51 protein-coding genes, 1 tRNA gene and 1 pseudogene are annotated in these 56,443 nt (G+C 66.3%); 23 read left to right on the top strand and 30 right to left on the bottom strand.

Annotated elements, in window-relative coordinates; translation table 11 throughout:
- The first annotated feature begins 6 nt into the window (after nt 1-6).
- A complete protein-coding gene (gene acpA / locus SR3_RS11730; protein ID WP_068085706.1) occupies nt 7-1,680 on the top strand; it encodes an acid phosphatase in 1,674 nt (557 codons plus the stop codon).
- Between the two features lie 99 nt (nt 1,681-1,779).
- Here acpA and SR3_RS11725 read toward each other — a convergent pair whose 3' ends face one another.
- The 9 genes from SR3_RS11725 to SR3_RS11685 are packed head-to-tail and all read right to left on the bottom strand — an operon-like array spanning nt 1,780 to nt 11,802.
- The gene (locus SR3_RS11725; protein ID WP_068085700.1) at nt 1,780-3,114 is read right to left on the bottom strand and encodes an O-antigen ligase family protein; all 1,335 of its coding nucleotides are present in this window, start codon (nt 3,112-3,114) and stop codon (nt 1,780-1,782) included.
- Entirely contained in the window at nt 3,111-4,292 is a 1,182-nt protein-coding gene (locus SR3_RS11720; RefSeq protein WP_068085698.1) for a glycosyltransferase, read from the bottom strand. Before SR3_RS11720 ends, SR3_RS11725 begins: the two co-directional genes overlap by 4 nt.
- Nucleotides 4,282-5,370 (bottom strand): hypothetical protein, encoded by a 1,089-nt coding sequence (locus tag SR3_RS11715; RefSeq protein ID WP_068085696.1) that lies wholly within the window; start codon nt 5,368-5,370, stop codon nt 4,282-4,284. Before SR3_RS11715 ends, SR3_RS11720 begins: the two co-directional genes overlap by 11 nt.
- Before the next feature lie 6 nt (nt 5,371-5,376).
- On the bottom strand, nt 5,377-6,912 hold the full coding sequence (locus SR3_RS11710) for an MBOAT family O-acyltransferase (RefSeq protein ID WP_068085694.1): 1,536 nt from the start codon (nt 6,910-6,912) through the stop codon (nt 5,377-5,379).
- A 20-nt stretch (nt 6,913-6,932) separates the two neighbouring features.
- Complete coding sequence (locus SR3_RS11705) at nt 6,933-7,166, bottom strand: acyl carrier protein (RefSeq protein ID WP_068085692.1); 234 nt, start codon at nt 7,164-7,166, stop codon at nt 6,933-6,935.
- 13 nt (nt 7,167-7,179) lie between these two features.
- Complete coding sequence (locus SR3_RS11700) at nt 7,180-8,358, bottom strand: glycosyltransferase (protein ID WP_068085690.1); 1,179 nt, start codon at nt 8,356-8,358, stop codon at nt 7,180-7,182.
- On the bottom strand, nt 8,355-9,686 hold the full coding sequence (locus SR3_RS11695) for an oligosaccharide flippase family protein (RefSeq protein ID WP_068085684.1): 1,332 nt from the start codon (nt 9,684-9,686) through the stop codon (nt 8,355-8,357). The genes SR3_RS11700 and SR3_RS11695 overlap by 4 nt, the downstream gene beginning before the upstream one ends.
- Nucleotides 9,683-10,693 carry a glycosyltransferase family 2 protein gene (locus tag SR3_RS11690; RefSeq protein WP_068085682.1) on the bottom strand — a complete coding sequence of 337 codons (1,011 nt, stop codon included), beginning with the start codon at nt 10,691-10,693 and terminating at the stop codon, nt 9,683-9,685. The genes SR3_RS11695 and SR3_RS11690 overlap by 4 nt, the downstream gene beginning before the upstream one ends.
- On the bottom strand, nt 10,690-11,802 hold the full coding sequence (locus SR3_RS11685) for a glycosyltransferase family 4 protein (protein WP_068085680.1): 1,113 nt from the start codon (nt 11,800-11,802) through the stop codon (nt 10,690-10,692). Before SR3_RS11685 ends, SR3_RS11690 begins: the two co-directional genes overlap by 4 nt.
- A gap of 223 nt (nt 11,803-12,025) precedes the next feature.
- On the opposite strand from SR3_RS11685, the gene SR3_RS11680 reads away from it, so the two are divergent.
- Nucleotides 12,026-12,490 (top strand): hypothetical protein, encoded by a 465-nt coding sequence (locus SR3_RS11680; RefSeq protein WP_157098798.1) that lies wholly within the window; start codon nt 12,026-12,028, stop codon nt 12,488-12,490.
- Between the two features lie 44 nt (nt 12,491-12,534).
- On the opposite strand, the gene wecC is transcribed toward SR3_RS11680, so the two are convergent.
- Entirely contained in the window at nt 12,535-13,839 is a 1,305-nt protein-coding gene (wecC, locus tag SR3_RS11675) for a UDP-N-acetyl-D-mannosamine dehydrogenase (protein WP_068085668.1), read from the bottom strand.
- Nucleotides 13,836-14,978, bottom strand: coding sequence for a non-hydrolyzing UDP-N-acetylglucosamine 2-epimerase (gene wecB, locus SR3_RS11670; protein WP_068085661.1), 1,143 nt, complete (start codon nt 14,976-14,978; stop codon nt 13,836-13,838). The genes wecC and wecB overlap by 4 nt, the downstream gene beginning before the upstream one ends.
- 123 nt (nt 14,979-15,101) lie before the next feature.
- Between wecB and SR3_RS11665 the strand changes: the two genes are divergently transcribed.
- Nucleotides 15,102-16,439, top strand: a complete 1,338-nt coding sequence (locus tag SR3_RS11665) for a nucleotide sugar dehydrogenase (protein WP_407668163.1) — start codon at nt 15,102-15,104, stop codon at nt 16,437-16,439.
- 247 nt (nt 16,440-16,686) lie between these two features.
- Here SR3_RS11665 and SR3_RS11660 read toward each other — a convergent pair whose 3' ends face one another.
- From SR3_RS11660 to SR3_RS11645, 4 genes are all read right to left on the bottom strand, one after another.
- Nucleotides 16,687-17,238 carry a thermonuclease family protein gene (locus tag SR3_RS11660; RefSeq protein ID WP_245653876.1) on the bottom strand — a complete coding sequence of 184 codons (552 nt, stop codon included), beginning with the start codon at nt 17,236-17,238 and terminating at the stop codon, nt 16,687-16,689.
- Nucleotides 17,239-17,241: 3 nt separating this feature from the next.
- Complete coding sequence (locus tag SR3_RS11655; protein WP_068085659.1) at nt 17,242-18,480, bottom strand: NupC/NupG family nucleoside CNT transporter; 1,239 nt, start codon at nt 18,478-18,480, stop codon at nt 17,242-17,244.
- Between the two features lie 372 nt (nt 18,481-18,852).
- The gene (locus tag SR3_RS11650; protein WP_068085658.1) at nt 18,853-19,242 is read right to left on the bottom strand and encodes a group II truncated hemoglobin; all 390 of its coding nucleotides are present in this window, start codon (nt 19,240-19,242) and stop codon (nt 18,853-18,855) included.
- Nucleotides 19,239-20,171 carry a LysR family transcriptional regulator gene (locus SR3_RS11645; RefSeq protein ID WP_068085830.1) on the bottom strand — a complete coding sequence of 311 codons (933 nt, stop codon included), beginning with the start codon at nt 20,169-20,171 and terminating at the stop codon, nt 19,239-19,241. The genes SR3_RS11650 and SR3_RS11645 overlap by 4 nt, the downstream gene beginning before the upstream one ends.
- Nucleotides 20,172-20,375: 204 nt before the next feature.
- Here SR3_RS11645 and SR3_RS11640 point away from each other — a divergent pair, with 204 nt between their 5' ends.
- A complete protein-coding gene (locus SR3_RS11640; protein ID WP_068085657.1) occupies nt 20,376-21,788 on the top strand; it encodes a coniferyl aldehyde dehydrogenase in 1,413 nt (470 codons plus the stop codon).
- A gap of 225 nt (nt 21,789-22,013) precedes the next feature.
- Here SR3_RS11640 and dacB read toward each other — a convergent pair whose 3' ends face one another.
- The 5 genes from dacB to SR3_RS11615 form a co-directional block, all read right to left on the bottom strand.
- Nucleotides 22,014-23,471, bottom strand: coding sequence for a D-alanyl-D-alanine carboxypeptidase/D-alanyl-D-alanine endopeptidase (gene dacB, locus SR3_RS11635; RefSeq protein ID WP_068085653.1), 1,458 nt, complete (start codon nt 23,469-23,471; stop codon nt 22,014-22,016).
- Nucleotides 23,472-23,779: 308 nt separating this feature from the next.
- Entirely contained in the window at nt 23,780-26,953 is a 3,174-nt protein-coding gene (locus tag SR3_RS11630; protein ID WP_068085651.1) for an error-prone DNA polymerase, read from the bottom strand.
- Complete coding sequence (locus SR3_RS11625) at nt 26,950-28,491, bottom strand: Y-family DNA polymerase (protein ID WP_068085645.1); 1,542 nt, start codon at nt 28,489-28,491, stop codon at nt 26,950-26,952. Before SR3_RS11625 ends, SR3_RS11630 begins: the two co-directional genes overlap by 4 nt.
- Nucleotides 28,391-29,104, bottom strand: coding sequence for an ImuA family protein (locus SR3_RS11620; RefSeq protein WP_068085641.1), 714 nt, complete (start codon nt 29,102-29,104; stop codon nt 28,391-28,393). The genes SR3_RS11625 and SR3_RS11620 overlap by 101 nt, the downstream gene beginning before the upstream one ends.
- A gap of 165 nt (nt 29,105-29,269) precedes the next feature.
- Nucleotides 29,270-30,016, bottom strand: a complete 747-nt coding sequence (locus SR3_RS11615; protein ID WP_068085639.1) for an SDR family NAD(P)-dependent oxidoreductase — start codon at nt 30,014-30,016, stop codon at nt 29,270-29,272.
- 118 nt (nt 30,017-30,134) lie between these two features.
- Here SR3_RS11615 and SR3_RS11610 point away from each other — a divergent pair, with 118 nt between their 5' ends.
- Nucleotides 30,135-31,031 carry a LysR substrate-binding domain-containing protein gene (locus tag SR3_RS11610; protein WP_068085635.1) on the top strand — a complete coding sequence of 299 codons (897 nt, stop codon included), beginning with the start codon at nt 30,135-30,137 and terminating at the stop codon, nt 31,029-31,031.
- A gap of 9 nt (nt 31,032-31,040) precedes the next feature.
- On the opposite strand, the gene SR3_RS11605 is transcribed toward SR3_RS11610, so the two are convergent.
- The 4 genes from SR3_RS11605 to SR3_RS11590 all read right to left on the bottom strand — a co-directional run bounded on the left by SR3_RS11605 (nt 31,041) and on the right by SR3_RS11590 (nt 34,692).
- Nucleotides 31,041-31,232, bottom strand: coding sequence for a YbdD/YjiX family protein (locus SR3_RS11605; protein WP_068085632.1), 192 nt, complete (start codon nt 31,230-31,232; stop codon nt 31,041-31,043).
- Nucleotides 31,232-33,223 carry a carbon starvation CstA family protein gene (locus SR3_RS11600; protein ID WP_157098803.1) on the bottom strand — a complete coding sequence of 664 codons (1,992 nt, stop codon included), beginning with the start codon at nt 33,221-33,223 and terminating at the stop codon, nt 31,232-31,234. The genes SR3_RS11605 and SR3_RS11600 overlap by 1 nt, the downstream gene beginning before the upstream one ends.
- A gap of 371 nt (nt 33,224-33,594) precedes the next feature.
- A tRNA-Leu gene (locus tag SR3_RS11595) sits at nt 33,595-33,681 on the bottom strand.
- 141 nt (nt 33,682-33,822) lie between these two features.
- On the bottom strand, nt 33,823-34,692 hold the full coding sequence (locus SR3_RS11590; RefSeq protein ID WP_068085624.1) for a zinc-ribbon domain-containing protein: 870 nt from the start codon (nt 34,690-34,692) through the stop codon (nt 33,823-33,825).
- Between the two features lie 215 nt (nt 34,693-34,907).
- Between SR3_RS11590 and ftsE the strand changes: the two genes are divergently transcribed.
- From ftsE to SR3_RS11565, 5 genes are all read left to right on the top strand, one after another.
- Nucleotides 34,908-35,663 (top strand): cell division ATP-binding protein FtsE, encoded by a 756-nt coding sequence (gene ftsE / locus SR3_RS11585; RefSeq protein WP_068085827.1) that lies wholly within the window; start codon nt 34,908-34,910, stop codon nt 35,661-35,663.
- Nucleotides 35,656-36,639, top strand: a complete 984-nt coding sequence (locus SR3_RS11580) for a cell division protein FtsX (protein WP_245653875.1) — start codon at nt 35,656-35,658, stop codon at nt 36,637-36,639. Before ftsE ends, SR3_RS11580 begins: the two co-directional genes overlap by 8 nt.
- A gap of 1 nt (nt 36,640) precedes the next feature.
- Nucleotides 36,641-37,174 carry a YdcF family protein gene (locus tag SR3_RS11575; RefSeq protein ID WP_068085618.1) on the top strand — a complete coding sequence of 178 codons (534 nt, stop codon included), beginning with the start codon at nt 36,641-36,643 and terminating at the stop codon, nt 37,172-37,174.
- Nucleotides 37,171-37,878, top strand: coding sequence for a lysophospholipid acyltransferase family protein (locus SR3_RS11570; protein WP_068085615.1), 708 nt, complete (start codon nt 37,171-37,173; stop codon nt 37,876-37,878). The genes SR3_RS11575 and SR3_RS11570 overlap by 4 nt, the downstream gene beginning before the upstream one ends.
- 212 nt (nt 37,879-38,090) lie before the next feature.
- Nucleotides 38,091-38,411, top strand: coding sequence for a DMT family transporter (locus SR3_RS11565; protein WP_068085612.1), 321 nt, complete (start codon nt 38,091-38,093; stop codon nt 38,409-38,411).
- 161 nt (nt 38,412-38,572) lie between these two features.
- Here the strand turns inward: SR3_RS11565 and SR3_RS11560 are convergent, their stop codons facing one another.
- Both SR3_RS11560 and hisC read right to left on the bottom strand, forming a co-directional pair.
- Nucleotides 38,573-39,481: a prephenate/arogenate dehydrogenase family protein gene (locus SR3_RS11560; RefSeq protein WP_068085609.1), complete on the bottom strand. Its 909-nt coding sequence runs from the start codon at nt 39,479-39,481 to the stop codon at nt 38,573-38,575.
- Nucleotides 39,478-40,572 (bottom strand): histidinol-phosphate transaminase, encoded by a 1,095-nt coding sequence (gene hisC, locus SR3_RS11555; protein WP_068085607.1) that lies wholly within the window; start codon nt 40,570-40,572, stop codon nt 39,478-39,480. Before hisC ends, SR3_RS11560 begins: the two co-directional genes overlap by 4 nt.
- A 169-nt stretch (nt 40,573-40,741) precedes the next feature.
- Here hisC and metX point away from each other — a divergent pair, with 169 nt between their 5' ends.
- The 4 genes from metX (at nt 40,742) to ftsH (ending at nt 45,862) form a co-directional block, all read left to right on the top strand.
- Nucleotides 40,742-41,890 carry a homoserine O-acetyltransferase MetX gene (metX, locus tag SR3_RS11550; RefSeq protein ID WP_084455438.1) on the top strand — a complete coding sequence of 383 codons (1,149 nt, stop codon included), beginning with the start codon at nt 40,742-40,744 and terminating at the stop codon, nt 41,888-41,890.
- A complete protein-coding gene (metW, locus tag SR3_RS11545; RefSeq protein WP_068085605.1) occupies nt 41,887-42,495 on the top strand; it encodes a methionine biosynthesis protein MetW in 609 nt (202 codons plus the stop codon). Before metX ends, metW begins: the two co-directional genes overlap by 4 nt.
- Before the next feature lie 172 nt (nt 42,496-42,667).
- The gene (locus tag SR3_RS11540; RefSeq protein ID WP_157098797.1) at nt 42,668-43,654 is read left to right on the top strand and encodes a CsgG/HfaB family protein; all 987 of its coding nucleotides are present in this window, start codon (nt 42,668-42,670) and stop codon (nt 43,652-43,654) included.
- A gap of 255 nt (nt 43,655-43,909) precedes the next feature.
- On the top strand, nt 43,910-45,862 hold the full coding sequence (gene ftsH, locus SR3_RS11535; protein WP_068085602.1) for an ATP-dependent zinc metalloprotease FtsH: 1,953 nt from the start codon (nt 43,910-43,912) through the stop codon (nt 45,860-45,862).
- Between the two features lie 396 nt (nt 45,863-46,258).
- On the opposite strand, the gene rpoZ is transcribed toward ftsH, so the two are convergent.
- Nucleotides 46,259-46,603, bottom strand: coding sequence for a DNA-directed RNA polymerase subunit omega (rpoZ, locus tag SR3_RS11530; protein WP_068085599.1), 345 nt, complete (start codon nt 46,601-46,603; stop codon nt 46,259-46,261).
- A gap of 86 nt (nt 46,604-46,689) precedes the next feature.
- Complete coding sequence (locus tag SR3_RS11525; RefSeq protein ID WP_084455437.1) at nt 46,690-48,231, bottom strand: replicative DNA helicase; 1,542 nt, start codon at nt 48,229-48,231, stop codon at nt 46,690-46,692.
- 160 nt (nt 48,232-48,391) lie between these two features.
- On the opposite strand from SR3_RS11525, the gene SR3_RS11520 reads away from it, so the two are divergent.
- From SR3_RS11520 to SR3_RS11505, 4 genes are all read left to right on the top strand, one after another.
- The gene (locus SR3_RS11520) at nt 48,392-48,886 is read left to right on the top strand and encodes a UPF0262 family protein (protein WP_068085592.1); all 495 of its coding nucleotides are present in this window, start codon (nt 48,392-48,394) and stop codon (nt 48,884-48,886) included.
- A gap of 5 nt (nt 48,887-48,891) precedes the next feature.
- Nucleotides 48,892-49,653, top strand: coding sequence for a glycoside hydrolase family 25 protein (locus SR3_RS11515; RefSeq protein ID WP_068085589.1), 762 nt, complete (start codon nt 48,892-48,894; stop codon nt 49,651-49,653).
- 8 nt (nt 49,654-49,661) lie between these two features.
- Nucleotides 49,662-50,120, top strand: coding sequence for a cytidine deaminase (locus tag SR3_RS11510; RefSeq protein WP_068085815.1), 459 nt, complete (start codon nt 49,662-49,664; stop codon nt 50,118-50,120).
- A gap of 141 nt (nt 50,121-50,261) precedes the next feature.
- Nucleotides 50,262-50,525, top strand: a complete 264-nt coding sequence (locus SR3_RS11505; protein WP_068085586.1) for a hypothetical protein — start codon at nt 50,262-50,264, stop codon at nt 50,523-50,525.
- Between the two features lie 336 nt (nt 50,526-50,861).
- Here the strand turns inward: SR3_RS11505 and SR3_RS11500 are convergent, their stop codons facing one another.
- Nucleotides 50,862-52,010 (bottom strand): M14 family metallopeptidase, encoded by a 1,149-nt coding sequence (locus SR3_RS11500; protein WP_068085583.1) that lies wholly within the window; start codon nt 52,008-52,010, stop codon nt 50,862-50,864.
- 41 nt (nt 52,011-52,051) lie between these two features.
- Entirely contained in the window at nt 52,052-52,831 is a 780-nt protein-coding gene (locus tag SR3_RS11495) for a DUF4136 domain-containing protein (RefSeq protein WP_068085582.1), read from the bottom strand.
- Between the two features lie 221 nt (nt 52,832-53,052).
- Here SR3_RS11495 and galE point away from each other — a divergent pair, with 221 nt between their 5' ends.
- The 5 genes and pseudogenes from galE to SR3_RS11470 form a co-directional block, all read left to right on the top strand.
- The gene (gene galE / locus SR3_RS11490) at nt 53,053-54,057 is read left to right on the top strand and encodes a UDP-glucose 4-epimerase GalE (RefSeq protein WP_068085814.1); all 1,005 of its coding nucleotides are present in this window, start codon (nt 53,053-53,055) and stop codon (nt 54,055-54,057) included.
- A gap of 139 nt (nt 54,058-54,196) precedes the next feature.
- A complete protein-coding gene (ykgO, locus tag SR3_RS11485; protein WP_008069451.1) occupies nt 54,197-54,322 on the top strand; it encodes a type B 50S ribosomal protein L36 in 126 nt (41 codons plus the stop codon).
- A gap of 135 nt (nt 54,323-54,457) precedes the next feature.
- Entirely contained in the window at nt 54,458-55,096 is a 639-nt protein-coding gene (locus SR3_RS11480) for an HAD family hydrolase (RefSeq protein WP_068085581.1), read from the top strand.
- 249 nt (nt 55,097-55,345) lie between these two features.
- Nucleotides 55,346-56,095 carry a peptidylprolyl isomerase gene (locus SR3_RS11475; protein ID WP_245653874.1) on the top strand — a complete coding sequence of 250 codons (750 nt, stop codon included), beginning with the start codon at nt 55,346-55,348 and terminating at the stop codon, nt 56,093-56,095.
- A gap of 123 nt (nt 56,096-56,218) precedes the next feature.
- A pseudogene (locus SR3_RS11470) lies at nt 56,219-56,443 on the top strand (hypothetical protein); the annotation flags it as partial.

Below are 56,443 nucleotides of genomic sequence, written 5' to 3'. Positions count from 1 at the left end.
GATTCCATGACCGACAAGACTTCCCCCGAGACCGACACTTCTTTCAACGCAGATCGCCGTCTGGTGCTGGGCGGTATTGCCGCCGCCATCGGCGCCGCCTCGGTGGAGAGCCCGGCGCAGGCCGCCACCACGCGCCGCAAGGTGCTGACCGGCGCGGCCCTGTCTGATGGCGCGGTGGATGCCGCGCTGCGCGAGAAGATCGAGAACGTCGTGGTGATCTTCTGCGAGAACCGCAGCTTCAACAATCTCTTCGCCGATTTTCCGGGCCTGCAGGTGCCCCTCTCGGTGGTCGATCCCGAGACCTACAAGCAGCGCGACCGCGACGGCGCCCCGCTCAAGACCCTGCCGCCGATCTGGAACGGCATGGTGCCCGACAAGCAGGTGGTGGAGCACAAGGAGTATCTGATCGCGCAGGGCGACATCACCGGCCTGGCGAATGCTCCCTTCGCGCTCAAGACCCCGCAGGGCGATCCGCTGCCGCATGGCGTGGTGACGCGCGATCTGGTCCATGCCTTCTACAACAACCAGTTGCAGATCAACGGCGGCAAGAATGACGGCTTCGTGGCGTGGGGCGATTCCGGCGCTCTGGTGATGGGCCATTATGGCGAGGCCTCGGCCAAGCTGCGCCTGTGGAACATCGCCCGCGAATTCACGCTGTGCGACAATTTCTTCATGGGCGTGTTCGGCGGCTCTTTCGTCAACCACCAGTATCTGATCTGCGCCCGCCCGCCCTATTATCCCGAGGCCGACAAGAGCCCGGCCAAGGTGGGCATCACCCGGCTCGATCCCGGCGATCCCAAGGGCTTGCGCCCCATGCTGCGCGAAGGCTCGCCCGCCAGCGCCATGGAGGGCCCGGCCAAGTTCACCAGCAATGTGCTGACGCCCGATTTCTACGCCGTCAACACCATGACCCCGCCCTATGCCCCGGCCTACAAGCTGGACCCGGCGAAACCCGGCTATGCCGACTGGACCAGCCCCAGCACGCTGGTGCCCCAGACCCACAAGACCATCGGCGATGTGCTGAGCGACAAGGGCGTGAGCTGGGCGTGGTACAGCGGCGGCTGGGAGACGGCGCTGAAAGGTGGCAGCACCCCCGATTTCGCGGGCAAGGCCAGCTTTCAGGTCCACCACCAGCCCTTCAACTATTACAGCCGCTTCGCCCCCGGCACCGCCGACCGCGCCGAGCATCTGCGCGATGCGGGCGAGGGTGAAAGCCCGCGCACCAACAAGCTGCTGGCCGACATTGCGGCGGGCAAGCTGCCTGCGGTGACGTTCTACAAGCCGCAGGGCAACCTCAACATGCATGCCGGCTATTCCGATGTGGAGGCGGGCGACCAGCATATTGCGGTGATGGTCGATGCGCTGCGCCGCAGCCCGCAATGGGGCAAGATGCTGGTGGTCATCACCTTCGACGAAAACGGCGGCTGGTGGGACCATATCGCGCCCCCCAAGGGCGACCGCTGGGGCCCGGGCACGCGCATTCCCGCGGTGATCGTCAGCCCGCATGCCAGGAAGGGCCATGTCGATCACACGGTCTATGACACGGGATCGATCCTGCGTTTCATCACGCGCCGCTGGGGGCTGGAGATGCTGCCCGGCCTCGCCGACCGCGATATCGCGATGCAGGCCGCCGAGGGCACCAAGCCGGGCGATCTGACCGCGGCGCTGGATCTGGCGTAAGGCGCCAGAGCATCGTGCGAAAAAGTGGGAACCGGTTTTTCGCGCCAACGATGCGGCAACAAAAATCCGGGGCCGGGTGGCGTCGCTGCCCGGCCCGTTTTATGTCCTGTGTCTTTGCGGCCCGGCATAGGTGAGCAGCCGGGTTCCCTTGCGCCCCACGGTCGGCTCTCCCATCGCCAGCGGGATCAGCGCCAGCACGATCGAGAGGAACATCTGGTCGATCAGCATGCCGCCGATCAGCTCGCTTTCGGCGAAATTGTTGCAGATGCAGAAGACGATCACGGCAAACAGCAGCGAGCGGCTCTCGGGCGGCATCTTTTCCGCCAGCATCAGCCGCTGGGCGGGCAGCAGCAGCAGCAGCAGCACCGCCAGAATGGTTCCGGGCAGGCCGATGGTCACCAGCAGGTCGAGATAGCCATTGTGACCGGCGGGCGCCTCCTCGGCGACCCAGCCTCTGGTCAGGTGCAGGATCGGGCTGGCCGTGCCCACCTGCCAGAAGGAGGCGAACCCGGCCCCCGTCCACAGGTGCTGTTTGGTGTAAAGGATCAGTGCCAGCCAGATCTGCATGCGGCCGGTGAAGGCGTTGGGATCGTCCAGCTGCTCCAGCGCGTCGCTGTAGAACACGCCGCCGATGGCCAGCAGCAGCGCGATCGCCAGACCGACATAGATCATCGTCTGCGACCCCTTGCTGATGCGCAGGAAGCGCACGCAGTAACCGGCGAGCAAAGCGATGGCGAGGCTGCTCATCGAGGATTTGGACTGGGTGAACCACAGGAACACCACCACCGCCCCCAGCACCGCATTGCGCAGCATCACGGGCATGGTGCGGCGGTCGAAGATGAAGAACATCACCGTCAGCGCGCAGGCGGGCCCGGCGATGTTCTTGTGGATCATCGCGCCGCGCCAGCTGCCCGCCTCGGTGGAGGCATCGCCGAAGACATAGCCATGGATGCCATGCGGGCTGAACATCACCGCCAGATAGTTGGCGGCCAGCAGGGCGATGAACACCCAGCGGATGAACAGCAGCGTGCGGCCATAGCCCAGCTCGTTCACGCAGCGGAACAGCAGCCACATCGACATCACCGCCAGCACCAGTCGCCGAAAGCCGATCAGCGGCACGTCGGACCATAACAGCGTGAAGAGGCAATAGGCGAACATGCCCAGCAGCGGCCAAGGGATCGCCAGATTGGCGTCCATCCGGCTGGGGCGCCAGCAGCACAGCGCCATCATGCCTGTCAGGCCGATGACGACGATCTGGTTGACGCTGTTGCCATCGCCCGCATGCGGATCGCCCACGCCGCCCATCAGCCCGTTCATGTCGATCATCTCGAAGAGCAGGAAGGCGCTGAGGCAGAAGGCGGCCCAGCGCAGCCGCCAGAAATCCTTGATGGGGGCGGCGAAGCTGGCGCGGGGGCGATCGATCATGCTGGTCATGCCTTGGCGACCTCCCTGAAGGCCTGCGCGGTGCTGGCTTCGTGCGGGGTGATAGCATGCTCGCCCAGCAGCGTCACATAGCGGTCGATCAGCGCCTTGCTGCCGCGCATCATGCCCAGCCGCGCCGAACGCCCGGCCCAGAGGCGATGGGTGGCGGGATCGCCGAGCAGGCTGCCCAGCGCATCGGCAAGCGCCTGCGGATCGTCGAGCGGCACGGTGAGGCCGCAGAGCTGGCCATCCTCGCCGGTGACGCCCTCGATCTGCACCGGCACCTGCGAGACCACCAGCGGCAGGCCGAGGCGCGCGGCCTCGATCAGGGCCAGGCTGTGCCCTTCGAACAGGCTGACCTGCGCGAAGACATCGGCCCGAGCCGCGCGGCGCAAGGCCGCTTCGCGCGGCATCTGGCCCAGCAGGGAGACGCGGTCTGCCAGTTTCAGCTCGCCGATCAGGGCGCGCAATTCGGCTTCATCCTCGCCCGCGCCGATGATCTCCAGCCGGGCCTTGGGCAGCAGCGCCATGGCGCGGATCAGCTGCGGATGGTTCTTCTGGCGCGAGAGCCGTCCCACCGCCACGATCAGGCCCTGTGTAGCGCTGTTGCGGGCAGGACCGGCGGCGATGGCATCGACCATGCGCTCCACGCCCTCGGGCAGGGCATTGTGGATGGTGCGCTGTTTGGTGCGATAGGCTTTGGGCCAGCTTTCAAACGAGGCGCCCACCGCGTCCGACACGCTGACGATGGCAGCCACGCAGGGCAGACAGCCCGTCCAGCGGTCGATCTGGTTGAGCGCGCCCTGATAGGTGAAGGAGGGGGTGTGATGCGACAGCACCACCTTCGTCCGCACCCCGGCCAGCGTGGCGGCCAGCGGGAACAGCACATTGGCCAGCGGCATGGCGGTGATGACCACCTGCGGCCGGTGGCGACGCAGCCACCCGATGGTGGCGGCCAGCAGGGTCAGACCCGCCGCAGCGTTGCGCAGGGGGCTGGTGGCGATGAACCGCCAGCCGTCGCGCTGGGCTTCTGCGGCTTCCCCGGCGGCCTGGGGGTAGAGGCCCAGCAGGCCGGTGGCGAAGCCGCGTTCGCTTAGGCCATGGGCGACATCCTGCCATATTTCGCGCAGGCCGCCCGGCGTGGTGTGGGTGATGGCGAAGACCACCTGAGGCGAATTGTTATCGGCCATGGGTGGTTCCTTGTGTCGCGGGACGCGCGGGAGGGATCAGCCCGGCCAGCTGGTCTGCCAGGTAGCGTGTGGCGAGGATGGCTCCGGCGCGGTTGAGATGGGTGTCATCCTGATAGAGCGCGGCGTCGTTGCGCCATGCGGTCGGAAGGAAATCGGGGCCGAAGCGGCTGAAATAGCGGGGGTTGCGCGGCAGATCGGCGGGCCCGAACATGGGCAGGCCGACAAAGGCCAGCGCCACATGGCGTTGCCGCGCCAGATCGGCGATGGACTGCATGTAATGATGGTCGATCGCCAGCTGCATCTCCTCGGGCAGGAAAGGCAGGTGCGAGATGGTGAAGCGGTTCTGCGTGGCCAGATTGGCCTGCGCCCGCGCCTGCATCTGCGCCAGCGGCATGGTGGCGTTGCCGTTGCGCCAGTGGCCATCGGGCAGGCGATAGCCCAGCGTGCGGTCGAGGCCGGTGCCCAGATAGGCGGCGGGCCGGAAGTTGCGGTCCACGCCGAACCAGCCGGGCGCGACCTGCCCCGCCGCATTGAGCAGGTTGCGATAGGGCACCGCCAGCAGGTTCGTGAAGTAGAACTTGTTCACCAGCAGCGGGGCCGCGGCGATCTGGCCGGGGCTGGCCATCTCCTGAAACATGGGGTGCGAATAGACCATGAAGCCATCGTCGGCCAGCACCAGCAGGCGGACCTCCGGATGGGCGTTCAGCAGATCATGCACCAGCAGGTCGTGGTAGTCGCGCCCGGCCTGCACCACGGAGAGATTGGCGACATGCACCGTGCGGCCCGCCTTCGCGCTCAGCAACTGTTGCAACAGGCTGGGGCTGATCCCTGATTCCATGCGCGAGGAGCCGATGATCGCCACATCGATGGGGGCGGGGTCGAAATGGATGCGTTCATAGACCCAGCGGGCGTGGAACATCTCGCTGCCAGCGGCGCGCTGGGCGGCGATGTAGCGGTTGAAGGGCAGGGCGAGCAGCACCGCCAGCAGCACCGCAAAGCCCACCGCCATGCCCAGCAGATAGCGCGCCGTGCCGGTTTCGGTGGTCTGCGGGTCGGGCGGGGTGATCTCGGCCATCATCTGCGCTCAAAATCCGAAATAGACGAAGCTGTTGCCGCCCCGGCTGACAAAGGCCAGCCCCAGCAGCAACATCGCCCCCATTGCCAGGCCCCACGCCAGCCCGGCCCGCCAGCGCAACGGCAGCAGCCCGCGCGAAACCTTTGCGGCCCCGGCGAAAGGCAGCGAGGGCTCCAGCCGGTCGAGCAATTGCGCGGTGTTGGGCAAAGTGTAGACGATCAGCAGCGCCACCACCAGTTCACCCGCCACCACGGCGCCTCCGACGGGCGCCAGCACGGGCCATGCCAGCCAGTTGCCATGGGCCAGGCCGGTCATCGCGCTCCACAGCAGGCAGGCGCTGGCCATATTCGGTGCGCGGAACGGCACCAGCGCGATCAGCACGGCCAGCATCGTCAGCACATGCCCGCGTAGCAGTTGCGTCCGCGAGGGCGGCGGGGCACCGCGCTTCTTCTTATGGGTAAAGGCCCAGACCTCGGCCACCACCATGTACAGCGCATGCAGCAGGCCAAACACGATATAGGTCCACGCCCCGCCATGCCATGCGCCGATCACGAACATCGAGATCGCGGTGGGCAGAAACACACCAAAGCCTGTTACGCCCCAGCGCCCCATCCCGCGCGCCGCCGCCCAGCGCGTGAAAGGCAGCGCCAGCGACTGGAACAGGTAATCATTGACGAAGCGGCCCAGGCTCATGTGCCAGCGGCGCCACCAGTCTGCGATGGAGGTGACGCGCATCGGCGAGTAGAAGTTGAGCGGCAGCTTCACCCCCAGCAGCCGCGCGCAGCCCGCCGCCATGTCGGAATAGCCGGAAAAGTCGAAATACATCTGCAGCAGAAAGCCCACCACCATCGCCCAGGCCTGCGCCGCCACCGGGCGGTGTCCGGCGGCCACATCGCTGAACAGCGGATCGACCCACAGCGCCATCGTGTCGGCCAGCACCGCCTTCTTGAACAGGCCGATGGTGAAAAGGGTGATTCCCGCCATGGCGTCGCGCGCGGTCTCGCGCGGCTCGGCCTCGATCTGGGGGGCAAATTCGCGGAAATAGGTGATCGGGCCGGAGATAAGATAGGGGAAGAACAGGATCGAGGCGAGATAGGTGAGCGCCCGCACCTCGCGCACCACCCCGCGCGCCAGATCGACCAGCAGCGAGATCTGCTGGAAGGTGAAGAAGGAAATCCCCAGCGGCAGCGCCAGATCGCGCCACAGCGGGGGCCGCCCCATCAGCCAGCCCAGATTGACGCCCAGAAAGCCGGTGAACTTGAACACCAGCAGCGCCAGCACATTGGCGCCCACCCCCAGCACCAGCCAGCGATGGCGTGTCTTGCCCTCGCTGGCCACGATCAGCCGGGCGATGGCGAAATTGCCCGCCAGCGAAGCCAGCAGCACCGGCAGCGCCCAGGCGCTGGCCATGGCGTAAAAGCCAAGCCCGGCGGCCACGATCACGCTCAGCCGCCCGCGCTGCCCTGCCAAGCGCCCGGCCAGCCACCAGCCCAGCCAGACCAGCGGCAGGAAGCACAGGGCAAAAGCGTAGGAGTTGAAGGCCATTCAGGGCTGTCTGCTGAAAATCAGGCCGTCAGCAGGGCGACCAGATCGCCCAGCTTTTTCAGCCCCTGCCACTCGCCGATCGACAGCTTGCGGCCAAACTCCTGCTCCACCGCCACCATCAGGCGGATGTTGCTGAGCGAATCCCAGCCCGGCACATCGGCGGCGGTCAACTCGTCGCTGTAGGCGATGTCATCCTCGTCGAAGGTTTCGGCAAGGACATCCATCAGGCGTTCAATGACTTCGGCGCGTTCCATCAATGGTTCTCTTTCAGGCATGAAGGGGATCATGGGCCAGCGTATGGCCGGAAAGCCAGGCGCGGTCCTCGGCGGTGTCGCTGACCCAGCGGTCGACCATCTCGCCCCAGCGGACGGGGATCTGCATGCGCTGCCACGCCTGCGCCGATCCTTCCGAGATGCGGGCGTAAAGCGCCGGATCGGAAAGCAGCGTCTCGATGCGATCCGCCAGAGCGCGCGGCTGGCCCGCTGGGAAGACCAGCGCGCTTTGCCCATGCTCCAGATGGCCGGAAAACATCGGATGGTCCGAGGCGATCACCGGCGTGCGCGAGGCCAGCGCCTCATACAGCGTCAGCGGCAGGCCCTCGGGGAAGGCATGGCGGCTGGGGACGATCACCGCGGCGCTGGCATGCATCATCTCCATGATCCTGCCATTGGGGACGAGGCCGAGGAACTCCACCCGGTCGGCCACACCCATTTTCCGCGCGCGCGCCTCGAACTTCTCACGTTGCCCGGCGCCGGCGATCTTCAGCACGATCTCGGGGCGGTGCTTGAGCAGGGCCAGCGCGTCGATCACATCGCCCACGCCCTTCTTGCGCCCGATCGAGCCGACATAGAGCAGATCAAGCTGGCCCTGCGTGGGCGCCGCCTTCACCGGCCAGTTTTCGGGGCGGCGCATTTGCGGATAGTCCCAGGGGATGACCTTCTCGGCCTCGACCCCCAGCTTCACCAGCGAGCGCGAGGAATTGACCCCGTGGTTGGCCACCAGCGAGACGCGCGGATCGTTGAGCAGCCCCGGCAGCCGCCCGAAGCGCAGCCAGCGGTCCAGCGGATGCATGTTGAAGCTGTCGGCCAGAATGCAGCCCAGCGGACGGTTGCGCTTCAACCCGTGGCGCAGCAGGGCGTTGAGCGGCCCGTGCACGATCAGATGGGTGGGATCGTACTCCTCGATCATGCGGATCACCGGGGCGGGATCGATGTCCTTGCGGCGCCCGGCGGCGGCGCCCATCAGCGTCACCCCGCCTTCCAGCTTTTCCACGTAATGTGGGGCGAGGCAGCACAGGAAGGCCGCCTCGCCATGGCGCGCGGCCAGATGGTTCAGTTGATCCAGCACATAGCTGTGGCCGTAATAGATTTCGCTGCCGTCCTGCATGATGCGCTGGCGGGCCTCGCGGTAATCTCCGGCATATTGGACGATAAGCAGGCGAGTCATGGCAAAAGCCCCCGGATCGGTGCGAAGGAGGTCCCAAGACCCAAGGCGGAACGCAGGGCGCAAACCCCGCCAAGCATGATGAGTGCCGTGGCCAGCGCCATGGCGTCCTGTCGCCAGTAGCCCAGCCTCATGCGCAGCAGCCCTGCCGAAATATAGGCATATTGGCAAATCTCCACGAAGGCGATGGCCATCACCGCGCCGGGAAAGCCGCCATAGTGCAGCCCCAGCGGCAGCAGCAGCGCCATGGTGACAAAGCGCGCGGCATTGGCGTAGCTGCTGAGCGCGGGCCGCCCTACCCCCAGCAGCAGCGCCTCATTGAGGTTGGAGAGCACGGCGAACACCCCGCCGATCAGCAGCACGCCCAGAATCCACCCTGCCGAAGCATAGCGATGGTCATAGAGCAAACTGATCAGCCAGTCGCCGATCCCCGCCCCCACCGCCAGCGCGCCGCAGACGCCCAGCACGAAGACCAGCCGCGAACGCGCCATATGATGCTCCACGCCTTCGGCTTCCCCGTTGCGCGCGGCGACAATGGCGGGGAAGATGATCTGATAGCTCAGGCGGCGGGCCAGCGTGGTGGGCAGATCGGCGATGGCGCGGGCGATGCCATAGATGCCCACCAGCGCGATGGGCACCGCGCGGCCCAGATAGAGCCGGTCCAGATTGGTGGCGGCATACATCACCAGCGAGGTGACCATGATCCATTTGCCGAAATGCACGATGCGGCGGCGGATTTCGGGATCGTGGCGGAAGCTCTGCCGCGCCTCGGGCAGCAGATAGCTGAGCGCCGAGCGGATCGCCACGCTGGCCACCAGCGCCATTGCCGGCGCCCAGACCGAGCGCAGGCTCCATGCCAGCGCCACCGAGACGGCGAAGGCCAGCGCCTCGCTGCCGATCTCGAACTGGTTGCGGCGGCGCACCTCCATCTGCTTGACCAGCACGAAGACCGCGGTGGAATGCAGCCCCCCCAGAAAAGGCGAGCAGGCCGCCAGCAGGAAGATGCGCACATCGATATGATAGGCCTCGGCCAGAAAGGGCGCGGCCAGCGCGAACAGCGCGCTCAGGAACACGCCGCGCATCACCTGCATCGTCCAGGCGGTGTCGCGGAAGGGGCGGGTCAGGCCGTCGGGGTGGTGGATGATGTTCTGCTCGATGCCCACATCGGTCAGCAGCTCGATCCCCAGCCGCACGGCGTTGACCACCACCATCACCCCCATGATGTCCGGCGCGAGCAGCCGCGAGAGGATGATGTTGAGGATGAAACGCAGACCCGAGGAGGCGAAGAAGCCCCCCACCGTCCACGCCATCTTGCCGGTGAATCCCTTCACGCAGCACCGTCCTGAAGCACCACCATATCGAGCGGCTGGCGCGGGGGCACGCGTTTGCGCCCCAGCCCTTGCAGCAGACCGATGGCATGCATGTTCCAGGTCGCCACCGAATAGATTCCGTGGCGCAGGCTGCGGCGGCGCGCGCCCAGAAACGCCACAGGGGCCGCCAAAGCGAAGAGCAACAGCCACCACCAGCCCGCCAGCAGGCTGAGCAGCAGGAAAGCCCACCAGCCCACCACCATGATGGCATGGCGCAGATGCGAGAAGCCGCGCAGCATCTCGGGCAGGCGGCCTTGCTCCATCGCGGCGCGTACCACCTCGCCGGTGCCCCCGGCATAGCCGCTGGTGATGCGCTTCCAGATCAGCGGCAACCCGCCCATGTCATGGCCGTGGTGGCGCACGCCGGGCACGTCGATGCGCGCCAGCTTCCAGCCCCTGGCTGTCAGCCGTGCGCCCAGATCGAACTCCTCGAAGGCATGCAGGTTGCGGTCGGCGAAATAGCCCAGATCGCGCAAGGCGCTCAGGCGATAGAGCCCGCCGCAATCGAGCCGGTCGACCTCCTCGACCAGCGCGCGGCGCTTGGCCTTGTCATTGCGGGCGCGGGCCTCGAACTCGATGCTCTGGGTGTTGGCCTCGATCACCTGCCCGGCCACGGCGGCATGCTGCGGATGGTCTTGCAAGAAGGCGATGCCCGCCGCCAGCATGCCGGGCTGCAGCACCATATCGCCATCGAGCAGATAGAGGTAATCGTCGCTGTCGGTGGCCTTCAGCGCGCCCTGAAAGGCCAGCTGTGCCCCCGCGCCGCAGCAGCGCTGCGCGGGATCGGCCAGTTGCACGATGGTGACGCGGGGATAGCTTTGGGCGGTGGGGATCGTGCCATCGCGCGATCCGCTGTCGCCCAGCACGACATGGCCGCCCAAAGGCGCCACTTCGGCCAAGGCGCTGTCCAGCGCGGCGGCGATATGGGCTTCCTCGTTCAGGGCCTTGATCGCGACGGTGACGGTCATGCCGGATCTCCTGACAACTGGCGGTAGCGCTGGAGATAGGCCGCCAGCATGGTGTGGGGGGCAAAGCGCTCGACCAGCGCGGGGCGATAGGCGGCGACGGTCTTGCGCTGCGTGGCCAGATCATCGACCAGCGCGGCCAAAGCCTGCGCCAGAGCCCGCGTGTCGCCCGGCGCGGTGGTCAGCGGATAGGTTTCGGGCAGCACTTCGGCCAGACCGGGGGCGCGGCAGGTGAGCAGCGGCAGCCCCGCCATCAGCACCTCGAGATGGAGCAGCCCGAAGCCCTCGAAGCGGGAGGGCAGCAGGGCCGCGTCATAATCCTCCAGATGCAGGGAAAGCTTGGCGACGGGAGGGATCATCCGCACCCGCCATGGGCTGTCGAACGTTTTAAACGTTTGCGTCAAATCGGCGTGAAGCGTGCCTTCGCCCGCGATGGTCACCTCGACATCGCCGCGCCGGGCCAGAGTGCTGGCCTGTTTCAGGATGGCGGGCAGCAGATCGGCCCCCTTCTGCTCGACCAGCCGCCCGGCAAACAGCAGGCGCAGCGGCGAGGGCTCCATCCGCTGGGCGGCGATGGGCGGGGGCAGCACGGCATTGTAGACCACCTCGGCGGGCGGGCGGACGAGGCCTGCTTCAATCGCGGCATCGGCCTGAGCGGCGGCCTGCGAAACCGCCACGGCGCGGCCATGCGCCAGCCGCTTGGTCACCCATTGCCCGATCCGGCCCCAAGCGATCCACAGCACGCTGTTGTGGACCGTGCGCAGCAAAGGCGTTCGCGCCACGCGGGGTGACAGAGCGCAGGCGACGGCCAGAGTCAGCTCGGGGATTTCGGTGTGGACATGCAGCACATTGGGGCGAAATTGCCGCAAGGCCCGCCCCAGCGCCAGAGCCGCCAGAATCACCCCGCCCGATTTGAAGCCCCGCCCGGTGCCGAAAAACACCGGAACGCCCAGCTTTTGCGCCCGCGCCGCCATATCCGCGCCGATGGCGGACAGCGTCTTGTCGCGCAGCACGGCGAAGATCGCCGAATCGGCCTGCCCCGCAAGCCCCTCGACCAGCTGCATCGCCACGCCCTCGGCGCCGCCCAGATCGAGATGCGTGATGATATGCATCACCCTGATCCTGTCCGGTGCTGGCGAGCTGGCCACACTGTCCCCCGAAAAACTGCCCGACATGACCGGGGCGGGGCCAGCTATATCGATGGGTTTACACCTATGGCAACCAGTCATTGTTGCGATGCGGCATGGAAATGGGACAGTTTCCGGCCCGGTTTTTTCACTTTCCTACCGTTGGCGCGATCCTGCATTGAACAAAATACGAACATGGAGATGTCCAATGCCCGAAGGAATGTCGATTGCCCAGCCTGCCGGTTATGTGCCGGTGCATGCCTTTGCTTTCGCCGATGGGGCGGCCAAAGCCGTGACCGTCAGCCAGATCTCGCCCCTGCCGGTGGCGGCGGCGCAGGCCTTTGCCGCCACCTCCGCACCGCTGGCGGGCGCGGTGAGCGATACCGTCTCCCATGTCTTCGGCCCTTTCGCGCCGCAACTGGCGCGCGAGATCTGGGCCACGCTGGTGGGGCAGGGGGCGAGCGGCTCCGCGCAGCTTTTGCGCTCCACCGATGGCGGCGCGACGATGACCGGGCTGACGGCGGGCGGCATGGCCTGGGCGGGCTGGTCGTTCAGCGCGGTGACGGGCAGCATCGTCAACGAGCAGGTCGCCACCGAAAGCGATGCGGCGGCCAGCTATTATCTGGCCGTGACGCTCAGCGCCGGATCGCTGACCTATCGCATCGCGCAGTAACATGGAATGGCGCCGGGGGCCTGTGCCTCCGGCGCCGAGTGTTGTTAGCCCACCACCTGCAGCTTGACCGAACCGGCCTGCTGATCGGGCTTGGGCTGATCGGGCCAGATGCCGCGCGTGTCATAGACGATCTTGCCCGCGCGCTCGGCCAGCGGCACGTGGCGGAAGATGTCGTGATCGACCAGCACCAGCAGGATGTCGCAATCCTCAAGCGCGGTGTCGAGGTCGATCTGGGTGGCGCCGGTGCCCTCGAACTCGCGCGGCAGGGTGGAGGCGTAGGGTTCCACGATCTGGATGCGCTCGCCATAGGTGCGGGCCAGCGTGGCGGCCACCAGACGCGCCGGGCTTTCGCGGAAATCGTCGATGTTGGCCTTGAAGGCCAGACCCAGCGCGGCGATCTTCGCACCCGGATGCGCCGCGATCAGCGCATCGGCCTTGGCGATCACATGGCGGATCTTGCCATCGTTCACGCCGCGCGCGGTGCGGATCAGCGGGGTTTCCTCGGGCGCGGATGCCACGATAAACCACGGATCGACCGCGATGCAGTGGCCGCCCACGCCCGGGCCGGGCTGCAGGATGTTGACGCGCGGATGGCGGTTGGCCAGGCGGATCACCTCCCACACGTCCAGCCCCATGCGGTCCGCCACGATGGAAAGCTCGTTGGCGAAGGCGATGTTGACGTCGCGATAGGCGTTTTCGACCAGCTTGGTCATTTCGGCGCTGCGGGCATCGGTGGGGATGCACTGGCCGCGCACGAACAGCTTGTAGAAGGCGATGGCCTTGCGCGCGCAGCGCGGCGTGATGCCGCCGATCGAGCGGTCGTTGTTGGTCAGCTCTTCCAGAATGCGGCCGGGCAAAACGCGCTCGGGGCAATAGGCGATGGAGAGGTCGGGCGTCTGCGTGGTGAGGCCGGGCACCTTGAGATCGGGGCGCAATTCGGCGATCAGATCACGGATCGCTTCCGTGGTGCCGACGGGGCTGGTCGATTCCAGAATCACGCAATCGCCAGTTTTCAGCACCGGGGCGATGGAACGTGCGGCGGCCAGCACATAGGAGATATCGGGCTGATGGTCCTTGTCGAAGGGCGTCGGCACGGCGATCACGAAAACGTCCGCCGCTTCCACGCTCAGGCTGGCGGAAAGCAGCCCGCGCGAAACCACGCCCTGCACCAGACCGTCGAGATCGACCTCCTCGATATGGATTTCGCCGCGGTTGATGGTGTCGACCACGCTTTGCGTCACGTCCACGCCTTGCACGCGGCTGCCGCTGCGCGCGATGATCGCGGCGGTGGGCAGGCCGATATAGCCCAGCCCGACCACGCAGACCTGCGGCTTGTTCTCCGACTTCATGACTGGGCCAACTCCTGAGCCAAGATGTTCACGATGCGGGCGCAGGCTTGCCCGTCCCCGAAGGGATTATGGGCGCGCGCCATGGCGTCATAGTCCGGTTTATTGTCGAGAAGGTTGAAGATTTCGGAAACGATGGTCGCCGCGTCGGTGCCCACCAGACGGGCGGTGCCTGCCGTCACGCCCTCGGGCCGCTCGGTGGTTTCGCGCATCACCAGCACCGGCTTGCCCAGCGCGGGGGCCTCTTCCTGCACCCCGCCCGAATCGGTGAGCATGATATGGGCGATGGAGAGCAGCCGGGCGAAATGGGGATAGTCCAGGGGCTCGATCAGCGCGACATTGCCCAGATTGGCCAGCGCTGTGTCCATCACCGCGCGGACATTGGGATTGGGGTGGACGGGGAAGATGATCGCCACGTCCGGGCGCTGGGCGATCTGGCGGATGGCCTCGGCGATGTTTTCCAGACCGCCGCCGAAGTTCTCGCGCCGGTGGCTGGTGACGCCGATGATCGTCTTGCCCTTGAAGCGTTCCTCAAGGTTGGCCAGATCGGCGGCCAGCGCGGGTTCGGCTTTAATGCGGGCGGTGACCCAATGCAGCGCATCGATCACCGTGTTGCCGGTGACATGGATGCGCGCGGGATCGACATTCTCGCGCTTCAAGGCATCCGCGCTGGTTTCGGTGGGGGCGAAATGCAGGGAGGCGATGGCGCCGATCACCTTCCGGTTCACCTCCTCTGGCCAGGGGTGATAGATGTTGCCGCTGCGCAGGCCCGCTTCCACATGATCGACCGGGATCTTGCGGTAATAGGCGGCCAGAGCGCCCGCCATGGCCGTGGCCGTATCGCCCTGCACGATGACGCGCGCGGGCTGCTCGGCATCCATCACCTTGCCCAGTTCCACGATCAGCGCGGCGGTGAGCGAATCGAGCGTCTGGTTGGGGCGCATCAGATCGAGATCATGATCCGGGGCGATCCCCGCGATGCTCAGCACCTGATCGAGCATGCCGCGGTGCTGGGCCGAAACACAGACCTTCACATCGAAGCGCGGATCGGCCTTGAGCGCGGCCACCACCGGAAACAGCTTGATCGCCTCGGGCCGCGTGCCGAAGATCAGGAGGATTTTGGCCGGATCGGTCTGGGTCATGAAATGGGTCCACTGGCGGTCTGAATTTCAGGATGTATCTAGAAACGCAGGTGTTAACCACGGCATAAGAGCTTTAGCTCTAAACAGCACGCCGATTCCTGCCGCCACCAGAAGGGGCCAGCCTTGACGTCGATGTATCCCGATCTCGCCCAGAGCAGCGCTGTTCCCGTGGGGCAGGGCGCGGCCCTTCCCGGTGCCCTGGCGCAGCGCGTGGTGGTGGTGGGGCTGGGCTATGTCGGCCTGCCGCTGGCCGTGGCGCTGGCCGGGCGCTTCGAGACCGTGGGGCTGGATATCGACGCCCGCCGTATCGCGGAACTCAACACCGGCCACGACCGCACCGGCGAAATCGACCGCGACCGTCTGGAAGCCAGCGCGCTGGCCCTGACTGCCGACCCGGCCATCTGCCCGCCCGCCGATTTCTACATCGTGACCGTGCCCACGCCCATCGATGGCGCCAACCGCCCCGATCTGCGCATCGTGGAAGCCGCCAGCCGCACCATCGGCGCCATGCTGGGCGCGGCTGTGGCCGAGGGCCGCGTGCCGGTGGTGGTCTATGAAAGCACCGTCTACCCCGGCGTCACCGAAGACATCTGCGCCCCCATTCTGGAGCAGGTTTCCGGGCTGGTCTGCGGCCGCGATTTCTTCCTCGGCTACTCGCCGGAGCGCATCAACCCCGGTGACCGCGAACACACGATCGACAAGATCACCAAGGTCGTGAGTGGCCAGACGCCCGAGGTGCTAGAGCGCGTGGCGCATCTCTATGGCGCGATCACCAGCGGCGGCGTGTTCCGCGCCGCCAGCATCAAGGCCGCCGAGGCTGCCAAGGTGATCGAAAACGCCCAGCGCGACATCAACATCGCCTTTATGAACGAGATCTCGCAGATCTTCTCCAAGATGGATCTGTCGATCTGGGACGTGCTGGCCGCCGCGCGCACCAAGTGGAACTTCCTGCCCTTCGCCCCCGGCCTTGTCGGCGGGCACTGCATCGGCGTCGATCCCTACTACCTCTCGCACCGCGCCGAGCAGCTGGGGCTTGACCCGCGCGTGATCCTCTCCGGGCGCGGCATCAACGACAGCATGGCGGGCTGGGTAGCCAAAGAGCTGCACACTGCACGCAAGGGCAAGCCCGGCAACGTGCTGATGCTGGGCCTGACCTTCAAGGAAAACATCCCCGATCTGCGCAACTCCAAGGTGGCGGATCTGGTCTCGGCGCTGGGTCGCCTTGGCCACGGCGTGACGGTGCATGACGCCCATGCCGATGCTCACGAGGCCGTCGAGGAATATGGCATCCCGCTGGTGGAGGATGCCTTCAAGCGGAAATACGATATGGTGGTGCTGGCGGTGCCGCACCGCGAGTATCTGGCGCTGGGGCCGGGGCATTTCCGCTCGCTGCTGAAGAAGGGCGGGATTCTGGCCGATCTGAAGGGCGTGTTCGGGCAGGCTGCGGATTGGAGTTTGTAAGAAAAGGAAGATGCGAGGGGGTTACCCCCTCGCGCTCCCAGAACGTCTTCCGGCTCATGGGCAGTGGCGCCGAATTGATGCGCCCAAACTCCCCACCTGCGTGACCTAAGGCGCCGCAGGCTTTAAGATCCAAAGCTTTTCTGCCTGCGGCGCGGCGACGTTGCTCTGTGGCCGAACCTGAAACGCAACGAAGACATTAAAGGGAGCGCGAGGGCGATGGCCCTCGCATTATCCTTCTTCAAACCCTTCAATGACACCAATCCCTGCGATGCCCTGTCCATGCCTCGGCCAGCCCTTCGCTGACCATCACGGCGCCTAGGGACTGCCCTCCGCGTGACAGAACCCGCAACTTGCGGCCATAGACATCCGCATCCCGGTCCGCGGGTGCGACCAACGAAAACGCGCCGGCGTTCAGCAACAGCACCAGCCGGTCGGAGGCTTTTTCGCCCAGGTCCTGCTCGGCATCGCATTGGGGTTCGGAGACTTCGGGGGCGTTGATATCGGCCACGCGGATTTTCTCGCCTTGGAACCAGATGGTGTCGCCATCCACAACGCAATTGAAGCGCTTGTGGCGGCAGAGCGCGAAACGCGCGCGCAAAGTATCATGAGGGGCCGCTTTGGCGGGCGTCAAAGCTTGCGGCGTGTGGTCGGCGCGCCATTGGCGCCAGTTGATGGCCGCCAGCATGGCCAGCATCAGCGCCAGCACGGCGGCGAAGATCATGGCGATATGGCCGCCGCAGCTTTCGCGAACGGTCTTGCGGGAGACGAGGGCTTCCCAATCCTCGTCCCAGTCGCGCATCTCTTACAGCGAGAGGAACAGGCCCGCCAAAGCGGCGCTCATCAGGTTGGAGAGGCTGCCCGCCAGCAGTGCCTTCAGGCCGAATTTGGCGATCAGCGCGCGCTGGTTGGGGGCCAAGCTGCCGGTCACCGCCATCTGGATGGCGATGGAGGAGAAGTTGGCGAAGCCGCAGAGCGCGAAGGTCACCAGCGCGACGGTCTGCTTCGACAAATCCGTGGCGTGGCCCAGATCGATAAAGGCGACGAATTCGTTCAGCACGATCTTGGTGCCGAACATGCCGCCAGCGCGCATGGCCTCGGACCAGTCGGGCGCGCCCAGCAGGTAGAAAATCCCTGCGAAAACATAGCCCAGCAGCTTCTGGAACGACAGGTCGGGATAGCCGAAGAAATGGCCGAACCAGCCCATGATGCCATTGGCCAGCGCCACCAGCGCCACGAAAGCCAGCACCATGGCGCCCACGGCCACGGCCAGACGCACGCCGGTCTGCGCGCCTTCGCTGGCGGCCATGATGATGTTGGCGGGCTTTTCGTCATGGCCCTCGCCGGGCAGCGGGGTGACGGTGTCATCGGTGTCGAGCGGCTGGCCCTTGGGGTCGGGCATCAGCAGCTTGGCCATGCAGATGCCGCCCGGGGCCGACATGAAGCTGGCCGCCACCAGATAGTCGATGCGGATGCCGAGCCCGGCATAGGCCGCCAGAATCGTGCCCGCCACGCCGGCCATGCCCACCGTCATCACGCAGAACAGCTGGCTGGGCTTCAGGCCCGCCAGATAGGGCTTGATGACCAGCGGCGCTTCGGACTGGCCCAGAAAGATGTTCGAGGCCGCGCACAGCGATTCCAGCTTGGAAATGCCGGTGATCTTCTCAAGCCCGCCGCCGATCCAGCGGATCACCAGCGGCATGACGCCGATGTAATAGAGCACCGAAATCAGCGCCGCGAAGAAGATGATCACCGGCAGGCTGGAGATGGCGAAGCTCTTGCCGCCCACCTCGGGCGCGGCCAGCGGGCCGAACAGCAGCTCGATCCCGGCATGGGCATAACCCAGCAGATTCGAGACGCCGCCCGCGACCATCTGCAAGGCCAGATTGCCCTCGGGGAAGTACAGAACCAGCGCCGCAACGCCCGCCTGAAGCCCGAACGCCGCACCCACCACACGGGGGCGAATGGCGCGCCGGTCGCTCGACAGGGCAAAGGCAACGCCCAGAATCAAAAGGATTCCGGCCAGGCTCAAAACAATATGCATCAGTTCCCCTTCGGCGCGATCACGCCAGCTTGCGCGGCAAGCACAAGTTTGCCTCCGTAAAGATATCTTGGTTTGGGGGGAAGGGGCGTTTTGCTCCGCCTGTCGGGATTTGGGACAGGGAAGTCAGGAAGAGAAGGTGCGAGGGGGTTACCCCCTCGCGCTCCCATGCCGTCTCCCGGCGAGAGGTTGGTGGCTCCGAAACGGAGTGGCCAGCCTCCCCACCTGCGCAAGCTATGGCGCCGCAGGCAGGGTATCCTTGCCCGATAGGCTGGGCTGGCAATCTTAAAGCCTGCGGCGCGGCAAACTGGGCGTAAGGCCGAACCCTATGCGCGACGAAGACAGTAAAGGGAGCGCGAGGGCGATGGCCCTCGCTTAATCTTCCTTATTCCTCATCCAGTCTGCCAACTTCTCCATATTCCCGTAAACCTGCAACCGCGCCGCCCGATCCGTCACCACAAAATCCAGCGCCTCCTTCATGCAGGCCAGCCACGCGTCGCGCTCGGCCGAAGCGATGGGCGCCTGCATATGGCGCATCCGCAACCGGGGGTGGCCCTTCACCGGAGAATACAGCGCCGGTCCGCCCAGCCATTCGGAGAGGTAATCCTTGAACACCTGCGCCGTGTGGGAAAGGTCCGCAGGATGCATCGCGCGGATCGCCTGAGCCTCGGGCCACAGGTCCATGTTCGCGTAAAACCGGTCGACCAGTGCGGAAATGGCGGGGGCGCCGCCGACGGCATCGTACAGTGTCGATTCGGAACTCATGCAAACGGGCTTTCGGAGAGGACGGGGGCAGAGAGCAGCGGCGCGGTGGCGCGCAGGCTCCACAGCAGGGTCTGGCGGGCATGGGCGACGCGCGGATGGCGCAGCGCGGTGGGAGCCCAGATCAGGTGGTAGGTGTAGTGGACGGGGCCGACGGGCGCCCTGATCTCGGCCAGTTCGCCGCGCGCGATGCGGGGCTGGCAGAGGTAGTTGGGCAGGATCGCCCAGCCGAAGCCCTCGGTCAGCAGGCGGCGCAGGGCGCGCATGTCCTGCCCGGACAGGGCCGGGCTGATCGGGCCGGTGGAGAGGCCGTTGTGCCGCAGCCATGTATCCACCAGCGGCTGTTCGAGGTTGTAGGCCAGCACCGGCTCCTGAGCCAGCGCGGCGGAAAGATCCGGCGCGGCATTGAGGCGCGCGGCGACTTCGGGGGCGGCAACGGCCATGACGGGCTCGTCGCGGAAGGCGTCGGTGCGCAGGCGGCGGTCGTTGACGGGGAAGGCGGAGATGCCCAGATCCGCGTGGCCCTCGACAAGGTTGTGGATCACCAGATCCAGCGCGCCGGTCTGCAGGCGCACGCGGATGCCGGAGCGCAGCAGGGGAATCAGCTGGGGCGTGACCACCTCGGCCATGAAATCGGCATTGCCCACGATCTGGATGGCGCCAACCATGTCGCTGGAGCGGGCGCGGGCGGCGGAAAGCGCGGCTTCGGCCACGTCCAGCCGGTCGCCGATGTCGGCGGCGAGTTCGTCGGCGGCGGCGGTGGGGGTCACGCCTTTCACCTGCCGTTCGAACAGCTGGCGGCCAATCGAGCTTTCCAGCCCGGCGATATGCTGGGAAACCGCCGGCTGCGTCAGATCGAGGCTGCGCGCGGCGGCGCTGATCGATCTTTGGCGATAAACCTCGATAAAGGTGCGCAGACGCTGGAGAGACATGCATGCGATCATAAATTATTTTATGGATCACCGCCAGCCTGCTTGTGGGCCAGACTCGGTCGGGCGCGGTATACGCGATGTCAGACGGACCGCCGGATCAATCCCCCCCCATGATCCGCGGTCTGCATGGCGGCGAGGCATCGCATTTCCCCCCACCCCCGAAGCGATGCCTCGCCGCTCTTCCCCTTCAGCCATGAGCGAACCATGACCCCATATGACGCCACGGTCGAAATGACCGCGATCGTCCGTTCGATGCAACGCGCCCAGCTCGCCTCCGGCCCCGCCGATGCGAACCTGCGACGCGACCGGCTGGCCCGGGCCATGGCCCTGCTGCTGGACAATGGGGAGGCGCTGGCAGGCGCCATCAACGCCGATTTCGGCACGCGCAGCCGCTTCCAGTCGCTGGCTGCCGATGTGGGGAGCAGCGTGCGCTCGCTCTCCTACGCCGCCGAGCATGTGGCGGCATGGATGCAGAGCGAGCCGATGGAAACCCCCGATGGCGCGATCGGCGCGCGGATCGATTATCAGCCGCTGGGCGTGGTGGGGATCATCAGCCCCTGGAATTTCCCGGTGAATCTGGCCTTTTCGCCGCTGGCCGGGGTCTTCGCGGCGGGCAACACCGCACTCATCAAGCCTTCCGAACTGACCCCGCGCACCAGCGAGCTGCTGGCCGATCTGGCGGGCCGCTATTTCTCGCCCGACGAGCTGGGGGTGGTTCTGGGTGACGCCGGCGTGGGCGAGGCCTTTTCGCGCCTGCCGCTCGATCACCTGATTTTCACCGGCAGCACCGCCGTGGGCAGGCAGGTGATGCGTGCAGCGGCGGAGAATCTGGTGCCCGTCACGCTGGAGCTGGGCGGCAAGAGCCCGGTGGTCATCGCGCCCGACGCCGATGCCGGGCGCGCCGCGCAGCGCGTGATGGCGGTGAAGACCTTCAACGCCGGGCAGATCTGCCTTGCCCCCGATTACGCGCTGGTCACGCGCGGTCAGGAAGCGGCCTTTGTGAACGGCGCGCGCACTGCCGTGGCCGCCAGCTGGCCCGCCATTCAGGGCAACCCCGATTACACCGCGATCATCAGCCAGCGTCACTACGACCGTTTGCTGGAACTGATCGCCGACGCCCTGGCCAAGGGCGCGACCCTCATCCCGCTCACCCCGCTGGGCGAGCCGCCGCATGATCCCGCCACCCGCAAGATCGCCCCCGTCATCCTCACCGACGTGACCCCCGCCATGCAGGTGATGCGCGAGGAAATCTTCGGCCCCATCCTGCCCCTGATGGGCGTGGACGATGTGGATGCCGCCGTGGCCCATATCAACGCAGGCCCGCGCCCGCTTGCGGCCTATTACTTCGGCGCCGACGAAGCCGCCCGCCAGTCCTTCGCCGCGCGCACCACCAGCGGGGCGCTGGTGTTCGAGGATGTGATGACTCACGTCGGGATCGAAGGGTTGCCCTTCGGGGGCGTGGGCGCCTCGGGCATCGGGGCCTATCATGGCATCCACGGCTTCCGCCGCTTCAGCCATGCCCGCGCCGTGGCGGTGCAGGGCGGGGAAGGGCCGGGCAAGCTGAGAGCGCCCTATGCGGAGAAGCTGGCCCAGCTGGAAGCAATGCTGGTTCGGTAAGGTCAGGGCATTGAAAAGGACAATGCGAGGGCCATCGCCCTCGCGCTCCCATGAGTGTCTACCTTGCGCCTGGCTTGCGGCGCCGCAGGCAGACAAATTTTGAACGATAGTCTGCGCTGACGTTTTTAAAGCCTGCGGCGCAGCGACGGTAGCAGTAAGGCCGAACCCGAGGCGCGAGGTAGACAATAAAGGGAGCGCGAGGGTGATGACCCTCGCATTCACCTTTTAAGTCCCTGCGGCAATCACCTGCATAACCTTATCCATCACCGGCAAAACGGAGGGAGCATCCCCGGGCCGATCGTTGGCGTAAAAGGCGAAAACCAGCTCCCGACCGCTGGCCGCCGTGACGTAACCGGCCAGCGCATTCGCAGCCAGCAAAGTGCCCGTCTTGGCGCGCAGGTTTCCGGCCAGAGGCGTGTTCTTCATCCGCCCGGCCAGCGTGCCGTCCACGCCCGCGATGGGCAGGGTGGCGCGCCATTGCGGGGCCCAGCCTTGTCCGTCGATCCAGTGCAGATAGGCCACCATGGCGCGCGGGGTGATGCGGTTGTCTGGCGAGAGGCCGGAGCCGTCGTAGAAGTCATGGCTCCAGCGGGGGAGCCCGGCGCGGTCCAGCGTGGCGTTCAGCACGGTGAGCCCGGCGGGCGTGGAAGGGGCCAGCCCCTGCGAGAGCGCCAGCTTTTTCAGCCACAGATGGGCGTGCAGATTCTGGCTGACCTTGGCGGTGAGCGTCAGATCCTCGACCGGATCGGGCGGCGTCAGGCTGGCCAGAGCGGGCGCATCCGGCGTGGCGGGGGCGGCGGCCAGAATCGCTTCAGCGGTGAGGGGGGCGTGGCGCGGTTTCACGCTGCCGCTCACGGTGATGCCGCGGGCGCGCAGCAGGCGGGCGAAGCGGATGGCGGCGACATCGGCGGGGTCATCCACGTCGAAATGCAGGGTTTGGGGTTTGCCGCCAGCGGGCAGCGTGCCGAACAGGCGGATGGCGCGCTGGCCGGGGGCGATCTCGGCATGCACTTCGGCGCTGGTGCCGGGGGCGGCGGTGGTCACCTCGTCGATCAGCGCGACCTCGGGGGCCAGATCGGGCATGGTGGCGCTGGCCGCAGCGCCCTGCGCGGTGCCGGGGGTGACGGTGATGGCGAAGATATTGTCGTTCAGCGTCAGCGCCGAGATGATGGTGTGGCTGCCGGGGCGGATGCGGCCCGAGCGAACCCAGCGCTCATCGGGCATGAAGCTGTCGTCGCCGATCACATCGCCCACGCGCTTCACGCCGCTGGCCGCCACGGCATCGGCCAGCTGGCCGAGGCAGTCGCGGGTGCAGTCGGGGCGGTCGGAGAGGGCGGCGTCGCCCTTGCCCACCAGCACCACGTTCTGCAGGCCCTTCGCGCCCGGCTCCAGCCGCACCTGCGTGCCGGGATTGGCGAGTTTGCCCTGCGCCAAAGCGTCAAACGCCGCGCTGGTGACGAAGACCTTGGTGTTGGAGGCAGGCTGGAACCTGTCATCCGGCGCGATGGAGGCGATCACCTGGCCCGTCTTGTCCTCGACCCGCAGCCCCCAGCGCGTGCCGGCCAGATCGGGCTTGGCGAGCAGGGCGCGGATCTGGGTTTCCAGATCGGCCGGAGTCGCAGCGGCGAGCGGCATGGGAAGGGTCAGCGTCAGCCAAAAAGCGGCGGTTTTTAGGATGGGCATGGTGTATGCCTAAGGCAGGGAGGGTTGAGGCAGCAAGGGGGAAGAAAGGAAAGATGCGAGGGGGTTACCCCCTCGCGCTCCCAGAACGTCTTCCGGCGATAGGGCAGTGGCGCCCGATTGTTGCGCCTTGGCTCTCCACCTGCGCGAGGCGGAGCGCCGCAGGCAGTCAGACTATGAAGGTCAAGGCTGTGCGGGGATTTTTAGAGCCTGCGGCGCAGCGACGTTAGCTCCATGGCTGAACCCGATGCGCAACGAAGACAGTAAAGGGAGCGCGAGGGCGATGGCCCTCGCACCTTTCCTTCAACCCCTTAATGAAAATCCCGAGAAGGCGGCAGCAACCGCGCATCCCTGGGGTGATGCCCCAGACGCGGCGGCGCGGCGGCCAGACTCTGCGTCACCCCCTCTTCCAGCCGCGCCAGCAAAGCGCTGGCGTCCACCACGCGGTCGATCATCAGGTGGACCACGCCTTCCTTGCTGTGCTGCACCTTGCCGTGGAGGACCATCAGCCTTGCGGCCATCACGGCATTGCGCTGTTTCTCGAACGCGCGGGCCCAGAGCAGGCCGTTGACGATGCCGGTCTCGTCCTCGATGGTGATGAAGATGGCGTTGCCTTTGCCGGGGCGCTGGCGCACCAGCACGGCCCCGGCGCAGGAAACGGGCGCGCCATCCCTGGCCGCATTGACCTGAGCAGCGGTCAAAATCCCCCGCGCCTCCAGCCTTGAGCGCAAAAACTGCAACGGATGGCCGCGCAGGGAGAGGCGCTGGGTCTGGTAATCCTCCACCACCTGTTGGGACAGGGGCATGGGCGGCAAAGCGGGATCGGGCTCGGCGCCGAGTTCGGGGGCGTCCATCGCGGCGAAAAGCGAGAGCTGGCGCGGCGGCAGGCGGCGGACTTCCCATCCGGCCTCTCGGCGGGCGGCGCCCAGCGAGACCAGCGCATCGGCATCGGCCAGCAGGGCCATGGCGCGGGCGGGCAGGGTGGCGCGATGGGCCAGATCCTCAAGGCTGGCGAAGGGGCGCTCTTCGCGGGCGGTGACCATCGCTTTTGCCCATTCCTCGCGGAAGCCGTCGATCTGGCGCAGGCCCAGGCGCAGGATGCGCGGGCCTTCCAGCGTGTTGTCCCAGGGGCTGATGGCAGCGTCGGTGGGGCGTACCTCCACGCCATGCGCGCGGGCGTCGGCGACGAGCTGGGCGGGGGCGTAAAAGCCCATCGGCTGGCTGTTGAGCAGCGCGCAGGTGAAGGCGGCGGGGTGGTGGCATTTCATCCAGCTGGAGACATAGGCCAGCCAGCCAAAGGCCTGCGCGTGGCTTTCGGGGAAGCCATATTCGCCGAAGCCCTCGATCTGGGCGAAGCAGCTTTCGGCGAAGTCCTGCGTATAGCCGTTCTTGATCATGCCCTCGATAAACTGGCGCTGGTGAGTCTCGATCCTGCCGTTGCGGCGGAAGGCGGCCATGTCGCGGCGCAGGCGGTCGGCCTGAGCGGGGGTGTAGCCCGCGCCGACGATGGCGATGCTCATCGCCTGTTCCTGAAACAGGGGGACGCCTTCGGTGCGTTCAAGCAGATCTTTCAAGGCCTCGCTGGGGAAGGTGACGGGCTCCTCACCGGTGCGGCGGCGCAGATAGGGGTGGACCATGCCGCCCTGAATCGGGCCGGGGCGCACGATGGCCACCTGAATGACCAGATCGTAGAAGATTTTCGGCTTCATGCGTGGCAGCATGGCGATCTGGGCGCGGCTCTCGACCTGAAAGGTGCCGATGCTGTCGGCCTTTTGCAGCATCTCGAAAGTGGCTGTTTCCTTATCCGGCGGCGTCACCGTGGCCAGCGTGTAATCGCCGCATCCCACGCCCCGGATCAGATCGAAGCCCTTGCGCAGCGCGGTCAGCATGCCCAGCGCCAGCACATCCACCTTCATCAGCTGCAGTTCATCGATATCGTCCTTGTCCCATTCGATGAAGGTGCGCTTGTCCATCGCCGCCTTGCAGATCGGCACGATCTCGTCGAGCGGCTCCTGAGACAGCACGAAACCCCCCACATGCTGCGAGAGATGGCGCGGCAGGCCCAGCACCTGCTCGATCAGATCGCGCAGCCGGGCGATGGCGGGGTTGCCGGGATCGAAACCGGCCTGCGCCAGCCTTTCCTCGGGCACGGGCCCGCCCCGGCTGCCCCAGATCAGACCGGAGAGCCGCGCGGTCACATCCTCGGTAAAGCCCAGGGCGCGGCCCACTTCGCGGATGGTGCTGCGCTGGCGGTAATGGATCACCGTGGCGACGATGGCGGCGCGCCGATGGCCATAGCGCTCGTAGACATATTGGATCACCTCCTCGCGCCGCTCGTGTTCGAAATCGACGTCGATATCGGGGGGCTCGTTGCGCTCTTCGGAGAGAAAGCGCGAGAACAGCAGCTTTTCGCGCACCGGATCGATCGGCGTCACGCCCAGAAAATAGCAGACCAGCGAATTGGCCGCGCTGCCCCGCCCCTGGCACAGGATCGGCGGGGAAAGACTGCGCGCATAATGCACGACATCATGGACGGTGAGGAAGTAATGGGCGTAACCCTTGAAGCGGATCAGCCCGAATTCCACCTCCAGAGCCGCTTCATACTCGGGCGGCAGGCCATCGGGGAAACGCGCTTTCGCGCCTTCGCGCACGCGGTGTTCCAGCCACGCCTGCGCCTCCCAGCCCTCGGGCACGGGCTCATGAGGATATTCATAGACCAGCTGGTCCAGCGTGAAGCTGATCCGCGAGAACAGATCGCTTGTCGCTGCCAGCGCCTGAGGGCAGGCGGCAAACAGCCGGGCCATTTCGGCGGGCGGCTTGAGATGCCGCTCGGCATGCGGGGCCAGCAGATGCCCGGCGGCCGACAGCGTCACCCCCTCACGGATGCAGGTCAGCACATCATGCAGCGGTCGCGCGGCAGGCGTGGCATAGAGCGGATCGTTGGTGGCGATCAGCGGCACGCCGCAGGCCTCGCTCAAGGCCATGCGTTCAGACAGATCGCGAGCATCGCTGCCCCCGCGCGGCATGGCGGCGGCCAGCCAGAGATGCGGTGTGGCGGCGCGTAGCCTTTCCAGCAGCGCGGCATCGCCAGCCATCGCGATCAGCGCCAGCCCTTCAACATGGCCCAGCAACTCGCTTAGCGTCAGATGGCAATCGCCCTTTTCGACGCCCTCTTTCAGATTGCCATGGCTGAGCAACCGCGTCAGTCGCCCCCAGCCCTTGCGGTCGAGCGGATAGGCGACGATGTCCGGCGTGCCATCGACAAAACTCAGCCGCGCCCCCACGATCAGGCGAAAGCCGCTCTTGGGCCCGCCCAGCTCCTTCCATGCCTTATGCGCGCGCACCACGCCCGCCACCGTGTTGCGGTCGGCGATGCCGATGCCACCCATGCCCAGAGCATGGGCGCGCGCCACCATCTCTCCCGGCTGGGAGGCGCCGCGCAAAAAGCTGAAGGCGCTGGCGGCGACGGGCTCGGAAAAGCTCATGAAAACAGCCCGTGGAGATACCAGCGCGGATGCGTCTGCTCTTCGAACAGGCCATGACGGAACAGCCAGAAACGGGTGCCTGCGCCGTCCTCCACCCGGTAATAATCGCGGGTGAGCAGCGGCGTTTCGGGCAGATGGCCCAGAGCATGGCGCCACCATTCGGGCGCGATCCGCTCGGGCCCCTCGGCGAGGCGCACCTCATGCGCCCGCCCGCGCCATGTGAAGCGCAGCGGCGGACCATCGGGCACACCGGCGATGGCGCTGACCTCCTGCGGCGGATCGAAGAGAAACAGCGGGCGCGGCAGGGCGGGAGCCTGCGTCGCGCCGGGCAGACCGCGCGCGGCGGCCACCAAGGCCTGCGCCTTTTCCGGGCTGTGCCGATCACGCGGATGGAGGCGCAGGATCGCATCTTCCCCCAGCCGCGTCGCCAGCCGGTCGAGCAGGGCGGCGATGGTCTCCTCTTCGCGATCTTCCGTCTCGCTTGAGGTCTGGCGCGCGGCCAGCGGCTCATGGCGCGGCACGGCCAGCGCCATGGCATCGAAACCGAAGCCGGGGTCGAGCGGATCGGCCAGCGACTCCAGCCTTTCGCGCAGCAGCCGCACCACCGGCGCCGCATCGCGCGTGGGCAGGGCGGTCTCGACGGCCAGATGGCGCAAGGCCCCATCGGCCCGCTCCAGCCGCAGCACGAAGCGCCGTCCGCCGATGCGCCGTGCCTCCATCTGGCGCGCGGTGTCTTCCAGCAGGGTTTCGGCGACCTCCAGCACATCCTGCGTGCGGCCGATGGGTTCGGCAAAGCGGATATCGGCGCGGATCGGCGGCGCGGCGGTGCGCGCGGTGATCGGGCTGCCCGCCTCGCCCAGAATGGCGCGCAGTTTGGCCACCGCCTCCTCGCCGAAGCGAGCGGCGAGCGACCCCATCGGGCGGCTGGCCAGATCGCCCAGCTGCTTGAGCCCGGCGCGGCGTAGCCCGGACAGCGAGGCTTCGGGCAGTTCCAGCGCGGCGATGGGCAGAGCGCGGATGCGCAAGCCTTCCTCACCGCCCGCCTGTCCGCGCTCGAACCGCGCCAAGGCGCGTGCGGCAGCGGCATGGCTGGCCAGCGCCGGGCGCGCACTCAGGCCCGCTTCGGCCATCGCCAGCCGGGTCAAGGCCGCCTCGCCGCCGAAGAGATGCGCGCATCCGGTGATGTCCAGCACCAGCCCATCGGGCGGATCAAGCGCCACCATTGGCGTAAAACGCGCCATCCGCCCGGCCAGTGCGGCCAGCAGCTTGCCGTCCTCAACCGGGTCATGCGGGGCGGTGAGCAGATCGGGGCAGCGCGCCCGCGCATCGGCCAGAGTCATCCCCACGGCCAGACCGTGGCTTGCGCCATCTTTCTCCAGCGCGGCCAGGCGCAGCGCTTGACCCACGCGGGCCACCAGAGCGAAGGGCAGATCGGCGTCAGGCGGCGCGGTGCGTTTCACCCGCTCGCAGGGCAGGAAAGGGAACCACAGCGCCAGACAGCGGCGCGGGCTGGACGTCTGCAAGGCTTGCCTTGTCATGGAAACCTCCCTGCCAGCCGTCGCGATGCAGCAGCCAGCTCAGTCCCGAGGCGCCGCCGCGCTGGCGCTGCAGCGTGGCCGTCAGCGCGGCATGGCCCGGCGCTTGGGCTGCCAGAGCGATGGAGGGCGCGGAAGCGATCCGCCAGCGGGTCTGCGCGGCGCTGGCGCGGGGCGGAGCATCGCCGCGCAGCACGATCACCAGCGCCCCCGAGCGCTCCGCCGCCAGCACCAGACGGCGGCTGGCGGTCAGATCGTAGTCGGGCAGCGGGCCCCATGTCTCCAGCACCACGGCGGCCAGACCGGGACAGCGCGCGGCATCCAGACCGGCGCGCAGCAGGGCCAGGCTGTCCGGCGTTTCCACAATCACCAGCCGCCGGGAATCGAACCCCAGTTGCGCCCAGCCCGCGCCGCAGGGCTGCAGGCCCTGTCGTGTCTTCGCGGCGCGCACCAGCACGATCGGTGGGGCTGTCGGTTTTTGCGCGCCGGTCACCGCCGCCAGCACAAAGCCCAGTGCTGCCGCCCAGCCATCGGCATCGGCGTGAATCTCGTGCAGATGGCCCGCGGCCAGCGGCGGCGGCAGGGGCACTCGTGAAGGGGAGGGCTGTGGAACCATGGCGTATATCCTGCGAATCGCGCATCATGTTCCCATTATGTTCTTATCGATGCAGCCTGTCCACCAACAGCTGACGGGCTCTCCACAGGCCATCGTCACAGGCGAGCACCGGCCCATCGACAGCGCGATGGGCCGGTCCTTCATGTCATCGTCGCGAGCCGTGGCTCAGATCTGCGCTTGCCCGCCATCGACGAACAGCTCGATCCCGTTGATAAAGCTGGCATCCTCCGAGGCGAGGAACAGCACCGCCCTGGCGATTTCCTCGGGCTGGCCGATGCGTCCGGCGGGGATCAGCCCGGCCAGATAATCCTTGGTGCCTTCCGCATTGTCGCCAAAGAGATGCGTCACGCCGGGGGTGTCGGTGACGCCGGGGCTGATGGCGTTGACGCGGATATGGCGGTCTTTCAGGTCCAAAATCCAGTTGCGGGCGAAGCTGCGCACCGCCGCCTTGGTGGCCGAATAGACGCTGAAGGCGGGCGTGCCCTGCAGGCTGGTGGTCGAGGCGGTGAGGATCACCGAGGCCCCGTCGCGCAGCAGCGGCAGCGCCTTTTGCACGGTGAAGAGCACGCCCTTCACATTGGTGTCGAAGGTGGACTGGTAATGCTCCTCGCTGATCGCGCCCAGCGGAGCGAATTCGCCGCCGCCGGCATTGGCGAAGAGCGCGTCGATGTGGCCGTGCTGCTGCTGGACGGCATCGTAGAGCCGGTCGATGTCGGCCAGATCGGCCATATCGCCGCGCACGCCCGTCACCTTGCCGCCGATGGCCTTCACCGCGCTGTCCAGCGCGTCCTGACGGCGGCCCGTGATGAAGACCGAGGCGCCTGCCTCCGCGAAAGCTTTCGCCGTGGCGAGGCCAATGCCGCTGGTGCCGCCGGTGACCACCACAACCTTGTTGTCGAACGTGCTTGCCATTGTTTTTCTCCTGTCAGTGTGAAGGCGGCTTTGCTCCGCCGCTGAGACAGGAGATGCATCCGGAACGATCTTGGCTGTAGTCGGCAAAAATGTTACTCAGCGTCCCATTGAAGGAACGATGATGCGCGCCGATCTCAATGACTATGCCTATTTCGTCGAGGTGGTGGCCCATGGCGGTTTCGCGCCCGCAGGCCGCGCGCTGCGTGAGCCCAAGTCGAAACTGAGCCGCCGCATCGCCGGGCTGGAGGCGCGGCTGGGGGTGCGGCTGATCGAGCGCTCCAGCCGCCGTTTCCGCGTCACCGAGGTGGGGCAGAGCTTTTACGAGCGCTGCCGCGCCATGCTGGATGAGGCGCAGCAGGCCGAGGCGGTGGTGGCGCAGGCCCAGTCAGAGCCGCATGGCAGGGTACGCTTCAGCTGCCCGACCGGTCTGGTCGAGGTGATCTCGCCGATCCTCACGCAGTTTCTCGCGCGCTATCCCAGGGTGCGGCTGCAGCTGGTGGCGACCGATCGCGGCGTCGATCTGATCGAGGAGCGCATCGATCTGGCCCTGCGCGTGCGTGTGGCGCTCACCAGCGATGCGGCGCTGACGATGCGCTCGCTGGGCCATTCCTCGCGCATTCTGGTGGGCAGTCCGCAGATGGCGAGCCGCATCGGCGGCGATATTGGCGCGCTGGCCAGCCAGCCCACGCTGGGCACCAGCGACGAGATCGGCGAGATCGACTGGCATCTGGAACAGGCCGATGGCACCGCCCATCACCTGCGCCATGAGCCGCGCATGACCTGCGGCGATTTTGCCGCCGTGCGCGCCGCCGCCATCGCTGATCTGGGGGTGGCTCTGCTGCCCGACCACAGTTGCGCGCAGGCCTTGCGCAGCGGTCAACTGGTGCATCTCCTGCCTGAATGGCAGGCGCAGCGCGGCATCGTTCATCTGGTCTTCACGACAAGGCGCGGCCTGCCGCCTGCCGTGCGCGCGCTGATCGATCAGCTGGCCGCCGGGTTTCCCCGGCACGCCTAAAGCGTCGCCTCAGCAGCAGCGCCCGCCCTTGCCGCCCTGATAGCGGGCCAGTTGGCGCTCACGGAAAAAGGTCTTTTCGTCCATCACCGGAGCGTCGGGATGGCGGGCGGCGTGATGCTCAAGATAGGCGCGGTAGGAGCTTTGCCCCACCATCAATCGGGCGCTGTCCGCCAGCTTGCCAAGGATGTCGCGCAGCACCATCACGCGGCGCTCCCCAGCACCGGGGCGATCTCGCTGGAACTGGCCTGCGCGCTGCGTTTGGCCGCCAGACAGGCGCGCACGCCATAGGCCAGCACCGCCAGCACCACCAGCATGAAGACCAGCGTCAAACCGGCATCCACCGCATCGTTCAGCACGATGGCGTGCATGTCGGCGATGCTCCTGGCCGGGCCCAGCAGGCGGCCTTCCCCCAGCGCCGCCCTGAACTTGGCGGCATGGGCAAGGAACCCTACCGTGGGATCGCTCGAGGCCAGTTTCAGGCCGCCGGCATAAAGCGTGCAGATCAGCAGCCATGCGGCGGGCAGGGCGCTCACCCAGGCATAGGCCTGCCGCTTCATGCGGAACAGCACCACCGTCGCCAGCATCAGGGCGATCGCGGCCAGCATCTGGTTCGAGATGCCGAAGAGCGGCCACAGCGTGTTCACCCCGCCCAGCGGATCGGTCACCCCCTGATGCAGGAAATAGCCCCATGACGCGACGCAGAGCGCCGTGGCCGTCAGCGAGGGCGCCAGCCCGGTGGCGTTGCGGAACGTCGGCACGGCCAGCCCGATCAGATCCTGCAGCATGAAGCGGCAGGCCCGCGTGCCCGCATCCACGGCGGTGAGGATGAACAAGGCCTCGAACAGAATGGCGAAATGATACCAGAAGGCCATCATCGCCTTGTTGCCGAACAGGCTGCTGAAGATCTGCGCCATGCCCACCGCCAGCGTGGGCGCGCCGCCCGCGCGCGAGATGATCGTGGTTTCACCCACATCATGGGCCACGCCATCGATGGCGCCGGCGCTGATGGGAAAGCCCATGGCGGTGACGGCATGGGCCGCGCTGGCCGATGTGGCGCCCACCACCGCCGCCGGGCTGTTCATGGTGAAATAGACGCCCGGATCGATCACACTGGCGCTGACCAGCGCCATGATCGCCACCATGCTCTCCGCCAGCATCGCGCCATAGCCGATGGCGGTGGCATGGCCTTCATTGGCGATCAGCTTGGGGGTGGTGCCGCTGGCGATCAGCGCGTGAAAGCCCGAGACCGCCCCGCAGGCGATGGTGATGAACAGGAAGGGAAACAGAGGCCCCGACCAGACCGGCCCGCCAGCACTGGCAAACGCCGTGACCGAGGGCATGCGCAGCGGCGGCGCGGTGACCAGAATGCCCACGGCCAGCGCCAGGATCGCGCCGATCTTGAGGAAGGTGGACAGATAGTCGCGCGGGGCCAGCAGCGCCCAGACCGGCAGCACCGAGGCGAGGAAGCCATAGACGATCAGGATATAGCACAGCTGCGGCGCGGTGAAGGTGAAGAGCGGGGCCAGCATCGCCGATTCCGCGACATTCTGGCCATAGACCAGCGCCAGCATCAGCCCGACAAAGCCCAGCAGAGAGACCTCGAAGATCTTGCCGGGCCGCAGCCAGCGGCTGTAGGCGCCCATCAGCAGGGCCAGCGGGATGGTGGCGGCGATGGTGAAGGTGCCCCAGGGGCTGTTGGTGAGCGCCTTCACCACGATCAGCGCCAGCACCGCCAGAATGATGACCATGATGAGGAAGGTGCCGCACAGCGCGATGGTGCCGGGCACCGATCCCATCTCCATGCGGATCATCTCGCCCAGCGAGCGCCCCTCGCGCCGCATCGAGATGAACAGCACCATGAAATCCTGCACCGCGCCCGCCAGCACCACGCCCGCCAGAATCCACAGCATGCCGGGCAGATAGCCCATCTGCGCCGCCAGCACCGGCCCCACCAGCGGCCCGGCCCCGGCAATCGCCGCGAAATGGTGGCCGAAGAGCACGGTGCGGTCGGTCGCCACGAAATCGAGCCCGTCGGCCCGCGCCACGGCGGGCGTGGGGCGTTGGGGATCGAGGCGCAGCACCTTGTCGGCGATGAACCTGGCGTAGAAGCGATAGGCGATCAGATAGGTGCAGACCGCCGCGACCACCACCCACAGGGCGTTCACGCTCTCGCCGCGCAGCAGCGCCACCATGGCCAGCGCGGCGGCGCCAAGCAGGGCGATGGCGCTCCAGACGATCGATTTAAGCAAGACCTTTCATCCTCTTTCTTCGGCCCGCCAGGCGTGAGGGCGGCGCTGCTGGCCTCAGGGGTAGCGGCGGATGGCAAGCGCGTCTACGCCTCCCATGGTGCCGGTTGCGGCTGGTTCAGGGCAGGGACGAAGGGGGCGGCAGCTGATGCCGGCAGGGCGCGATCATCTCCGCCCGATGACCGGGCGGCGTCACCGGGGGGTGCTGGCCCGACTGGTCCGGGCAGATCGACTGGGGGGGTATGCAGGGGAGCCTTGAAGACTCTTTCGCGGGGCCTGCATCCCCGTCTGTACCGGTTTTTAAAAAACCTGGTTCCTGGTGCGGTCGAGAAGACTCGAACTTCCACGGGCTTTCGCCCACAACGACCTCAACGTTGCGCGTCTACCAATTCCGCCACGACCGCATCAAGACAACGATGAGGCTGGGCCCCTTCGCTCGGTAGGAGCGGGCCACTAGCAGAGGGTGTGGCACCCTGCAAGCGCTGTTTGGCAAAATTCTTACAAGACCCGAACCACAAGCTTTTATTCGGCTTTCCAGACGCTTTTTACTCGGCCTTCCAGCCGATGTCCGCCGAACGGGACGCGGGGGGGATATCGGTCCTCGCCTCGCTGACGGCCAGGGATTCGCCCGGGGCCAGCACGCGTTTGGCAGGGGTAATCTCCCAATTGTCGATCTTGTGGCCGCCCTTGTCGCGCAGCACCACGATCAGCTGGGGCACATTGCGCCGCTGCTTGCCGACATTGGTGATCGAACCGCTGATCCCGAAATACTCCACGCCGTTGGGCAGGGAACGGCGGTCCTGCCGGTTGGCGGGGAAGCTCAGCACCAGATCGGGCTGGCCCGCCGCGAAGGGCGAATGGCCGAAGGGCAGCCAGCCCGGCAGGCCGAAGCGCCACACCGCGCCCGCCGCCACCAGCGCCAACAGGCCGAAGGTGATCGCCAGCATCGTCCACATCCGCGCCGGATTGCGGCGAGGGCGGAAGGGCGGCTCATGCGCGAAGCTGGAGGGGGCGTCGTCGAAATCGTCGGCGACGGTGGTGGCGGGCTGCGCCTCGGGCTTGTCGCGCTCGTAGGCTGCAACAGGCGCCGCGAAAGCGGGCGTCGGCGTGGCGCCGATCTCGCTCGCCGGGGCTGGCACGGGGGGTGATGCGGCCCAATTCTCCTGCGCTGCCGAAGCAGGCGGGGGCGGGGCGACAGGTTCCGGCGCGGCGGCAACCGCCTCGGCCATAGCGGGAACGGGGGCGGCGGGTTGGGCGACAGGAGCCGCCGCCACAGGCGCTTCCGCCTCTATCCCATGGCCATCCTGAAACCAGCTGTGGCGGCACTTGGCGCAGCGCACTGTGCGGCCCTTCGCTCCGATGGCGGTATCCGGAACGGCATAGCGTGTCGCACAGGCTGGACAGGCGATAATCATTGTTGCCTGTCATGCATGGCTGTGGCCAGCGCCGCAAGATAGGGTATTCCGAAATTGAACGGTGTCGTGCTTTTTTCCACCACCCTTTTTTCTGAGGCGCGGGCCGGTTATAGCAGGAGGGTGATGATATGCCCCTCCGCTGAACCGAGCGCCTTTTTTGCGTCTGCCCGGAACGCCTTCGCCCGGCCTGCTTCCGCCGCGTCAGGTCTTTGCGCATGACCCAGATGGATGGCGAGATCGCCCGCTTCGACAAGGTGGGCCTGCGCTATGGCAATGAGCGCGAGGTGCTGTCCGATGTGGGCTTCACCCTCTTCGCGGGCCGTTTCTACTTCCTCACCGGGGCGAGCGGCGCGGGGAAAAGCTCGCTGCTGCGCATGCTCTATCTGGCGCAGCGGCCCAGCCGGGGGATGATCAGCCTGTTCGGCACTGACGCCATCACCCTCCCGCGTGAGCGCCTGCCCGGCTTCCGCCGCCGCATCGGCGTGGTGTTTCAGGATGTGCGGCTGGTTCCTCACCTTTCGGCCTATGACAATGTGGCGCTGCCCCTGCGCATCGCGGGCCTGCCCGAGAAGGAGATCGCCGGTTCGGTGACGGACATGCTCGAATGGGTGGGGCTGGAGGGGCGGATGCATGCGCGCCCGGCCTCGCTTTCGGGCGGGGAGCAGCAGCGTGTCGGCATTGCCCGCGCGGTGATCGGCCGTCCCGAACTGCTGGTGGCGGACGAACCGACCGGTAACGTCGACGCCGATATGGCGGTCAAGCTGCTGCGCCTGTTCGAGGCGCTCAACCGGCTGGGGACCACCGTGGTGGTGGCCACCCACGACATGCATCTGCTTCAGAAAGTGCCGGATTCCCTCATCATGCGGCTGGATCGCGGCAAGATGAGCGACCCCACCGGCGCGCTGCGCTATCCGCCGCGCAAGACAGGTGGCCAGGCGGCCGCCCGTTTCCCGGATCTGCGCGATGGGTGAGGATCTGAACATTCAGGAAGACCCCGCAGAGGCCGCTGCTGCTGAAAAGCGCCTGCTGCGCCTGCCGGGCTTCGGCAACATCCGTGGGCGCGGGGCGGACAGCGAGCTGGTGCCTCAGGCGCGGCTCTCCGGGCCGATGCCCTGGGTGATCGCCATCATGGTGGCGCTGACGGTGATCGCGGCGGCCACGGGGCTGGCCTTGCGCAACATCGCTCTGGCGGCGGCGGCGGATTTGTCGGGCGGGGTCAGCGTGCAGGTGCTGGATTCGGGCGAGGGGCGTGACCGGCAGGTCAACGCCACGCTGAAAGCCTTGCAGGGCGCGCCCGGCGTGGCCTCTGTGAATTTGGTCTCCGCGCAGGAGGTGAACAACCTGCTCGCCCCGTGGCTGGGCGGCGCTCAGGAGCAGGGCGTCAACGCTGCCGATGTGGTGCCCGTGCCCGCGCTGATCGATGTGAAGACCCATGGCCCCGCCGATGAGGCCCAGCTTGAAAAGCTGCGCAAGCTGCTGGCCCGGGTGGCGCCCGCCGCGCGGGTCGATGCGCAGTCGCACTGGCTTTCCCCCGTGTTCGGCGCGATCGATTCGCTGCAATGGCTGGCCGCCGCCATGGTCGGCCTGCTGGGCGTGGCGATGACCGCCGCCGTGCTGCTCGCCACGCGCTCGGCGCTGGGGCAGCACCGCGAGACCATCGCCATCGTCCATATGATGGGCGGCACCGACAGCCAGATCGCCCGCATCTTCCAGCGCGCCATCGGCCTCGATGCCTTTGCGGGCGCGGCGCTGGGGCTGGCGGTCGCGGTGGCGGCGGTGCTGGTACTCGGAAGGCGCTTTGCCGGGCTTGGCGCCGGGCTGATCGCGGGCGGGGCGCTGGGCTGGCTCGACTGGGCGCTGATGGTGCTGATCCCGCTGGCCGCCGTGGTGCTGGCCGTGGTGACGGCCCGCGTGACGGTGCTCTCCGCGCTGCGGCGGATGCTGTGAGATGCTGAGGCGGCTGCTCTCCCTGGTGCTGATGGTCTGGGCGCTGGGCTTTATCGCCTTTGCCGCCTTTCTGCCGCGCCCGGCCGGAGACGTGCATGCCGATGGCGTGATCGTGCTGACCGGCGGCGACGGGCGCATCCAGCGCGGGCTGGAAACCCTGCACAAGGGCCTCGCGCGCCAGATGCTGGTTTCCGGCGTCGATCAGGAGGTGACTCAGGCGGAGTTCGCCACGCTCTACAAGATCGATCCCGCGCTGATGCGCTGCTGCATCACGCTGGGCTATGACAGTGTGGACACGCGCAGCAATGCCTCTGAATCCACACAATGGATCGCCAGCCACCACCTCTCCAGCGTGCGGCTCGTCACCTCGGACTGGCATATGCGCCGCGCTGCTTTCGAACTGACCCATCCTGTGCCAAAGGGCGTGACCATCATCGAGGATGCCGTGCCCACGCGGCCCAGCCTGCGCATCCTCTTCACCGAATATTGCAAATGGCTGGCGCGCCAGGCCTGGTACTTCTGGAAAAAGACATGACTCCCGATCGGGGCACCACATTGGAAGAGCGGCTGCGCAGCATCCTCTTCGCCATCTTCTTCTTCGGCGGCTCGGTGCTGCTGGGCCTGCTGACCCCCATCACCCGCAACTGCGGCCAGAGCGTGAACCGCTGGATGTGCGAGCATTGGTCCGCCTGGCAGCGCTGGTGCACGCGCCATGTGCTGGGCATTCGCGTGATCGTGGAGGGCACGCTGCCCACCGGCGCGGTGCTGATCGCGATGAAGCATGAGGCGATGTTCGAGGCGGTCGATCTGCCCAATCTGCTCGATCACCCCGCCATCTTCGCCAAGGTGGAGCTGATGAAAGTGCCCGGCTGGGGCAAGTCCGGGCAGGTTTATGGACTGGTGCCGGTCGAGCGCGATCAGGGCGCCAAGGCCTTGCGCGCGATGATCGCGGCGGCGCGCAAGTTCTCGGTCATTCCCCGCCCTCTGGTGATCTTTCCCGAGGGCACGCGGGTGCATCATGGCAAGAAGCCCGATTTGCAGTCGGGCTTCGCCGGGATCTACAAGCTGATCGGCCTGCCCGTGGTGCCCATCGCGGTGAACAGCGGGCCGCTGTTTCGCGGCTTCTGGAAGCGCAAGGGCACGATCACCTATCGTGTGGGCGAAACGATCCCGGCGGGTCTGCCGCGTGACGAGATCGAGGCGCGGGTGCATTCGGCAATTAACGCTTTGAATGATTGAGGGGTTTCAAGAGGGATGGATGCGAGGGGATTATTCCCTCGCGCTCCCATGACGTCTCCCGACGCAGGGGCGGTGGTTCCCGGTCGTTGAGCTTCGCCTCGCTGTTGACCTCATGCTCCATCGATCCTATCCGATCCCTGCGGTGACCACGTTCCCGCTCCCCTTCGGGATTCAAGACCGGGACGGCCCGGCGGTTTTCGAAGGATGCGGCCATGGCCTGGTTTTTTCTGATTATCGCCGGTTTGCTTGAAGTCATCTGGGCGACTGCCATGAAGCAGTCGCAGGGATTTTCCCGCTTCTGGCCGAGTGTCATCACCATCGTCGGGGTGATCGGCAGCTTCGGGTTGCTGTCATGGTCCATGCGGTCCTTGCCGCTTGGCACGGCCTACACCGTCTGGACAGGGATCGGAGCCGTTGGCGCCTTTCTGGCAGGCATCGTGGTGCTGGGAGAAGCCCTGACAGTGATGCGCGCCGCTGCCGCACTGCTGATCGTGAGTGGGCTGGTGCTGATGAAGCTGTCCGCCCAGCACTGATGCGCCGCAGGCCGTGAATCTGTGACGGATGGGCTGCGCTGGCGATATGAAAGCCTGCAGCGCGGCAATCCAGGCGCAAGGCCGAACCCGACGCGTAACGTAGACAATAATGGGAGCGCGAGGGGATAATCCCCTCGCACTTATCCTTCTTCTTAAACCTCTTACTGCCGTCCGAAATTCGGCCGAGCATCATCCTGCCCTTGCTCGATGATCGAGCGGCGGATGGCGCGGGTGCGGGCGAAGTGGTCGAACAGCTTGTCGCCGTCGCCGAGGCGGATGGCCTTTTGCAGCTCGGTCAGATCCTCGGTGAAGACCTGCAGCATGGCCAGCACGGCGTCGCGGTTGGAGAGGAACACGTCGCGCCACATGGTGGGGTCCGATGCGGCGATGCGGGTGAAATCGCGGAAGCCGCCGGCGGAATATTTGATGACCTCGCTTTGGGTCACCTCCTGCAGATCGTCCGCAGTGCCGACGATGGTGTAGGCGATCAGATGCGGCAGATGGCTGGTGATGGCGAGGACCAGATCATGGTGCGCGGCATCCATGACCTCCACCTTGGCGCCGATGCTCTGCCACAGGGCGGAGAGGCTCTGGACCTTGGCGGCATCCGCGCCTTCGGGCGGGGTGATGATGCACCAGCGGCCTTGAAACAGCGAGGCAAAGCCCGCGTCCGGCCCGGAGTTCTCGGTGCCCGCGACGGGGTGCGCCGGGATCACCAGATGATGGGGCAGGGCCTCGCCCAGTGCGCGGGCGACGCTGACCTTGCTGGAGCCGACGTCGGAAATCAGCGCGTCGGGGGCGAGGGCCGGGGCGCATTCGCGCGCGGCATCGCCCATGGCCATGGGGGGGACGCAGAAGATGACCAGATCGGCATTGGCCACGGCCTCGGCGGCTGTTCCCGCAACATGGCCGACCAGACCGCGCTCGGCGGCGCGGGCGCGGGTGTCGGGGTTACGGTCATAGCCGGTGGTGGCGATGGCGGGGGCGTGTTCGCGCAGGGCGAGGCCGATCGAGCCGCCCTGCAGGCCGAGACCGATGATCGCGACTTTGCGAAACGGTGCGTCGCTCATGCGTTGGCCATCGAGCGGATGGCCTGCGCGATCTCATCCATCTGCGCTGCCGTGCCGATGGTGATGCGCAGCGCATCGGGCAGGCCTTGCCCCGGCAGCCAGCGGGTGATGTAGCCGTGCTCCATCAGGCCGTTGTAGACCGTTTCCGCCGTCAGCTTGCCCTGAAACAGGATTAGCACGAAGTTCGCCTGACTGGGCAGTGGGCGCACGCCATGGTTCGACAGGGCGTTGAGTTGCTCCACGAAACGGGTGCGCTCGACCAGATTGTGGACGCGCGAGCTTTCCACGAAAGCCTGATCCGCCACTGCCGCCAGCCCCATGGCCTGCGCGCTGTTCGACAGGTTGAAGGGCCCGCGAATACGGTTCAGCGCATCGACCAGCGGCGCCGCGCCCGTGGCCCAGCCAAGGCGTTCGCCCGCAAGGCCGTAGATTTTCGAGAAGGTGCGCGTCACCAGCACATTCTCATGCGCCTCGGCCAGCGCCAGCGCGCCATCCTCGTCTTCCGGCGCGACATATTCGGCATAGGCCTGATCGATCACCAGCAGCACATCGCCGGGCAGGCCGGCATGCAGGCGGGCGATCTCGCCCTTGGGCAGGTAGCTGCCGGTGGGGTTGTTGGGGTTGGCCACGAAGACCACGCGGGTCTTGTCGGTCACCAGCGCCAGCAGGGCGTCGACATCGGTGCCGTAATCCAGATCGGGCGCCACCACGGGCACCGCCCCGCAACGCCGCGCGGCGATATCATAGACCGAGAAGCCGTAGCGGACATAGATGATCTCGTCCCCCGGCCCGGCATAGGCCTGCGCGGCGATATGCAGCAATTCGTCAGAGCCCGTGCCCATCACGATGCGCGAGGAATCGATGCCGTTCAGCTGGCCCAGAGCCTCGCGCAGATCCTTGCTGTCGGGATCGGGATAGAGCGCCGGGGCGGCGGCATGGGCGCGCGCCTCCAGCGCCGCAGGACTGGTGCCCAGCGGGTTCTCATTGGCCGACAGCTTGATCAACGGCTTGCCATCATTGCCCTTGCTCTTGCCGGGGACATAGGCGTGGATCGCGCTGATCCATGATTTGGGTTCGGGACGCTTGCTCATGATGCGGGGGGCTCTAGATCATTTTCACATGAGGTGAAAATGATCTGTTTTTCGTGGCCGCATTTTCCGAGCCGTTGCCCGTGGCCGGGCAACTCGAAAATGCTTCGGCGCAGCTTTGCCACGCTCGCAATTGACAGGGCGGGGGCAAAGTCCCAAGTCGTGCGCCATCATGTCAGACACCAGCGCGATCCTGCCCATCGAGACCCCCCTTAACGCAGTCGGCGCCACATATGACCTCGACCAGCCGCTGGAGCTGGACGGCGGGCAGGTGCTGCATGGCGTGCGCATCGCCTATGAAACCTATGGCACGCTCAATGAAGCGCGCGACAACGCCATCCTGGTCTGCCACGCCACCACCGGAGATCAGCATCTCGCCACGCCGCATCCCATCACCGGCAAGCCCGGCTGGTGGAGCCGCATGGTCGGCCCCGGCCTGCCGATCGACACCGACCGTTTCTATGTGATCTGCCCCAATGTGCTGGGCAGTTGCATGGGGACCACGGGCCCCGGCAGTCTGGCGCCCGATGGCCTGCCCTATGGCCCGCGTTTCCCGGTCATCACCATCCGCGATATGGTGCGCGCGCATGTGCTGCTGCTGAAAGCCCTGGGGGTGGAGAACCTTTATGCCGTGATCGGCGGCAGCATGGGCGGGATGCAGGCGCTGTCGCTCTCGGTGCACTGGCCCGATCTGGCCAGGCGCGTGCTGGTGCTGGCCAGCACGGCGGCGATGCCGGTGCAGAACATCGCCTTTCAGGAGCTGGGCCGTCAGGCGATCATGGCCGATCCCGAGTGGCAGGGCGGCGCTTACCATGGCACTGGCAAAAGCCCCGATGCGGGTCTGGCCGTGGCGCGGATGGCGGCGCATATCACCTATCTGTCCGAAGCCACGCTGTCGGAGAAATTCGGGCGGCGGCTGCAGAACGGGCAGGCCAAGAGCTTCGGCTTTGGCGCGGATTTTCAGGTGGAGAGCTATCTGCGCTATCAGGGCGAAAGCTTCACCGGGCGCTTCGATGCCAATTCCTACCTCTACATCACCAAGGCGATGAGCTATTTCGACCTCGCCGAGGGGCACGGCGAGGACGACCACCCGGGCCGCCTTGCCGAGGCCTTCAAGGGCGTGCATTCGCGCTTCTGTCTCGTCTCTTTCGACACCGACTGGCTCTACCCCACCAGCGAATCGCGGACCATCGCCCATGCGCTGAATGCGGCGGGGGCCCCGGTGTCCTTTATGGAGCTGTCCGCGCCCTTCGGCCATGACAGCTTCCTGCTCGACGTGCCCGCGCTCGACCGGGTGATCGAAGGATTTCTGCTGCGATGAGTTCTTCCGATGTGTTGCGCCCCGATCTGGCGGTGATCGCCCAGAATGTCGCGCCCGGCGCCCGCGTGCTCGATGTTGGCTGCGGCGACGGCACGCTGATGGCGGCCCTGCGCGACGGACGCGATTGCGACGCGCGCGGGCTGGAGCTGGAGCCGGCCAATGTCGCGGCCTGCGTGGCGCGTGGCCTGTCCGCGATTCAGGGCGATGCCGACACCGACCTGTCCTTCTACCCCGACGACAGTTTCGATTACGCCATCCTCTCGCAGACGCTGCAGACCACCAAGCGCCCCGATCTGGTGATGGAGCAACTGCTGCGCATCGGGCGGCGCGCTTTCGTCAGCTTTCCCAATTTCGCGCATTGGCGGGTGCGGCTCTCGCTGCTGTGGGGCGGGCGCATGCCTGTCACTCGGTTGCTGCCGGTGGCGTGGTATGAAACGCCGAATATTCACCATCTTACCGTTGCCGACTTCCGCGATTTCGTAGGATCGCGGGGCATTGCCGTCGAAGGCGCATGGTTTCTGGAAGGCGATGCGTTAACCGGAGCCGCCGCCGCCAATTGGCGCGCCGAACATGCCGTGTTCCTCCTCAAGCGGCATGGGGCCTGACGCGCGCCGTTTAGCAAAGCGTGCAAGATGATTACGCATAGGGTCTTGAACTCTGCGACAAGCCGCAGCCCTTCTATGTAATTTTTATTGATTCTTAGGTGCAGCTTCTGGCACAGCGCTCCCCGAAGTATTAAGGCCGGTCTCCCCCGGGGCCGGCGACAACGGGGGTTCCATGCACAAGATCCTGAACGCCGTGACGGCCTTTTCGGCTGCTGTTTCCACGCTTGCCCTGATGGCGCCCGATGTCGCTCTGGCGCAGGCCGCGCCCTCCAAGGCGGAAAAGGCGCAGCGTCAGGCGCTGGACGATGTGCCGCATTGCACGCGCAAGCTGGGCACCATCTCCATTGTCGACGGCGACGATGCGCGCGGCTGGACCCAGTACAATCTGGCCCCGCCGCAGAAGCTGCTCAAGGTGATCGTGCAGCGTTCGGGCTGCTTCAATCTGGTCGACCGCGGCTCGGGCCTGCAGGCCGCCCAGCGTGAGCGCGATATCGCGGGCGATCTGGGCCATCAGCGCGGCTCCAATGTCGGCCAGGGCCAGATCAAGGCCGCCGATTACGTGCTTCAGGCCGAGGTGCAGGCCGCCAATGGCAATGCCTCGGGCTCGCGCATCGGCGCTGGCCTCGGCGGTCTGGTCGGCGGCGGCTTCGGCGCGGTGCTGGGCGGCATCCACAGCCGCAAGATGGAGGCCAACACCGTGCTTTCCGTCACCAATGTGCGCACCACCGAAACCATCGCCACCACCGAGGGCTATGCCGCCAAGAACAGCATCAGCTTCGGCGGCGGTGGCGGCGGCTTCTTCGGCAGCGGCGCGGTGGGTCTGGTCGGCGGCGGCTATGACAACACCGATATCGGTCGCATCGTGACCATGGCTTTCCTCGACGCCTATGCCAAGCTGGTCAACCAGCTGGGCGGCATCCAGCAGGGCGCGACGGGCACCGCCGAGGCGACCCCCGCCAAGACCTTCCAGGCCATCGCCCCGGTGGTGATGCGCAAGACGCCCGCCGCCACCGGCGCCACCGTGCGCAGCCTGGCGCCCGGCGCGATCCTCTATCCCACCGGCAACAAGCAGGGCCTGTGGTGGGAAGTGGCCGACGAAAACGACAATGTGGGCTGGGTGCTGAACACCAAGCTGGGGCCGACGCCCTCGGGGCAGTAATCTGTGGCGCCTTCGTCTGACGGCGAAGGCGCAGACGGCACCGGCCCGCTCCCCCGGCCCGGCCACCCACAGCATACCGCGATGGGTAGCCAGGCCGGGGAAGCGGGCCGGTGCCGTGCTATAAAAAGACGCGGGCGGGGTGCGTTAAGCATTCCCGCCCGCAGTGCTTCTGCAATCCTGTGCGAATCCGCTGCGCGTGTTAGCTTGTCATTCAGCGCCGGGCTCCTACATTGAGCTTCTGGAAAGGACCGCGCGATGAATGAAGAGCAGCCCAATGGTAACCCCTGGATGAAGAACCTGTTGGTCTGGGGAGGTATTTTCCTGGCGCTGGTCTTCGCCGTCTCCCTTTTCGGATCGCGCGGCGACGTCGGCGCGACTCAGCTGCAATATTCCGAATTCCGCGCCAAGGTGGCCGACGATCTCGTCGCCGACGCCGCCGTGGGCGAGCAGCGGATTTCCGGCCATTTCAAGAATGGCGACAGCTTCACCACCGTCCCCGTGCCCAATGACGTGTCGCTGCAGCCCCTGCTTCAGCAGCACAATGTGAAATATGCCGGCAAGGCCCCGGATGATGAGCACAATCTGCTGCTCTACATCATGGCGCAGGCCCTGCCCTTCCTGCTGATCCTGGGCGTGGCCTTCTTCGCGCTGCGTCAGGTGCAGAAGGGCGGCGGCGGCGGCGCCATGGGCTTCGGCAAGAGCAAGGCCAAGCTGCTGACCGAAAAGCAGGGCCGCGTCACCTTCGACGACGTGGCCGGCATCGATGAAGCCCGCGAGGAGCTGGAAGAGATCGTGGAGTTCCTGCGCGATCCGGGCCGCTTCTCCAAGCTGGGCGGCCAGATCCCCAAGGGCGCGCTGCTGGTCGGTTCGCCCGGCACCGGCAAGACGCTGCTGGCCCGCGCCATCGCGGGTGAGGCGGGCGTGCCCTTCTTCACCATCTCGGGTTCGGACTTCGTGGAAATGTTCGTCGGCGTCGGCGCCAGCCGCGTGCGCGACATGTTCGAGCAGGCCAAGAAGAACGCGCCCTGCATCGTCTTCATCGACGAAATCGACGCCGTGGGCCGCCATCGTGGCCATGGCCTGGGCAACAGCAACGACGAGCGCGAGCAGACGCTGAACCAGCTGCTGGTCGAGATGGACGGCTTCGAGGCCAATGAAGGCATCATCATCATCGCCGCCACCAACCGCCCCGACGTGCTCGACCCCGCGCTGCTTCGTCCCGGCCGTTTCGACCGTCAGGTCGTGGTGCCGGTGCCCGACATCGAGGGCCGCGAGAAGATCCTCGCCGTCCATATGAAGAAGGTGCCGCTGGCCCCCAACGTCGAGCCCCGCGTGATCGCGCGCGGCACGCCGGGCTTCTCGGGCGCTGATCTGGCCAATCTGGTCAATGAGGCCGCGCTGCTGGCCGCCCGCCGCAACAAGCGTCTGGTCGCCATGCAGGAGTTCGAGGACGCCAAGGACAAGGTCATGATGGGCGCGGAACGCCGCTCCATGGTCATGACCGAGGACGAGAAAAAGATGACCGCCTATCACGAGGCCGGCCACGCGCTGGTCTCGCTGAACGAGCCCGCTTCGGACCCGATCCACAAGGCCACCATCATCCCGCGCGGTCGTGCGCTGGGCATGGTGATGCGTCTGCCCGAGCGGGACAGCTATTCCTACCACCGCGACAAGATGCACGCCAACCTGTCGGTGGCCATGGGTGGCCGCGTGGCCGAAGAGATCATCTTCGGTTACGACAAGGTCTCTTCGGGTGCCTCGGGCGACATCCAGTATGCCACCGGTCTGGCCCGCAACATGGTCACCAAATGGGGCATGTCTGACAAGCTGGGACCGCTGCAGTATGAGGACCAGCAGGAGGGTTACCTCGGTATGGGCGGCTCGCAGCGTTTGCTGATGTCCGACGAGACCAGCAAGCTGATCGACAGCGAAGTGCGCTCTCTGGTCGACAATGGCTATGCCCGCGCCATGGACATCCTCAAGACCCAGGAGGACAAGCTCCACCTGATGGCGCAGGCTCTGCTGGAATATGAAACCCTGACCGGCGACGAGCTGAAGGAGCTGATCGAGACCGGCAAGCTGGACCGCCCCGAAACGCCCAGCGGCCCGGCCAAGCCGATCCCCGTGCGCGGCGTGAGCGTGCCCAAGGCGGGCAAGCGCTTCGGTATCGGTGGGCTGACCCCGGCTCCGGCGATTTCGGCGAGCTGATTTTCAAGGACAGCGAGGGAAGGCGCTCCGGGAGGTTTTCCGGGGCGTTTTCTTTTGTTCGCGTTTCAGGGGATTTGAAGGAAGGAAAATGCGAGGGGGTTACCCCCTCGCGCTCCCATGACGTCTTCCGGTGCAAGGGCAGTGGTGCACGGTCGTTGAGCGCGATCTATCCACCTGCGTGGCCTATGGCGCCGCAGGCTTTTGCTTCATCGGCGCGGGGCGGGGAATACTGCCTGCGGTGCAGCAAGCTGGGCGCAAGGCTGAACCCGATGCGCAACGCAGGCAGTAAAGGGAGCGCGAGGGCGATGGCCCTCGCATCTAAACCCGCAAAACAAACAAAAACCCCGCCAAGGCCAAAGCCCGGCGGGGTCTTGTGAAAACAGCGGCTAACGCAAATCAGCCGTCGTAATCGCCACCCAGCGAGGTGTTGCGCACCGGCGCGGCGGCGGTGATGCGCAGCGCTTCGGCCTGCTGCGAGAGCGAGCCGATGTCATCCACCTCATCGTCGTCATCGGGCAGCACGCGCTGCAGCGAGGTGACGAGGGCTTCCTTCAGCACCTTGGGGGTGACGTTCTCTTCGGCGATTTCGCGCAGGGCGACGACCGGGTTCTTGTCGCGGTCGCGCTCAAGGGTCAGCTCGGCGCCGCCCGAGATTTCGCGGGCGCGCTGGGCGGCCAGCAGCACGAGATCGAAACGGTTGGGAATCTTGTCGACGCAATCTTCGACGGTGACGCGTGCCATGGAGCACTCCGTAAAAAGGGCTGCGAGAATCTCTCGGGAATAGAGCAGCTAGGCAGCGAAGCCCCAAAAGTCAAGGATTCGTCTCATCACTCATCGTCATCCTGCCCGTAACCGGCCATATCCTCGGGCGCCAGATCGCTGAACTTGGTGATCCGGGCCTCGAAGCGCAGGCGCACCTTGCCGGTGGAACCATGGCGCTGCTTGGCCACGATCAGCTCGGCCAGACCGTTCAGGCGCTCCATTTCCTGCGCCCACTGGTTGTGCTGCTCGTGGACGGCGATGGGGTCGCTGGCGGTGGGCTCCTTGGGCTCGCGGGCCTTGTGGTAGTAATCCTCGCGAAAGACGAACCACACCATATCGGCGTCCTGCTCGATCGAGCCCGATTCGCGAAGGTCCGACAGCAGCGGCCGCTTGTCCTCACGCTGCTCCACCGCACGGCTGAGCTGCGAGAGGGCGATCACCGGCACATGCAGCTCCTTGGCCAGCTGCTTGAGGCCACGGCTGATCTCGGAGATTTCGTTCACGCGGTTGTCGCCCGCCTTGCCCGTGCCCGAGAGCAGCTGCAGGTAGTCGACGATCACCAGCCCGATGTCATGGCGGCGCTTCAACCGGCGGGCACGCGCGCGCAGGGCGGCGATGGTCAGGCCCGGCGTATCGTCGATAAACAAAGGCAATTGCGCCAGACGCTGGCTGGCGAAGGAGAGCTGCTGGAAATCCTCGCGGCTGATCTTGCCGGTGCGCAGGCTTTCCGAGGAAATGCCCGACTGCTCGGCCAGCACACGGGTGGCCAGCTGGTCGGCGCTCATTTCCAGCGAGAAAAACGCCACCGGCGCGCCCACGGACTTCTCCGGCGCGATGCCGATCGCCATATCGTTCTGATAGCGGTCCGCCGTGTTGAAAGCGATGTTGGTCACCAGCGAGGTCTTGCCCATGCCCGGGCGCCCGGCCAGGATGATAAGATCGGAATCGTGGAGGCCGCCGATCTTGGCGTTCACGCTGCTCATGCCGGTGGTCTTGCCCGAGACATGGCCGCCCGAATTGAACGCTTTTTCAATGGAAAAGATCGCGGTGCGCGTCGCCTGCGAGAAGCTCTGCGCCTCGCTCTGCCCGCCCGCGCCCTCGGCCACCTGATAGAGCGCGGCTTCGGCGCGTTCGATCTGGGCCAGCGGCTCGATCTCCTGCGAGGTGTCGATGGCATTGTCGACCAGCTCGCGGCCCACGCGCACCAGCTCGCGCAGCATGGCCAGTTCGTAGATCTGCTCGGCCAGCACGCGCGGCGCGACAAGGCCCTGCCCGTCAGCGGTCAGGCGCGCCAGATAGGCGGTGCCGCCCAGCGCCTTCAACGCCTCGTCGCTCTCGAAATAGGGGCGCAGCGTGACGGGAGTGACCACCGCCTTGCGGTCCAGCAGCTGCAGGATGCGCTCATAGAGGCGGCCATGCACCGGCTCGAAGAAATGGGTGGGGGCCAGCGGGGTGTTGAGCTCCTCCACCACGCGGTTGTCGATCAGCACGGCGCCCAGGAAGGCGGCCTCGGCCTCGAGGTTGGCGGGCATGGCGCGGCTGGCAGGCGAATCGGCGCCCGACTCGGTGGCGGCGGGGAAGGGGAACAGGGTGTCAGGGCTGGGCATTCGGATGCTCATGCGCGCGTGGGCCGGTGCTGTCCATAAGGGCGTAAGACCCTGACCCTGTGGATATCGGGGATGCAATGGGCCCCAAGGGGCGGATCGCTCCGATTGCGCGATGTTTGCCTCTTGCGGCGCTTCCCCGCATTTGCGACAGGCTGGGGCTATGGACCAGCCAACCGGCCAGCCGCGCATCAGCCATATCGAGCTTGATGAGGCCAGCATCCTCAAGCGCAACGCCGATATCGAGCAGGAACGGCGCGTGGCCATCTTCGATCTGATCGAGGAGAACAGCTTCAAGCCCCTGCGCGCGTGGGAAGCCGGCCATCAGGGCCCCTACCGCCTGCGCATGGCGGTGGAGGACGGGCGCCTCGCGATGGAGCTGTCTGACGAAGGCGGGCAGCAGCTGGAAACCTTCATCCTCGCGCTGGGGCGGTTGCGCCGCCCGATCCGCGACTATTTCGCCATTTGCGAAAGCTATTACCAGGCCGTGCGCCGCGTCTCCGCCGAGGAGATCGAGACCATCGACATGGCCCGCCGCGCCACCCACAATGAAGCCGCCGGCCTGCTGATCGAGCGGCTGGAGGGCAAGGTGGAGACCGATTTCGCCACCGCCCGGCGCCTGTTCACGCTGGTCTGCGTGTTGCATCTGCGGGCGTAAGGATCATGGCGAAGACCATCAACAGGGGCCGCCAGCGCAAGGCGGGCCGCCGGCCGTCAGGCCATGGGGCGTCGACAGGCTGGTTCAGCCGCCGCATGCTGTGGCGCTGGCTGGGCGCGCTGGTGCTGCTGGCGATGATCGGCGGCGCGTGGAGCTGGTGGTCGATGCGCCACTGGATGCCGCCGCGCTCCACCTATGGCGTGCAGGGCGTGGAGATCGGCCAGGAAGACGGCGACATCGACTGGACGGCGGTGAAGGCCATCGGCGCCGATTTCGCCTATATCGACGCCTCGGCCAGCGCCTTCGCCCGCGATCCCAATGTGGTGCACAATCTGGATGGCGCGCGCGCCGCCGGGCTGCAGGTGGGCGCGGTGCACCGCTATGATCCCTGCCAACCCGCCGACAAGCAGGCCGCCAATTTCGTCACCGTGGTGCCGCGCGATGCCCGCATGCTGCCGCCCGCCGTGGCGCTGGACGATGTGGCCGACAATTGCCCGGTGAAGGTTTCCGACGCCGCCGTGGTCAGCGAATTGATGACCTTCATCAACCAGATCGAGACTCACACCGGCAAGCCCGCGATCCTGAAGGTCAGCGCCGCTTTCGATGCGCGCTATCACGTCGCGCGCGGGCTGGACCGCAACCTCTGGGTCGAGGGCGACCGCTTCGCCCCCGATGTCGGCCGCCCCTGGGCGATGTGGACGGCCAATCACGCGCTGGCCAACAACGCCGGCGAAACCCCGCTGCGCTGGGTCGTGGTGCAACAATAGGAATGACGATGAAGAAGCATCCCACCCTGACTGTCGATCAGGCCACGCTGATCGCCGCCGCGCGCGATGCCTCGGCGCGGGCCTATGCGCCCTATTCGAAGTTCCATGTCGGCGCGGCGCTGGCCTTTGCCGATGGCAGCGTGGTGACCGGCGCCAATGTCGAAAACGCCTCCTATGGCCTCGCCCTCTGCGCCGAGACGGTGGCGGTATCGAAAGCCATGGCCGATGGCGTGCGCGGCGGGCTGATGGCCGTGGCGGTGATCGGCGGCGCCCCGGGCGAGGATGGCGCGGCCAGCCCCGGCGCGGCCCCCGTCACGCCCTGTGGCCGCTGCCGCCAGGTGCTCAACGAGATCGCGCAGCTGGGCGGCACCGACCCTGTCGTCTGGAGTCTTGGCGCAGACAGCGTGGTGGAACTGCGCCTCTCGCAGCTGCTGCCCCATGCCTTCGGCCCCGCCAATCTAAGTTAAGGTTACCGCACAAAAGGCTGTTTTTAGGTAGCGTTACTTGTGCTGTTCGGCGTGGCTTGGTCACAGACTGCCCGCTACGGCTGAAACCGCTTAATTCCGCGGTTTTCGCGCCGTTCTGACCTCCTGCGAAAGGAGTCTTGCATGAGCTATGCCGTCAATGCCGTCACTGCTGACGGACCGGTCAATTATCAATCCTCCTCGGTCGCCGCGGTGCGTGTGGATCTGGGGGTGGTGCGTCAGCAAGGCGCAACCAACATCAGTCTGTCGCAAGATGGAAAGCCCATTGCCGAAGCTCAGCTCGCCAAACTGGCCAGCAGCAACGTCACCACCACAACGGTGGCCGATGCTGTTGCCTCCAGCCCGGTGGCCGCTGCGCTCGGCAGCACCGTGACAACCTATGCCTGAGGGGTTCAGGCGGTGCTGATGTGCCGCCTGAACCTTTTTGGTTTTCGCAAGAGTTCAGGACGTTAAAAGGGATAAAGTGCGAGGGGGTTACCCCCTCGCGCTCCCATGACGTCTCCCGACGCAACGGCAGTGGCGCCGAAATGGTGTGCTCCGCCTCTCCACCTGCGCCAGCTAAGGCGCCGCAGGCAGTTTATCTTGATCGACAGACTGTGCTGGCAAATTAAAGCCTGCGGCGCGGCGAGCTAAGCACCTTGGCTTAACCCGAAGCGCAACGCAGACATTAAAGGGAGCGCGAGGGCGATGGCCCTCGCATCTTCTCTTCCTACTTACAAAACCTCAAGCCGAAGCCGGCACCATATGCACCCACTCGGCCAGCGCGGCGATGCAATCCTCGCCCAGCCGCATCGAGCGTTCCGCGCTCCAGCCCTGCAGCGCATCGGGCAGGGGCTCATGCTCCTTGAAGGGCATTTCCAGCGTCATCGACACTGCGCCGAAGCGCTCGGCCAGCTGGTTGGTGGACATCGTCAAATTAGCCTTGCCCGCGGGCGCCTTGGGATAGCCCAGACGCGTCTGGAAATCGGGCGTGCGGCGGTCGAGCAGCTCGATATAGCGGTCATAGCCCGCCTGCTGGCCGGGGCGCAGCGAGGGGATGCCGTCGAAGCCGGCCATGAAGACAGCGGCGATGGCCTCGTCGCCGTGGACGTCCATGGCGAAATCGACGCCGGTGTCGTCCATGGCGTTGCGGATGGCCAGAACCTCGGGGCTGCGCTCGGCGGTCGGCGTGTGCCACTCGCGGTTGAGGTTCACGCCCACCGCATTGGTGCGCAGATGGCCGCGCACCGAGCCATCGGGGTTGGCGTTGGGCACGATATGGAAGCGGCAGCGCTGGCGCAGCAGGCGGGCGTGGGGGTTGGCGGGATCGGCCAGCGCTTCCAGCGCGCCTTCCATCCACCACTCGGCCATGCTCTCGCCGGGGTGCTGGCGGGCGTAAAGCCAGACCTCTAGCGGGCCTTCGCCCACTTCGAGGCAGTCGATCGACTGGCCATCGAGGCTGTGGCCCAGGCAGCGATAGGAAAAGCCGGGCTGGGCGGCCATCTCGCCGATCAGATCGTGGTGGCGTTCCATCGAATAGGGGGTGAAATAGGCGAACCAGGCGATGTTGCCCTCGGCCTTGTAGGTGATGGTCAGCGTGCCGCCGTCCTCGGCGGGGTTGTAGCTGGTGTCGGCGCGGGTCCAGAGGCGGCGGTCGGTCGAGACGCAGGCGCGGTAATGCGGCCAGCCGCCGGGATAGGCGCTGGCCTCAAGGTTGGTGATGCGCAGCGTGATGGTGCGCCCCGCAATGCCGGTGGCGCGGAAGTGGAACCACTGGAAAAAGTCACTGTCCTGATCCTGATTGATGGCCAGGGTCAGCGTGTCACCGCTCTGCCGGAGCAGGTCGATGTTGCCGGAGTCGAAATGGGAGTCGATCGCGATGGGCTGGGTCATGCTGCTCTCGATAGAGCGGGGCCCGTCTGCTGTGAAGGGGTTCATCCCGCCGAAGGGGCGGGTGGTGCCTCAGGGGCGGGGACGGGCGCAGGGGCAGTTGCGGGCGGCGCCGGATGCGGATTTTGCGGGAATTTGGCGAAGATCGCGGCGGCGAGGCGGTTGGCGATCTTTTCGTCGGTCCAGCGCGAATCGCCCTCGCGCGTGGCGATGCGGGCGCGGCCCTCGAACAGGGGCTTGCCGGTGGCGCGGTCACGGATGCGCAGGTCCAGCCGGGTTTCGATCAGCGCGCCGCGCGGCTTGCTGGCATCGTAATTGAGCGCCACGCCGAAGCCGGAGCCATAGTTGGAAACGCCCACCGCCGCCTCGCCCGAGAGCGGGCTGTGCTTCTGCTCGGCGGGGACGAGTTCGTCGTGGATGATGCCGATTTCAGTGATCTGGCCGCCATTGGGGTCACGCGTCACTGTGTCATAGCCCGATTTGGCGAGCTGATCGATCACGGCGGCCTCGAAAGTGGCTTCCTCGCGGCCTTCGCCCATCGAGCCGGCCATGGCGGTGATGGTCACATGGCCGCTGCCCAGCAGGTCACCGGCGTCGGGGGCGGGGAAGCCTTCGGCGTCGAGCTTGCCTTCGCGGTCATCGCGGGGGGAGGCGTTGGCATAGCTGCGGCCGCCAAAGCCGCTGCCGAAACCGCCCCCATAACCGCCATAGCCGCCACCATATCCACCCCAACCGGGCTGGGCGCTGGCGGTGCCGGCGATCGACAGGGCCAGCATGGCGGCGCTCAGCGACAGGCGGAACGTGGGATGGGCGGAAAAGGACATGAGGAAACTCCGTGAGCGCCAGTCTGCGTGGCGCAACCGCTGCGTCGCGCTTTCAGCGCTAGGCCTTCGGGGCTTTCTGAAGGATGAACCCTTCATGATTCTGCGAAATGCATTCAAGCCGGATCAGGATTTTGCCGCAATGCGGCATAAGGGCTGGACCGTAGATTTGGGCGGGCTATGAACAGGCATCGGCGGCTGCCTGTAGATGCAAAGGGATGGATATGAGCAAAAAGGTTCCGGTGCTGGTCACGGGCGGCGCAGGCTATATCGGCAGCCATGCCGTGCTGGCGCTGAAGGATGCGGGCTGGGATGTCTGCGTGATCGACAACCTCACCACCGGCTTCACCTTTGCCGTGCCCGAGGGCGTGCCGCTCTATCAGGGCGATATCGAGGATGGCGAGCTGCTGGCCCGCATCTTTGCCGAGCGCGGCATCCAGGCGATCATGCATTTCGCCGGATCGATCATCGTGCCCGAATCGGTCGAAAATCCGCTGAAGTACTATCACAACAACACCGCCAAGAGCCGCGCGCTGATCGATGCGGCGGTGAAGGGCGGGGTGAAGCACTTCATCTTCAGCTCCACGGCGGCCACTTACGGCATCCCTGAGGTCTCGCCGGTGACGGAGGACAGCCCCAAGCAGCCGATCAACCCCTATGGCATGTCCAAGCTGATGACCGAGATCATGCTCAAGGACGTGGCGGCGGCCCATCCGCTCAACTTCTGCGCGCTGCGTTATTTCAACGTGGCGGGCGCAGATCCGCAAGCCCGCACCGGGCAGAGCACAGCGGGCGCCACGCACCTTATCAAGGTGGCGGTGGAAGCCGCGCTGGGCAAGCGTGAGAGCGTGGGCGTCTTCGGCACCGATTTCGACACGCCCGACGGCACCGGCGTGCGCGACTATATCCATGTGTCCGATCTGGCCAACGCCCATGTGCTGGCGCTGGAAGGGCTGATCGACCAGCCGGAACGCTCGCTGACGATGAACTGCGGCTATGGCACGGGTTTTTCGGTGCTGGACGTTCTGGATGCGGTGGATCGCGTCACCAACATGAAGATCACCCGCGTGCTGCAGGGCCGCCGCGCGGGCGACCCCGATTCGCTGATCTCCGACAACAGCCGCATCAAGGCCACCGTTCCCTGGGTGCCGCACTACGCCGATCTGGATGTGATTGTGCAGCATGCTCTGGCCTGGGAGCGCCGTTTGACCGAGATTCGCGAGGGTTGATGCAGGGTTGATCTCTGGCCGGGCCGGGGAATTGCCTTCCCGGCCTTGACTTCCACCGCCGCGCCCCTTATCGGCCCGGCTTCAATTTCCGGCGGACAGAATCAGCAAGACTGGTCGCCCCACGACAAAGAGACGACCCATGAAGATTCGTAACAGCCTGAAGTCGTTGAAGGACCGTCATCGCGATAACCGCGTGATCCGTCGTCGCGGCCGCACCTATGTCATCAACAAGACGCAGCGTCGCTTCAAGGCCCGCCAGGGCTGAACGCGATGGGCAGGTAACCTACCTGCCCTTGCCGTCTGATGCGCTTGCCAGCCCGCTGTTGCCCCGATCCGGGTGACAGCGGGCTGGCGGCGTTTGGGCCGCGCCCCTTTCCTCTCCCGAATCCAAGGCAGCAGCATGACCCCCCAGCCCAGCCCCGCCACTCAGCCGTCTGTGGTGGTGTTCGACATCGGCCATGTGTTGACCGACTGGGATCTGCGCCTGCTCTACGCCAAGCTGATCGACGATCCCGAAAAGCTCGACTGGTTCCTCGAAAATGTGGTGACCAAGGACTGGCACTTCGAGCATGACGCCGGCAAGCCCTTCGCCCAGATGGTCGCCGAGCGCAGCGCGCTCTATCCAGCCGAAGCCCCGCTGATCGAGGCCTATGCCACCCGCTGGATGGAAAGCATCCCTGGCCCGATCCCCGGCACGCCTGAACTGGTCGACCGGCTGGCGGCGCGCGCTGTGCCGCTCTACGCCATCACCAATTTCGGCGTGGAGGCCTTCGACCTCTTCCGCCCGACCATGCCGCAACTGGGGCATATGCGCGACATCGTCGTCTCGGGCGAAGAGAAGATGGTGAAGCCCAACGATGACATCTTCCACCACGCGGCGGAGCGCTTCGGCCATGCGCCGGAGGAGATGCTGTTCGTGGACGACAACGCGGCCAACATCGCCACGGCGCGGCGGCTGGGGTGGCATGTGCATCATTTCACCGGCGGGGCGGCGGCTCTGGAGGCGGATCTGGTGGCGCGGGGGTTGCTGGAAGGGTGAAAAGGAAGATGCGAGGGCCATAAGCGTGCGCTTGTCGCACGCGACAAGCTGGGGCGCCCTCGCGCTCCCTTTACGTCTCCCGACGATAGGGCAGCGGCGCCCGATCCTTGCGCTGAACCTCTCCACCTGAAGCGCCGCAGGCTCTAAAACCTATAGCGCTGTGCAGGGAACATTGCCTGCGGCGCGGCGCACCAAGCGCCTTGGCCGAACCCTATGCGCAACGCAGACATTAAAGGGAGCGCGAGGGCGATGGCCCTCGCATCTTTCTCTTACTATTCTTCAGCCATGCTGAAACGAATCGCCCTTCTCGCCCTTTTGGTCACCACCCCGCTTTATGCGGCTCCGGTGCGGCACAAAGCCGTCATGCCGGCGGCTCTGCCCAAATATGCGCCGCCGCCGGCGATCCAGCTTCAGGATGTGGAGCATGCGGTCATCACCACCACCGAGGGCGAGATCGTGCTGGAGCTGGACGGCAAGCATGCGCCGATCTCCACGCTGAATTTCCTGCGCTATGCGGTCAGCAAGCGGTTCGACGGCATCATTTTTTACCGCGTGATGCACCTGCCGTGGGGCACGCAGCCCAGCGGCCTGATTCAGGCGGGCACGCAGGGGGATCCGCGCCGCGTGCTGCCGCCCATCGCGCATGAGCCGACCACGGTGACGGGCGTGCATCACAAGGCGGGAGCGATCAGCATGGCCCGCAATGCGCCGGGCACGGCGACGGGCGATTTCTCGATTCTGCTCTCGGACATCGATGGGCTGGACGCCAACCCCAAGGCGGACAGCGAGGATGACCGGCTGGGCTATGCGGCTTTCGGCCATGTGGTGAAGGGCATGGATGTGGCGCGCCGCATTTACGATTTGCCGCTCGATCCCGAGAAGGGCGAGGGCCCGATGAAGGGGCAGATGCTGGCTCAGCCGGTGAAGATCATCTCTGTGCGCCGTTGGGTGGGGGCTTGGCCAGGGCCGGATCAGGATCGTGCCACTCCGGCACGTTAACCATTATTTACATAGGTACTATACCGAATCCCTTGGTCCTCGGCTTGTTAGGCGGGGGTGACTGAGCTAATATCTTAACGTCGGCGTCCCATCTTGCGATGCAGGACACGGGGGCCGGCGTCAGTGGAACAAGAGCGTATCGCGCCGACGCAGACTATCGGCGGCCTGCCGGTGGTTAATGCCACCTGCGCGCAGCTGGGTGAGATAATGCTGCGCGATGTGTGCGCAGCGCGTGCCGGGGAATTGGCGCTGCCGCGTTTCGTTACCTCGGCCAATGGCAGCGTGGTGGCCGCCTATCATACCGATCCGGACCTGCGCCGCGTGATCGACCGCGCCGACATCATCGAC

This window comes from Novosphingobium rosa NBRC 15208 (genome assembly GCF_001598555.1).
Taxonomy (GTDB): Bacteria; Pseudomonadota; Alphaproteobacteria; order Sphingomonadales; family Sphingomonadaceae; genus Novosphingobium; species Novosphingobium rosa.
This window is presented reverse-complemented; position numbering and strand designations above follow the sequence as displayed.

Coding starts and splice junctions, on each gene's coding strand:
- SR3_RS11480 (WP_068085581.1), top strand. CDS start 54,458: ATGACCCCCCAGCCCAGCCCCGCCACTCAGCCGTCTGTGGTGGTGTTC.
- SR3_RS11570 (WP_068085615.1), top strand. CDS start 37,171: ATGACTCCCGATCGGGGCACCACATTGGAAGAGCGGCTGCGCAGCATC.
- SR3_RS11495 (WP_068085582.1), bottom strand. CDS start 52,831: ATGTCCTTTTCCGCCCATCCCACGTTCCGCCTGTCGCTGAGCGCCGCC.
- dacB (WP_068085653.1), bottom strand. CDS start 23,471: ATGCCCATCCTAAAAACCGCCGCTTTTTGGCTGACGCTGACCCTTCCC.
- SR3_RS11660 (WP_245653876.1), bottom strand. CDS start 17,238: ATGCGCGACTGGGACGAGGATTGGGAAGCCCTCGTCTCCCGCAAGACC.
- hisC (WP_068085607.1), bottom strand. CDS start 40,572: ATGAGCAAGCGTCCCGAACCCAAATCATGGATCAGCGCGATCCACGCC.
- SR3_RS11605 (WP_068085632.1), bottom strand. CDS start 31,232: ATGGTGCTGCGCGACATCCTTGGCAAGCTGGCGGACAGCGCCCGATTG.
- SR3_RS11685 (WP_068085680.1), bottom strand. CDS start 11,802: ATGCATATCATCACGCATCTCGATCTGGGCGGCGCCGAGGGCGTGGCG.
- SR3_RS11580 (WP_245653875.1), top strand. CDS start 35,656: ATGGGTGAGGATCTGAACATTCAGGAAGACCCCGCAGAGGCCGCTGCT.
- SR3_RS11650 (WP_068085658.1), bottom strand. CDS start 19,242: ATGAGTTCCGAATCGACACTGTACGATGCCGTCGGCGGCGCCCCCGCC.
- SR3_RS11575 (WP_068085618.1), top strand. CDS start 36,641: ATGCTGAGGCGGCTGCTCTCCCTGGTGCTGATGGTCTGGGCGCTGGGC.
- SR3_RS11645 (WP_068085830.1), bottom strand. CDS start 20,171: ATGTCTCTCCAGCGTCTGCGCACCTTTATCGAGGTTTATCGCCAAAGA.
- SR3_RS11475 (WP_245653874.1), top strand. CDS start 55,346: ATGGCCCTCGCATCTTTCTCTTACTATTCTTCAGCCATGCTGAAACGA.
- SR3_RS11715 (WP_068085696.1), bottom strand. CDS start 5,370: ATGATGGCCGAGATCACCCCGCCCGACCCGCAGACCACCGAAACCGGC.
- rpoZ (WP_068085599.1), bottom strand. CDS start 46,603: ATGGCACGCGTCACCGTCGAAGATTGCGTCGACAAGATTCCCAACCGT.
- SR3_RS11520 (WP_068085592.1), top strand. CDS start 48,392: ATGGACCAGCCAACCGGCCAGCCGCGCATCAGCCATATCGAGCTTGAT.
- SR3_RS11590 (WP_068085624.1), bottom strand. CDS start 34,692: ATGATTATCGCCTGTCCAGCCTGTGCGACACGCTATGCCGTTCCGGAT.
- SR3_RS11525 (WP_084455437.1), bottom strand. CDS start 48,231: ATGCCCAGCCCTGACACCCTGTTCCCCTTCCCCGCCGCCACCGAGTCG.
- wecB (WP_068085661.1), bottom strand. CDS start 14,978: ATGACCCAGACCGATCCGGCCAAAATCCTCCTGATCTTCGGCACGCGG.
- SR3_RS11655 (WP_068085659.1), bottom strand. CDS start 18,480: ATGCATATTGTTTTGAGCCTGGCCGGAATCCTTTTGATTCTGGGCGTT.
- ftsE (WP_068085827.1), top strand. CDS start 34,908: ATGACCCAGATGGATGGCGAGATCGCCCGCTTCGACAAGGTGGGCCTG.
- SR3_RS11625 (WP_068085645.1), bottom strand. CDS start 28,491: ATGACAAGGCAAGCCTTGCAGACGTCCAGCCCGCGCCGCTGTCTGGCG.
- SR3_RS11725 (WP_068085700.1), bottom strand. CDS start 3,114: ATGACCAGCATGATCGATCGCCCCCGCGCCAGCTTCGCCGCCCCCATC.
- SR3_RS11690 (WP_068085682.1), bottom strand. CDS start 10,693: ATGACCGTCACCGTCGCGATCAAGGCCCTGAACGAGGAAGCCCATATC.
- SR3_RS11600 (WP_157098803.1), bottom strand. CDS start 33,223: ATGGTGGCGCTGCTGCGCGGCGAGAGCGTGAACGCCCTGTGGGTGGTG.
- ftsH (WP_068085602.1), top strand. CDS start 43,910: ATGAATGAAGAGCAGCCCAATGGTAACCCCTGGATGAAGAACCTGTTG.
- SR3_RS11560 (WP_068085609.1), bottom strand. CDS start 39,481: ATGAGCGACGCACCGTTTCGCAAAGTCGCGATCATCGGTCTCGGCCTG.
- metW (WP_068085605.1), top strand. CDS start 41,887: ATGAGTTCTTCCGATGTGTTGCGCCCCGATCTGGCGGTGATCGCCCAG.
- ykgO (WP_008069451.1), top strand. CDS start 54,197: ATGAAGATTCGTAACAGCCTGAAGTCGTTGAAGGACCGTCATCGCGAT.
- SR3_RS11510 (WP_068085815.1), top strand. CDS start 49,662: ATGAAGAAGCATCCCACCCTGACTGTCGATCAGGCCACGCTGATCGCC.
- SR3_RS11565 (WP_068085612.1), top strand. CDS start 38,091: ATGGCCTGGTTTTTTCTGATTATCGCCGGTTTGCTTGAAGTCATCTGG.
- acpA (WP_068085706.1), top strand. CDS start 7: ATGACCGACAAGACTTCCCCCGAGACCGACACTTCTTTCAACGCAGAT.
- galE (WP_068085814.1), top strand. CDS start 53,053: ATGAGCAAAAAGGTTCCGGTGCTGGTCACGGGCGGCGCAGGCTATATC.
- SR3_RS11630 (WP_068085651.1), bottom strand. CDS start 26,953: ATGAGCTTTTCCGAGCCCGTCGCCGCCAGCGCCTTCAGCTTTTTGCGC.
- SR3_RS11620 (WP_068085641.1), bottom strand. CDS start 29,104: ATGGTTCCACAGCCCTCCCCTTCACGAGTGCCCCTGCCGCCGCCGCTG.
- metX (WP_084455438.1), top strand. CDS start 40,742: ATGTCAGACACCAGCGCGATCCTGCCCATCGAGACCCCCCTTAACGCA.
- SR3_RS11720 (WP_068085698.1), bottom strand. CDS start 4,292: ATGGCCGATAACAATTCGCCTCAGGTGGTCTTCGCCATCACCCACACC.
- SR3_RS11540 (WP_157098797.1), top strand. CDS start 42,668: ATGCACAAGATCCTGAACGCCGTGACGGCCTTTTCGGCTGCTGTTTCC.
- SR3_RS11500 (WP_068085583.1), bottom strand. CDS start 52,010: ATGACCCAGCCCATCGCGATCGACTCCCATTTCGACTCCGGCAACATC.
- SR3_RS11515 (WP_068085589.1), top strand. CDS start 48,892: ATGGCGAAGACCATCAACAGGGGCCGCCAGCGCAAGGCGGGCCGCCGG.
- SR3_RS11710 (WP_068085694.1), bottom strand. CDS start 6,912: ATGGCCTTCAACTCCTACGCTTTTGCCCTGTGCTTCCTGCCGCTGGTC.
- SR3_RS11700 (WP_068085690.1), bottom strand. CDS start 8,358: ATGACTCGCCTGCTTATCGTCCAATATGCCGGAGATTACCGCGAGGCC.
- wecC (WP_068085668.1), bottom strand. CDS start 13,839: ATGAAGTCGGAGAACAAGCCGCAGGTCTGCGTGGTCGGGCTGGGCTAT.
- SR3_RS11615 (WP_068085639.1), bottom strand. CDS start 30,016: ATGGCAAGCACGTTCGACAACAAGGTTGTGGTGGTCACCGGCGGCACC.
- SR3_RS11505 (WP_068085586.1), top strand. CDS start 50,262: ATGAGCTATGCCGTCAATGCCGTCACTGCTGACGGACCGGTCAATTAT.
- SR3_RS11610 (WP_068085635.1), top strand. CDS start 30,135: ATGATGCGCGCCGATCTCAATGACTATGCCTATTTCGTCGAGGTGGTG.
- SR3_RS11705 (WP_068085692.1), bottom strand. CDS start 7,166: ATGGAACGCGCCGAAGTCATTGAACGCCTGATGGATGTCCTTGCCGAA.
- SR3_RS11680 (WP_157098798.1), top strand. CDS start 12,026: ATGCCCGAAGGAATGTCGATTGCCCAGCCTGCCGGTTATGTGCCGGTG.
- SR3_RS11640 (WP_068085657.1), top strand. CDS start 20,376: ATGACCCCATATGACGCCACGGTCGAAATGACCGCGATCGTCCGTTCG.